Origin of the sequence: Dactylosporangium sucinum (assembly GCF_014647515.1) — a bacterium.
In the GTDB taxonomy this organism is placed as follows: Bacteria; Actinomycetota; Actinomycetes; order Mycobacteriales; family Micromonosporaceae; genus Dactylosporangium; species Dactylosporangium sucinum.
The window spans coordinates 57,672-103,286 of sequence record NZ_BMPI01000040.1; the positions used below are offsets into that span (position 1 = coordinate 57,672).

A 45,615-nucleotide genomic window follows, 5' to 3' on the forward strand; every position below is an offset into this window, starting at 1 on the left:
GCCCCGGTGCTCCCGCTGCGCCCGGGCGCCCGCCTGGCCGTGGTCGGCCCCGGCGCTGCGGACCCCAGCATGCAGCTGGGGTGCTACTCGTTCCCCCGCCACGTCCTCGTCCACCACCCCGACGTGCCGACGGGCGTCGACCTGCCGTCGATTGTGGACAGCCTGCGCGGGGCGCACGACGTCAGCTACGCGCTGGGCTGTTCGGTCCTGGGCGGCGACGACGCGGACATCGCCGCCGCGGTGGAGGCCGCCGCCTCGGCGGACGTGTGCGTGGCGGTCCTGGGCGACCTGGCCGGCCTGTTCGGCACCGGTACCTCCGGCGAGGGCTGCGACGCCGCCGACCTGCGCCTGCCCGGCCGCCAGGAGGAGCTGCTGGAGGCGCTGCTCGCCACCGGCACCCCGGTCGTGCTGGTCCTCCTGGTCGGTCGCCCGTACGAGCTGTCCCGCCAGATCGACCGCCTGGCCGCGGCCGTCTGCGGCTTCTTCCCGGGCGAAGAGGGCGCGGCGGCGGTCGCCGGCGTGCTCACCGGCCGGGTCAACCCGTCCGGGCGGCTGCCGGTCAGCTTCCCGGCGGCGGGCGCCAGCCAGCCGTCCACGTACCTCGCCGCACCGCTCGCCCGCCGCAGCGACGTGAGCACGGTCGACCCGACACCGCTCTTCCCGTTCGGGCACGGCCTGTCGTACGCGAGCGCCGAGTGGGGCGAGGTCGTCCTCGACGCGCCCGGCGGCTGGCCGACGGACGGCGCCGTCGAGCTGGCCGTCCCGCTGTCGAACCCGACCGACCGGGAGACGAGCACGGTGGTCCAGGTGTACCTCCACGACCCGGTCGCCGAGGTTGCCCGCCCGGTCGTGCAGCTGCTGGCCGCGCCGCGGGTCGACCTGGCGCCGGGCGAGCGCCGGACGGTCGTGGTCGGCCTGCACGCCGACCTGCTGTCCTACCCGGGCCGCTCCGGCCACCGGCTGGTCGAGCCGGGCGAGGTCGAGCTGCGGGTGGGCGCGTCGAGCGCCGACGTCCACGCGACGCTGCGGCTGGAGGTGGTCGGGTCACGCCGCAAGGTAGGCGCCGACCGCCACCTGACCCCGGAGATCACCCTGATCCCATAACCGCCCCTCCCTCCGCGTCGATCTTGCAGTTGTGGTGCCTGACAAACCCGGACATTGTGGGAGTGTCGCGGCACCACAACTGCAAGATCGACGCGGAGGGCGGAGGGCGGAGGCCCGGGGGAGCGGGGGAGCCGGGGGAGCGGGGGAGTGGGGGTGGGGGTGCCCCGCCGGGCGGGCGGGGCACCACTCGGGTCAGGACGCGGTGCAGGTGGGGGTCAGCGTGCCGGCCGTGCCGGTCGACTGGAAGCCGAACTCGGTGTACTGGCCCGCGGCGATCGTCCCGTTGTAGGACACGTTCGTGAACGTGACCGCGCCGCTGCTCGCGCTGCGGTTGGCGTTCCAGGCGTTGGTGATCGTGGCGCCCGAGGGCAGGGTCAGCCGCACCGACCACGAGCTCGTGGCGGACGAGCCGGCCACGACCCGGATCGTGGCGACGAACCCGCCCTGCCACTGGTTGATCGAGACCGTGGAGGTGCAGCCGCCGGGGCCCGGGTTCGAGGGCGACGACGACGGTGAGGGGGGAGTCGACGGCGACGCGGAGGACGGGGGCGGCGAGGTCGGGCCCGTCCCGGTCAGGCCGAAGAACTCGATCGCCATCGCGGCCTGGCCGGCCAGCGGCAGCGAGTGCCCGACGCCCGAGATGCTGATCGCCTCGACCGGCGCCTGCGCGCTCGCGTTGCCGTAGCGGGTGCGGGTCCAGTTCGGCTGCGGCGAGTCCGTGAACACCGGAGTCTGGCTGATGCCGAGCACGTTCGTCCACTGCTCGATCTCTTCGGTGAAGTTCGGGTAGGCGAGCGTCGTGTCCGTCGTGCCGTGCCACACCTGCATCCGCGGGCGGGCCCCGGTGTACCCCGGGTACGCCGCCCGGACCAGGTCGCCCCACTGCTGGCCGGTCATGTTGCGCTGGCCGCTGGAGCACTGGCTGTTCCACGACGAGCCGTCGGTGGTCGCGAAGCAGCCGAACGGCACGCCCATGAACGCGGCGCCGGCCTTGAACACGTCGGGGTAGTCGCCGAGCAGGACGTTCGTCATCATGCCGCCCGACGACGCGCCGGTGACGTACACGCGATTCGGGTCGGCGTTGTTGTGCTGCAGGACATAGTTGACCATCGACATGATGCCGACCGGGTCGCTGCCCCCGCCGCGGCGCAGCGCCTGCGGTGAGGAGACGTCGAAGCAGCTGCCGCTGCGGGTCGCGGACGGGTAGACCACGATAAATCCGTAGCGGTCGGCGAGCGAGGCGAACTCGGTGCCCGAGTAGAACGCCGGGCCCGAGCCGGTGCAGTAGTGCACGGCCACCACGACCGCCGGCCGGGCGGCGACCGTGTTCGGCACGTACAGGTGCATCCGCAGGTTGGAGGGGTTGGTGCCGAAGTTGGTGACCTCGGTCAGGGTCGCGGCCTGCGCCGGCGACGCAAGCAGGGCGATGCCGGTGACGGCCAGCGCGATGGCGGCCAGCCCGGCGAGGAGGCGATTGCGGTTCATGCCCACACCTTGACCCGCGCACAATGGACATTTATGTTTTTCGAAAAAGTCTTGCGTGCGAGGCGGCCTTTTCGAACTTGAATCGTGAAACTTTCAGCCGTCGCCGCAAAGTGTCTTGTTTTCGCAAACCATGGGCCGGGTGGCCAATTCGGGGTGGCCTGAACGGTGATGACAGCCGTCCATGGAAGCCAGCATGATCGATGTGTGCCGGCCCCGTCACCCACCGAACAGCCCCTCGTCCCGCTCACCCGACTGGTCTCCGTTCCCGTGCGGTTCCAGGGCTGGCGGGCCACGACCGGTCCGCTGACCGTCGGCCAGCTCAACATCGCCCGGTGGCTGGCCGACGCGCCGCAGGCCCCGGCCGCCCTGCTCGACCAGGTCTTCGACGTCCCGCCCGGCACCCGGGTCGCCGACGTCGCCGAGTGCTTCGGCGTCCTGCTGTGCCGCCACGAGGGCCTGCGCAGCCGGTACGTGCCCGGCGAGCCGGGGGAGCAGCGCGTGCTCACCGCCGGCGAGCTGCCGATGGCCGTCTACGAGGCGGGCGACGGCGAGGCCCCGGAGCGCGTCGCCGCCCGGATCGTCGAGCTGACCCGCGCCGAGCGGCTCGACGTGACGGTGGATCCGCCGGTACGCCTGGCGGTCGCGATCCGCCACGGCGTCGTGCTCACCGCGGTCGCCGTCTACTCGCACCTGGCCGTCGACTTCCAGGCCCTGGTCGTCCTCGACCACGAGTTCGCCGAGATGATCCGCGATCCGGCGGCCCGCGTGCTCGGCGAGGCCCGCCAGCAGCCGCTCGACCGGGCCACCGTGGAACGCCAGCCGGCCCGGCGGCGCCGCCTCGACCAGGCCCTGCGGTACTGGAGCCGCCACCTCGCCACCGCCCCGGTCCATTTCTACGCGAAGCCGCGGGTGCACCACGCCACCGGCTCGGGCGCCTGCGGCATGACGTCGGAGACGGCCGCCCGCGCCCTCGACCGGATTGCGGCCCGCACCCAGGTCAGCCGGCCCACCATCGTGCTCGCCGCGCTCAGCGTCCTGCTGTCGCACCGCACCGGCTACCACACCTGCCAGTTCGTGATGCTCTCGGCCAACCGGTTCGAGTCGAGCCTGCAGCGGTACGTCGGGACGCTCGCCCAGTCGACCTACGTCTCCGTCGAGGTGGGCGACGCCGGCTTCGACGAACTGGTGCGCCGCTGCTTCGGCGCCGTGCTGCAGGCCGGGCTGCACGGGGCGTACGACGTGTACCGCCAGCACGACCACGCCGTCTGGGTCGCCTCCGAGCGGGGCGTCGCGCCCTCGTTCGAGCCGTTGTTCAACAGCATCGTCGTGGACACCCGCGGCTTCGACCCGGTGCCTTCCGCCGGTACCCCCGCCGAAACCCACCTGGAATGGACCGACCTCCCGCCGACCGACATCCTGCTGCGCTTCGACCTCGGCCGGGTCGACGGCGCGCTGGTCGCCCGCGTGTGGACCGGCGACACCGGCCGGGTCACCCCGGACGAGGCCCGCGACCTGCTGCTGGCCCTGGAGAAGCTGCTCGTCGCCGCGGCGGAGGCCGACCTCGGCCACGACACCGCCGTCGCCGTCACCGGGCTGGCCCCGATCGAGCGCCCGCCCGGCTGGCTGCTCGTCGACAACTGCTGGGTCGACCTGGCCGACATCCAGTGCCTGCTCGACGAGGCGCTCGCCCCCGCCGTGACCCGGGTCTTCGCCGACGTGGACGGCGATCCGCTCGTCGCCTACGTCTCCTTCGCCCCCGACGGCCCGGCCACCCCCGCCGAGGCCCACCGCCGCAGCCTGGCCCGCCTGCCCGGCCGGCACGCGGCGATGGCGCCCCGGCGGTACGTGATCTGCCAGGGCGCACCGGACAACCCGGCGAGCCCGGAGGCGTGGCGCCGCCTGCCGGTCCTGGCGTCCGGCACCGGCCGCAAGTAGGTCGCAAGTAGGTCGCAAGCAGGTCGCAGGTGGGGGTTGCGGAGGGCTACTAGGGTGCCGAACACCCGCCCTCAACGGAAACGGTTGGCAGCGCGTGCCCTCGACAGATGAGCTCATCAAGGACGTCCGCACGAACGGCGGCACCCACCTCGACCTGTCCGGTCGCCGCCTCACGAAACTACGTCCGGCCGTCCGAGATCTCACCACGGTCACCACACTCGACCTGCGCGACAACCGGCTGACCGCGCTGCCGGCCTGGATCGGCGAGCTGACCGCGCTGACCGAGATACGCCTCGACAACAACCAGCTCACCGCGCTGCCCGACGAGCTCGGCGAGCTGGTCGCGCTCCAGCATCTCACGGCCAGCCGCAACCAACTGGGGACGCTGCCCGACCGGATGCGCGACCTCGCCGCACTGACCACGCTGTGCCTCGACCGCAACGAGTTCACGACGCTGCCCGACTGGTGCGCCGACCTGCGTTCCCTGCAGACCCTTCGCGTCGCCGACAACAAGCTGACCCGGCTGCCCGACACCATCGGCGAGCTGGCCGCACTCGTCGAACTCCGCGCCGGCAACAACGCGATCGACGCGCTGCCGGAGGCGATCTGTGATCTCGGCGCTCTCCGCTCGCTGCAGCTGGGCGGCAACGAGATCGTGGCGTTGCCCGACCCGATCGGAAAGCTGTCCTGCCTGACCGAGCTGGATCTGAACTCGAACCAGCTCACCGCCTTGCCCGCGTCGTTCGCCGACCTCGTCAACCTGGCCGCGCTGTCGTTGGGATTCAACCCGTTCACCGAGTTCCCGGCGCAGCTGCGCGGCTGCACCGCGCTCGAATATCTCTACTTCACCGGCGTGGTGAGCGAGGTGCCCGGCTGGATCGGCGAGCTGACCCGGCTGACCCGGCTCGCCATCCGCAACGGTCGGCTGACCGAGCTGCCCGAGTCGATCGGCGATCTCACGGCACTGACCTGGCTGGTCATCACCGGCCACGAGCTTGCGACGGTCCCCGACTCGATCGGCCGGCTCCGCCAGCTGGACAGCTTGGACCTGTCGTACAACAAGCTGCGCTCGTTGCCCGACTCGATCGGCAACCTGCACGCGTTGCGCGCGCTCTACCTCGACGAGAACCTGCTCACCGAACTGCCCGAGTCGGTTCAGGCGCTCGACCGGCTGCAATACCTACGCGCCAGGTTCAACTCGTTCACCGGGAAGCCCCGCGTTCCGGCGACCACCAAGGTCGAGGCCAGGCCCAACCGCTTCTGACGCCCGCGTTCGACGAACGCCGTCCCCAGTCATGAAATGGGCCTTAAGCATTGCTTTGGCCGGTGGGTGGCCCGGCCGGCGTTGGTTACGATCCGGCGGTGCTGCACGCTGTCGAACCCACACCCTGGTGGCGCCTGCGCCGCACCTGGCTGATCGCCGGCGCGGGCGCCGTGGTGGCCGGGACCGCGACCGTGGCCCTCGTCGCGCAGTCCTCGGGCGCCGCGTGCGCGGCCGCGGCCGCGACGACAGGCCAGGCCACGTACTACGCGGCCGACGGCGGCGGCAACTGTTCGTTCGACCAGGTGGCGAACCCGCTGGTGGTCGCGCTCGGGAACGCGGAGTACAAGGCCGGGGCCGCCTGTGGCGGCTATCTCGACGTGAAGGGCCCGAAGGGCACCGTCCGCGTGAAGGTCACCGACCGCTGCCCGGAGTGCGCGGCCGGCCACCTCGACCTGAGCCGCCAGGCGTTCGCGAAGATCGGCGACGTGAACGCCGGCGTGATCAAGGTGACCTACAGCCCGGTCACGAACGCGCCCGTGCCCGGCCCGATGACGGTCCGCGTCAAGGAGGGTTCGTCACGGTACTGGCTGGCGCTGCGCCTCGACAACGTGGGCAACCCGACGTCGGCGGTGGAGCTCCAGCAGGGCGGTTCGTGGAAAGCGCTGACCCACACCGACTACAACTACTGGATCGCCCAGAACGGCGCCGGCCCCGGCCCGTTCACGGTCCGGGTCACCGACACGGCGGGCCGCCGGACCACACTGACGGGCGTGACGCTGACCCCGGGCACGGTCCAGCGCCCGGGCGCCACGGGCGGCGGCACGGTGGCCCCGAAGACGACGGCGCCCTCCCCGAAGGTGTCGTCGTCGTCCCCGCCGTCGTCCCCGCCGCCGTCGTCCTCGCCGTCGGCCGAGGCGCTCGCCGCCGACGCACCGTCGCCCGAGCCGTCCGCGACGAGCGCCGCCCCGGCCGCGCGTGCCGAGTCGCGCTGCTGACCCGTCACCCGTAGTCGGCGAAGACCCGGCGCGCTGATCCGTCGACCGTGACGCGGCCGCCGTGCGGCAGGATCCACTGCGGCCGGGTATGGCCGAACGGCACCCCGACGCACACAACGGCATCCGGGTTGTACCGCGCGACCATCTCGACGACGACGTCCCGCTGCGCGGCGCGCAGCCGCGCCCGGTCCTCGGCGGCCGGCCGCCGGGTGTGGTCGGAGACCGGCGGGCGCGCCACCAGCACCGCGTCGACGGCACCGAGCAGCCCGCGTTCGCCGAGCGCGCGGACGATCCACCCGACCTCGCGGGCCGGGAGCAGCTTCTCGGACGTCTCGATGATGAGCACGCCGCCCAGCAGCGCCTCGGCCGGGAACGGGAACCGCCCCGCGGTGAGGATCCACTGGATCACCTCGAGGCACCCGCCCCAGGCGGCGCCGGTCACGGTGCGCGCCGGCCCGTGCCAGCTCCACGGCTCGGTGGCCGCCCGCTCGCCGAAGCACTCCAGCGCCCGCGGGTCGGCCCAGTCGACCCCGACGTCCTCCGACTCGCCCGGGTCGGTGATCTCGAGCCGTCCGCCGGTCACCAGCGCGGCCCGCAGGGACCGGGCGTGCACGTCGTCCACTCCGGGCCCGGGGCCGAGGTGCACCTGGGACGAGCCGCCGTAGAAGCTCGCGATGCCGTTGGCCCAGAGCCAGTGGTGCAGGTTGGTGTTGTCGCTGGTGCCGAGGAACGGCTTGGGGTCGGTCCGGGCGAGCCCGGCGTCGAGGTGCGGGATCACCGTGATCTGGTCGTCGCCCCCGACGACGGCGAGGATGCCCCGGATCGCCGGGTCCGCGAAGGCGGCATTGATGTCGCCGGCCCGCGCCGTTGCGGAGGCCCCGACCCGGCGGGTGGTCGGGAACTCGACCGGCACGAGCCCGGTCACCTCGGCGAGCCGCCGCATGGCCTGCTCATGCACGGCGGGAAACGCCCCGGCCGCCGCGAACGACGGCGAGAGCACAGCGACCCGGTCCCCGGGCCGCGCCTTCGGCGGCCGCACCAACTCCCGCACCATGCCAGCGATCCAACCACGCCGGGCCGCATCGCGCGGGGTCAGGTGGCGCCGTGGGTGCTGCCGGTGCCGTGCCAGCGGGCAGCCGGTGCCGTGCAGCGGGCAGCCGGGGTCGTCAATGTCGTGCTCGGTCATGGCGTTCTCGCCCCTGCCGATCGTGCAGGTGCAGCGGCCGTGTCGGGGACACCAGCGGGCCGTCACGTCGGTGCAGGCCGGCGGCTGCGGGCCCCGCGGGCGGCCGTCGCCGAGGAACACCAGGGCGCCGAGCAGGAAGCCGGCCACCAGGGCCAGCAGGTGGGTCGTCGCCAGGCCGGCGAAGGTGTCGAACATGCGCGGCCGTCCCCTCGATCTCGCGCCTGCCCCCGATCGTCGCGCGGCCGGGCAATTTCCGCTGCCCCGGCACGAGGACGGGCCGCCCTGGAAACGTCGGGAACGGGGGTGCGCTGTTCCGGGAACGTCGGGAACGGGGGTGCGCTGTTCCGGGAACGTCGGGAACGGGGGTGGGCCGCCCTGGAACGTCGGGAACGGGGGTGGGCCGCCCTGGAACGTCGGGAACGGAGGTGGGCCGTTCCGGGAACCTCGGGAACGAGAGCAGGCGGCTCCCGGAAACTCGGGAACGAGAGCGGGCCGCTCCCGGAAACCTGGGAACGAGAGCCGGATGTCCGGGGAACCCCGGAACGAGAGCGGGCCGTCCCGGGAAACCCCGGAACAAGAGCCGGCCGCCCCGGGGAACCCCGGAGCGGCCGGCCGTGAGCGAGCGAGCTACGGGGTAACGAACACGAACTGGGAGCCCGGTTCCTTCACCACGTCGCCCTGGGCGGAGTTGGTGACCTGGACATTGGTCAGGGTCGCCTGGCCGCGGGCGCCGCTCATGGCGAGGATCCCGGACCCGTTGTTGGACTTGTCGATCTTCACGTTGGTGATCTGGGCGGTCATCACGCCGCCGCCGGTCTTGAACTGGATGCCGTCGTACGTCGAGTCGGAGATGTCGGTGTCGCGGATGATCACGCCCGGGATGTCCTTGCCCTGGGCGAACAGGGTGATCGCGCCGAACTCCTGCTGCTCACCCCAGAAGACGCCGCCGCACCGGTACAGGCCGTTGTTGGCGATCGTCGTCGTGCCCGAGAACGCCAGCGGGTTGTGGTCCGTGGCCAGCATGATGCCCGGGTAGTTCATCGTGTCGGAGATCAGGTTGTTCTCGATCCCGTTGCCGTAGCCACCGTAGATGGCGATGCCGTTGGCCCGCCACGGCAGCTGGACCGTGTTGTTCGTGAAGTGGTTGTCGTGGCCGATGTCGACCGCCTGGTCCTTCACGAACGGGTTGGCCCACACCGCGAGCGAGTCGTCGCCGGTGGTGCGGAACGAGGAGTTGAACACCTTCGAGTTGCGGGTGCCGTTGGAGAAGTTGATGCCGTCGGCGAAGGTGTCGCGGATGCGCATGCCGGAGAATTCCAGGCCGTCGCCCGGGTTCCAGTACGCCGGCGTGTCCGAGTAGTCGCGGCCGACCCAGGCGCCGACGTTGACGTGCTCGATCCACAGGTTGCTGATCTTCGTGTTCTTGCCGAACCGGCCGTTGAGGCCGTGGCCGCGGTTGGCCCGGTTCTTGGTGGCGCCGAAGATCGCCAGGTCCGAGATCTGGGCGTTGTCCTCGATCTCGAAGCCGACGTTGCCCTCGTGCGGGTGGTTGATGTTGCCGGTGACGTTCTGCGGCTCGGTGTCGGTGTAGAGCTCCGTGTGCCACATGCCGGCGCCGCGGATCACGACGTTGCGGATGCCCAGCTGGTTCCACTGGCCGCGGGTCGGGTCCGGGGTGAGGATCTTCTGCTCCTGCCGCCACTTGCCGGCCGGGATCCACACGCAGGAGATGACGCCGTTCTGGTCGTCCATCACCGCGCGCTGGATCGCGGCGGTGTCGTCGATCCCGTCGTTGGGCACCGCGCCGTAGGCCGTGATCGAGGTGCACCCGGCCGGCTGCGACAGCGCCGGCGCGACCTGCTCCAGGTCGATCAGGTCGAGGTAGTAGAACGACGCGGTGTCACCGGCGTCGCGCTGCAGCTTGAACCGCGTGCCCGCCGGGTACGAGGTGGGCAGCAGCGCGTGCGACTCGTCGAAGAGCCGCCGGGCGTTGGACGACGGCGAGTTGGACAGCGACTCGGTGTCGTCGGTCGTGCCGTACAGCCAGCTGAACTTCGACGACAGCGTGAGCTTCTGCACGAAGACGTCGTTGGCGTACAGGCTGATCGTGTAGTCCTGGCCGCCACCGCTCGCCGAGTCGGGCACCGAGTTGCGCACGACGATCGAGTTGGCCTGGTTCGTCGAGGTGATCTGTACGTACTGCCCCTGCGCGGAGAGGCGCACCGACGCCCGGCCCGAGGACTCGGTACCGAAGTTGGTGTGCCCGAACGTGCGCAGCGGGTCGGCGGTGACGAGCTGGCCCGTGTAGGTGCCCGCCTCCGCCTCGTAGGACGTGTACGGCACCGCGGCGCCGCGCCCGACGACGATCGCCTGCGACATCGAGTTGTTCGTCTCGCTCGTCTCCGCCACGACGTTGGTCGCGTCGGCGGTGGCGACGATCGTGGCCCCGCCCGCGACGGCGGTCCAGGTGCCGTTGATCGCCACGTTGACCGTCGCACCGGCGGCGATCGAGGGGGTGTTGGTGTTCAGGGTGGTACCGCCGACCGTCACCCGGGTCACGGTCGTGACCCCGGAGGCGGTGGTGCCGCGGTTGTTCACGGCGACGGTGAACGACACCGCCGCGCCGGCGGCCGGGCTGGCCGGGTTCGACGTGATGCCGACGACCTGCAGGTCGGGGCCGGGCGCCTGGGCGACGACCAGCTGGCTGGAGGCGGTGAAGGTGTTGTTGTCGTCGTTCTGCTCGACGACCGTGTTGGCCGGGTCGACCGTGGCCGACGCCGTGTAGCTGCCCATCGGGCGCTGCCCGGCGTTGACCGTCACGGTGGTGGAGGCGCCGGCGGCGAGCGCGCCGACGTTGGCCGTGCCGGCGAGCTGGCCGCCGAGGTTCACGTTGACCGTGGTGGCGGGGGATCCGGCGGTACCGGCGTTCTGCACCGTGGCGGAGAGGGTGATCGCGCTGGTCTCGTCCGGCGACGCCGGCGACCAGGTCAGGTTGGTGACCCGCAGGTCCGGGTTCGGCGCCATCGTGCCGAACACCTGCAGCTCGGCCACCTGACCACCCGGGGCGCCGGTGTTGCTGAAGAACTGCAGCTGCACGTCGGCGGTCCGGGCGGTGACCGGAATCGTGATCGTGTTCTGGTTGCCCGGGCTGAAGTTGTAGTCGGCCCGCGCCACGAGCGACGTGTACCCGGTCGCCGACTGCTCGCGGCCGAGCACCTGGACGGCCTGGGTGCGCGCGCCCCACGCCGAGTCCGGGTTGAGCTTGACGACGACGGAGGTGATGTCGGCGTTGGCGCCGAGCTTCAGGGTCAGCGTCGACGGGAACCCGTTCGACTCCCAGTAGGTGCCGACCTGGCCGTCGTTGGCGTTGCCCGCGGTGAACGTGAACACCGACGACGACGCCTCGATCGGCTTGCCGGGCGCCAGGTTGGTGCCCTGCGGCGGGTTGGTGCCGTTGCGGATGACGGTGTTGCTCGGCGACGACTCGTTGCCGGCGGCGTCGCGGGCCCGCACGACGTACGAGACGGTCGCGGTGTCCGGCTGGCTGTCGGTGTAGGTGAGCACCCCGCCGGCGACGGTGGTGCGGGCCGCGCCGTTGGCGTAGACCGTGTAGCCGGTGACGCCGACGTTGTCGGTCGACGCCGTCCAGGTGAGCCGGATCTGGCCGGACGCGGGCTGGGTGTACGCCAGGTTGCCCGGCGCGGTCGGCGCCTCGGTGTCGGGGCCGGTGCCGCCGGGGCGGTTCACCGTGTTGCTGTTCGGCGACTCGTTGCCGACGGCGTCGCGCGCCCGCACGAAGTACGACAGCGTCGCCGTGGTCGGCTGGCTCTCCGTGTAGACGAGGGTGTTCCCGGCGACGGTGGTGACGAAGGCGCCGTTGCGGTAGATGGCGTAGGCGGTCACGCCCACGTCGTCGGTCGACGCGGTCCAGGCGAGCCGGATCTGGCCGCTGCTCGGCTCGGTCAGGGTGAGGTTGCCGGGGGCGGTCGGCGGGTTCCCGTCGACGATGCCCGCACCGTAGACCTCGAACTCGGCGATCTGGGCCGCCGGGTGACCGGTGTTCGCCGTGACGTTGAGGCGGAGGTACCGCTGCATCGTCCCCGCGAAGTTGATGGTCACCGTGTTCCCGCTGGCCGGGTTGAACGTGTAGCCGGCCGAGGCCACGACGTCGGTGAAGGAGCTGCCGTTGGTGCTGCCCTGCACGGCGAGGGTCTGCGTGCGGGTCGCCCAGGCGGCCGACGGCGGCAGCTTCAGCACGACGCGGTTGACGCTCTGCGTGACGCCGAGGTCGACCTGCAGCCACTGCGGGAACGCGTTGTTCGCGCTCTCCCAGTAGCTGGACTGGTTGCCGTCGTTCGCGTTCGAGGCCGGGAAGCCGCTCACGCTGCTGCTCGCGGTCAGCGTCCTGCCCGCGGCCAGGTTCGGCGTGGCGCTGCCGGCGCCGTAGATCTCCAGCTCGCTGAGCTGCGCGGCGGGCCAGCCGGTGTTGGCGGAGACGGTCGCCCGCACGTAGCGGACGCTCGTGGCGGTGAAGTTCACGGTCACCGCGTTGCCGGACGACGGGTTGAAGGCGCGTGCGGCCGACGGGGACAGGTCGCTGAACGAGCTGCCGTTCGTGCTGCCCTGCACGGCGAGGGTCTGGGTGCGGGAGCCCCAGCCGCCGGGCAGCTTCAGGACGACCTGGTCGACGCTCACGGCGCTGCCGAGGTCGACCTGCACCCACTGCGGGAACGCGTTGTTCGGGCTCTCCCAGTACGTTTCCGGGTTGCCGTCGTTGACGTTGCCCGCGGCGTAGACGCCGTTCGTGCCGCTGGCCGTGGCCGGGCGGCCGAGCGCGAGGTTGGGGCCGCCGGCGGCGAAGGCCGGGGGCGCGGCGAGGCCGGCCACGACCAGGCCGGCCCCGAGGAAGCCGCTGAGCAGCCGCCAGACGAGTGGTCTGCGTTTCATTGAGGTCCTCAGTTCGTGGGGACAGGGCAGCGTTCATCGCCCCTGGACCCTCGGGTGCTCGTGTGGCGCGCCGCACCCCGCCGGGCCGGACGGCACGGCAGAGCGCGCTGGCGGCGAGGCGCGCCGGCGGGGCTGGACCCCGGGGTCAGGGTTGTCCGGTTGGCGGATGATGCGTCGGTACGGGCATTCGGGCAGACCGTTGGCGGTGAGTCTGCCGTCAACTTGCACTCCGTTACGCAGGATTTCGGCGATCCCCTGCCAACTTCTTGCAAGCTTGGTGTTCAAGGTTGCAGATGTATCGTGGTTCGTCAACGGGTGCGCCGCTCGTACCGATGAAACACCCAGGTCAGCGCGGTGAGCACGATTGCCGCGACGGGGAGCCAGGCGATCCGGTGCAGGACCCACGCCCCGTCCGGCTCGTCGAGCAGGCCCGGCGGGCGGCCGGCGGCGAGCCCGGCGAACGTGACGAGCAGCAGCGCCGTCTGGTGCCACAGGAAGACGGTCAGCGCCGTGCGGTTCAGCGTGGCGACGGCCCGCCGGGCGGTGTTCTCCAGCCGGTGGCGCAGCATGAGGTACCCGCCGATCTGCAGCATCGCGAGGGACATCGCGGCGAGCGACGGCGGGTCCAGGTTGGAGAAACGGTCCCCGGGCACGCCGACCGCGCTGGACGGGTAGCCGCCCACGGTGAGCAGCAGCGCGCCGCCCGCCAGGCCGGCGGCGGCCAGCAGCGGACCGTCCCGCCGGCTCAGGCGGCCGTCGGCGAGCGCGATCCCGAGCAGGTACGGCACCGACCACGCCACCGGAACCATCGCGAGGCGCCACCATCCGGGCAGGCCACCGTCCCGGGCGGCATCGGTGATCGCCACGAGGAGGAGCGGCGCCAGTACCGCCGGCGCGCCGGCCCTGCCCACGAGGCGCTTGAGGGCCGGGGCCGCGGCGGTGAGGACCAGGTAGGCGGCGAGGAACCACAGCGGGTGGGTGACCAGGGAGACGACGACGTGCCGCGTGCTGTCCGGGGCGCCGACGGCCCGCAGCGCGGCGATGGCGGGCAGCCACACGGCGGCGAGGATCAGCACCGGCACCACGAGCCGCCTCCGGTGTTTGCCGGGACTCGGCGACCGGCGGGTGGCGGCGAAACCGCTCGCGAAGAAGAACAGTCCGAGGGTCTGGAAGAGCCAGCTCGCCGGGGCCAGGTACGAAGCGTGCTGCAGCGGGCTCTCGCCGTGCAGGGCCGACGTGTCGTGCGGGTCGCTGACCACGGCCGAGACCAGCCAGTGGCCCAGCACGACGCCGGCGACGGCCACGGCTCGCACCGCGTCGATCGTCGTGTCCCGGGTCTGCGTCGCGGTGGTCATCGTTGGTCCCCGTGCGCCGCGACGCGGGCGACGGCCTGCTGGGCGTCGGTGCCCGGGGTGAGGTACCGGTCGTGGTCGAGGACCGTCTCGGCCGGGATCACGCGGGCGCCGAACGCCGGGCCGGCCGGCTGGCGGCCGTGGCCGAGGCCGCCGATCCGCACCCCGGGGACGAACCGCATCGGGTCGTGCGGCGACAGCGCCGCCCACACCCTGGCCGTGGTGCCCAGGCCGCGCACGGTCGCGGCGCCCGTGCCGGGGCAGCCGAACACGACGAGGTCGGTCACCGCGGGCGGCAGGTTCCGCGCGGCGAGGCCGATGACGGTGCCGCCGTAGCTGTGGCCGAGCAGCGCCACCGTCGCTTGTGGACAGGCGGTGGTGAGGGCTCGCACGAACCGTTCCAGGGCGGCGGCGCCGGCGCGGGCCAGGTCCTCGCGGAAGGCGGAGACGTCGATGCCGGCGGGCGTGTCGTACCCGAGCCAGACGACGACCGCCGTCGCGCCTCCGGTTGCGTCGTGGAGGTCCCGGCCCTGGCGGGACGGGGAGCGGTACGGGCGGCTCGCCACGCCGCGCCAGTAGTTGTCGGCCCGGTTCCCGGCGCCCGGGACCAGCACGGCGATCCGGCGGGCGGTGCCGAGGTCGCCGAACACCTCGGCGACGCGCCCCCGGTGCGGCCCGCCGGGCGGTTCGAACAGCAGGAACTGCCCGTCCCGTCCCTCGTACGGCGGGCCGGCCGCGTCCATCGCCGCGCGGGTCGCCGCGTACCGCGCCGCGAACGTCTCGTGCAGGTCGATCGGTTCCGGTGCGGGGACCGCGTCGGTCGGCGCCAGCAGTGTTCCGGCGGCGGGTGCGAGCGCGACAGCGAGGGCGGTGAGGATGGTGCGGCGTCTCATGGCGATGAGCGTCGCGATTCCGGACATCCGGCACATCGGGCCGCGGACGGTAGCCGTCCGGGCGCGCCGCTGCGGGGCGTACGCCCACGGTCTTACGCCCGTGGTCCGACGCGGCGGGCCGGGCGGCTGGTTAGCATCGGCGGCATGGAACGGGGCTCGCGGCGGGGCGTTTGGCGGACGGTGGCGGCGTGGACCGGCTTTGTGCTGTCGCCGCTGTTGTTCGTCGCCTGGAGCATGACGGGCAACCCGGCGGACTCGCCGTTCGGGCTGCGGTTCATCATGCCGATCGCGGCCCTGGCGGCGCTGGCCGGCATGCTGCGGCGCCGCCCGTTCGTCGCGCTGGGCATGCTGCTGCTCATCACCGCCAGCTTCGAGCTGACGTTCCACCCCAACGGGCCCGAGCAGCTCGCCCTGCACAGCGACGTCCGCACGATCCAGACGCTGGCCCTCGACGTGGCGGTCGGCTACATCGCCGCGACCCGCCGCCGCTGGGTGTCGATCACCACGGCCGTGCTGGTGCTGTGCGCCCAGTGGGCGGTGGCTGTCGGCGTTCAGCTGAGCCCCGACGACCTCAACGACCGCGGCGCCCAGGAGGCCCTGGCGATGCTGGCGACCTGGTTCATCGGCAACTCGATCCGCCAGCGCCGCGTGTTCGCCGAGGCCCGCCTGGCCGAGACGGCCCGCGAGGCGGCCCAGGCCGAGCGCCTGCGCATCGCCCGCGAGCTGCACGACCTGATCGCCCACAGCATCGGCGTCATCGCCATGCAGGCGGGCATGGGCCGCCGCGTGATCGACACCCAGCCGGCCGAGGCCCGCCGGGCCCTGGCCGTGATCGAGGAAACGGGCCGCGAGACACTGGCCGCGCTACGCCGCACCCTGGGCAACCTCCGCCGCACCGACCCGGCGGCGGAAGAGCTGCCGCTCGCGCCGTCGAACGGGCTGGCCGACCTGGAGCGGCTGGCCGAGCGTTCGCGCGGTGGCGGCTTACGCGTCGAGCTGCACGCCCCGGCAGCTCCGGTGACCCTGCCCGCGGACCTCGATCTGGCCGCCTACCGGGTCGTGCAGGAGTCCCTGACCAACGTGACCCGCCACGCCCGGGCCACCCGCTGCGACGTCACGGTCGCCGTGGAGGGCGCCATACTGACGGTCGAGGTGACCGACAACGGCCGCGGCGGCCCGATCGCGGAGGGCGGCCACGGCATCGCCGGCATGCGCGAGCGCGTCACGCTGCTGGGCGGCGAGTTCGCGGCGGGCCCGCGCCCCGGCGGCGGCTTCCGCGTGGCGGCCACCATCCCGCTCCCGGTTGCCCCGGTCGCCCCGGCCGGTGCCGCGCTCGGGGGCGCGCGGTGACCACCCGGGTCGTGCTGGTCGACGACCAGCCGCTCATCCGCAGCGCGCTGCGGGTGCTCATCGCCGACGCCGACGACCTCGTCGTGGCCGGGGAGGCCGGGTCGGGCGACGAGGCGCTCGCGATCGTGGCGCGGGAGGCGCCCGACGTCGTCGTGATGGACATCCGGATGCCGGGGATGGACGGGATCGAGGCCACCCGCCGGATCGTCGCGAGCGGGGCGGCAGCGCGGGTGCTGGTGCTGACGACGTTCGACGACGACGAGTACGTCTTCGGTGCCCTCCGCGCCGGCGCCAGCGGCTTCGTCGTCAAGGACATGGCCCTCGACGACATCCTCGCGGCCGTCCGCGTGGTCGCGGCCGGCGACGCGATCGTCGCGCCCCGCGTCACCCGGCTGCTCGTCGCACACTTCGTGACCACCGGGGCCGGCGGTGCCACGACCGGCGGGGGCGGCCGGTCCGGCGGCGGCGCAGCCGGCTCGCCCGGCCCCGGGTCCGGCGGGGCCGCTCCCGCGCCGCGGCGGGTGCTCGACCAGATCACGGAGCGGGAGCGGGAGGTGCTGACGCTCATCGGGCAGGGGCGGTCCAACCATGAGATCGCCGGCGCCCTGCACATCACGGTGGCCACCGTGAAGGCGCACGTCGCGCGGCTGCTCACCAAGCTCGACGCCCGGGATCGGGTGCAGCTGGTGATCATTGCGTACGAGCGCGGGCTCGTGTGATGCGCCGGCCGAACAGCCTGGCGACGCCGTAGCCCGGGAGGCGGAGAACACGGCTGGATCTCACGACATCGACGATCCTGCATGCAGACCCGACCTCGGCGGCGCGGGCGACGGTACCGTCGACGATGAGGCGCTCGCGGCCGCCTGCCGTCCAGGGGCGCTCGGCGACGTCGAGCAGCTCGCCCTGTTCCGGACCCGGTCCCGGACGGTCACCAGGTGGCGGGCGCGTGCCGCCACCGAGGCGGGCACGCACCGGGAAACCCCGCCGGTGACAGCCCGGCGGGCCGCCACAACCTCGACGACAGGATCGGAGCACAGCATGACCGGCAAGCTCGTCGTGTTCGAGGGCGGGGAGGGTGCCGGGAAGGGCACGCAGATCCGCCACCTCGAACGCCACCTGGACTTCGGGGTGCTCGTCACCCGCCAGCCGGGCGGCACCGACCTCGGCGCCGAGCTCCGCCGGGTGCTGCTCGAGTCGGCGCCGGGCACGGTCGACGACCGGACCGAGGCGCTCCTGTACGCCGCGGACCGGGCCCAGCACGTCGCCGAGGTCGTCGAGCCCGCCCTGCTCCTGGGCAGGACGGTCATCTGCGACCGGTGGGTCGACTCGTCCATCGCCTACCAGGCCGCCGGCCGCCGCATGGACCGCGTGTGGATCGAGGCCCTGTCCACCTGGGCGACCGCCGGGATCGTCCCCGACCTCACCATCCTGTTGGACATCGACCCGCTCGACGGCCTCGACCGCGCTGCCCACCGCGGCTCCGCCGACCGGCTGGAGCGGGAGGCCCTCGACTTCCACCGCCGGGTCCGGCAGGCCTACCTCGACCTCGCCGACGCCAACATCGGCCGATACCTCGTCCTCGACGCCACGAAGCCGGAGGACGAGCTCGCCGCAACGATCGCCCGCCGCGTCGACACCCTCCTGGGCACCGCGCCGGCATGACCCCGACCCGCAACGGCCCGGATGGTGATCAGGGCCGCGACCGTAGCGGCGGGGATCTCGAAGAGCGGCGGGTATGAACCGGGGCGGGCGGGTAGCTTGACGCGGATCGGGCGGGGTCCTAGCGTCGCCTGCGACAACCGCATATTGCGCCGTTCGAGCCGTGGCGGGAGAGATCCCGGCACCTGCGGGGCGCCGAAGGAGCAACATCCCCTCCCCGGGAAACTCTCAGGCAACCGTACCGTCGCGGTCAGGCGACTCTGGAAAGTCAGGGCATCGACGCCCTGCGCCCAAGGTGCAAGCCGCCACCACCACGGCGGTGAAGCTCTCAGGCACCATGACAGAGCGGGGAGGCCTGGCGAAGGAGCCTCCCTATGGCGTTGAGTGTTTTCGATCTGTACAGCGTGGGCATCGGTCCCTCCTCCTCGCACACGGTCGGGCCGATGCGGGCCGCCGCCATGTTCGCGCGGCAGCTCGACCGGCCCGTCGCGCGGATCAAGGCCGAGCTCTTCGGCTCGCTCGGGGCCACCGGGCACGGGCACGGGTCGGCCAAGGCCGTCGTGCTCGGGCTGGAGGGGGAGGACCCGGCGACGGTCGACGTCGACGCCGCCGACGAGCGGGTCGCCGGCAAGCGCGAGCTGCGGCTCCCGAACGGCCAGACCGTCCCGTTCGACCAGGACGCCGACCTGGTGCTGCACCGGCGGCGGTCGCTGCCCGAGCACCCCAACGGGATGATCTTCCGCGCCTGGGGGCCCGCGGGGGAGCTGGTCGCCGAGCGCACGTACTTCTCGGTCGGGGGAGGGTTCGTCACCGGGCCGGACGGGATCGTGCCCGACTCCACCGAGCTGCCGCACCCGTTCGCCACCGGCGCGGAGCTGCTGCGGACGTGCCGGGCGACCGGGCTGCCGGTCAGCGGGGTGATGCGGGTCAACGAGCGGGCCTGGCGGACCGACGCGGAGGTCAGCGCCGGGCTGGGCGAGCTGTGGGACGTCATGCAGGCCTGCGTCGAGCGCGGCTGCCACCGCGAGGGGGTCCTGCCCGGGGGCCTGCGGGTCCCGCGCCGGGCGCCCGCGCTGTACCGGGACCTCAAGGCCGACGCCGAGAACCCCGACCCGCTGCGGATCATGGACTGGGTGAACCTGTTCGCCCTGGCGGTCAACGAGGAGAACGCGGCCGGCGGCCGGATCGTGACGGCGCCGACCAACGGCGCGGCCGGCATCATCCCGGCGGTCCTGCACTACTACACGCGGTTCGTGCCCGGGGCGTCGGCCGACGGCGTCGAGCGGTTCCTGCTCACGGCGGCCGCGATCGGCATCCTCATCAAGGGCGGCGCGTCGATCTCCGGCGCCGAGGTCGGCTGCCAGGGCGAGGTCGGCTCGGCGTGCGCGATGGCCGCGGCCGGCCTGTGCGAGGTCCTCGGCGGCACGCCCGAGCAGGTGGAGAACGCGGCCGAGATCGGCCTCGAACACAACCTGGGCCTCACCTGCGACCCGGTCGGCGGCCTGGTGCAGATCCCGTGCATCGAGCGCAACGCCATCGCGAGCGTGAAGGCGATCAACGCCGCCCGGCTGGCCCGCAACGGTACCGGCGAGCACAAGGTCACGCTGGACAAGGCGATCAAGACCATGCGCGAGACCGGGCGGGACATGTCGACGAAGTACAAGGAGACGGCGCGCGGCGGGCTCGCCGTGACCGTCATCGAGTGCTGACGGCGAACGCCTCCATCGCGGTGAGCATCCGCAGGACGTCGGCCTCGGCGATGTGCCAGGTGTCCAGCTCCACGGTGACCCCGGCGTCGTCGAGGTTGACCATGACCTTCTCGTTGAAGAAGCGCATCGGCTCCCGGGTGAGCCCGTGGGGCGCGTCCGCCACAGGAGCGCCGGTGCGCCGGTCGTTGTAGAAGACGCCCAGCTCGACCGGCAGGCGGGCGAGGAGCTCGAGCCGGGCGGCGGGGTCGTAGTAGGCGTGCTTGGAGGCGCTCATCGACGCCGTCCGGGCCCGGGCCACCAGCTCGTCCGGTCCGCAGGAACGAGCGTCCAGCACGATCAGGCCGTTCTGGGTCAGCGGCGACACCAGGCCGGCCAGCCCGGGCCGGAACCGGTTGCCGATGATCGCCTCGGCGACGAGCGGCCCGCCGGCGACGGCGTCCCAGGCGTGCGCGAACGACGCCAGCAGCACCCACGCCGGGTCGGCGGCCAGCCGGGCGGCCGTCGCGAAGGCGCCGCGGTACAGCGCCGGGGACCGCCAGACCAGGCGCAGGTAGCGGGGCTCGCCGCGGTCCACCGGCGGCGGGAGGCGGCGCGCCGGGACCGCCTGCAGGTGGGTCTCCCAGTGCCGCATCGCCGCCGCGGTGCTGCGCCGGGCGGGCGGCTCCTGCTGGCGCTCCCACACCTCGACCGGTGACAGCACCGGCCCCTCGGCGCGCTCCGCCAGGTCCCGCAGCATCACCTGGACCCCGCCGAGGTCGGCGGCCAGGTGCGACATGATCGCGACGACGTGCGTCGGTGCGCCGTCGCGGCAGGCCACGCCCATCCGCAGCCACCACTCCTGCGCGTGGTCGAACGGCTCGTCCCGCCAGCGGGCCGCCAGGTCGAACGCCGCCCGGTCGTCGGCGGCGTCGAGGACGTGCAGCACCGCCTCCCCGGCGCCGAAGGTCTCCTGCTTCGAGTCGCCCCGCAGCAGCGTGCGCAGCGACGGATGCCGGCCGGTATGGTATCGCAGCTCGGCCGCGAAGTCGTCCACGGTGCGGCCGTCGGTCACCGGCACGACCCCGCCGATCGGCAGCGACGAGCCGATCTCCCGCATGGCCGCCCAGACCTGCTGCTGACCCCAGGTCAGCCCGCCGACGCCGGCACCCGGGCCGGTGAACGGAACCGCGATGCGCTCCACGGGAAGATCATACGGCTTTCTTCACGACTTATATTGACGCGTGTATAAAGAACGGTGTCCCCGGGTCCCACCGCCCAGCCCCGCACCCGAGGAGGCGCCGTGAGGCGAACCCTGACGATGGCGCTAGCCGCCACCACCGCACTGATCGCAGCCCAGGCACCGGCGTCGGCCGGCGGACCCCGACCCGCCCCCGCCGTCAGCGCCACCTACTCCGCCGCCGGACAGCACTGGCAGCCGCTGACCGGCATCACCAGGGACGCAGCGGCCGACGTCACCGTCGTCGTCGACCCGAGCCGGGCCCGCCAGCGGTACAGCGGGATCGGCTTCTCGATCGACGAGACGAGCGTGTCGAACCTCTGGAAGCTCACCCCCGCCCAGCGCGAGGACGCGATCCGGCTGCTCGTCGACCCCCGCACCGGCGCCGGCCTCGACCGGTTCCGGCTGACGATCGGCAGCCCCGACCTCATCGAGCACCTGCCGTTCTGGTCCTACGACGACCTGCCCGCCGGCGTCGCCGAGGACTGGGACCTGCGGTACTTCTCGATCCAGCGCGACATCGACCTGCACATCGTCGACACCGTCAAGCTGATCCAGAAGTACAACCCGAAGGCCACGTTCTTCGCCTCGGCCTGGAGCGCCCCGGCCTGGATGAAGACCAACAACAAGTTCCTCGGCGAGGTCGCCCTCAGGCCGGGCAGCACGACCGACCACTACCAGGTCGGCAAGCTGCGCGACGAGTGCATCGACGTCTTCGCCCGCTACTACGCGAAGTACGTCGAGGCCTACGCCCGCCACGGCATCAGGGTCGACGCGCTCACGCTGCTCAACGAGCCGGGCATGGACGTCGTCTACCCCGCCATGGACATCTCCGTCGCCCAGCAGCAGAAGCTCGCGGTCGCGATCAAGCGCCGGCTGCCGCAGGTCGACCTGTACATCCACGACTTCAACTTCTGGGACTGGCGCGACCCGAACAGCACCGAGACCAAGAACTACTACCGGGTGCTCGACGACCCGGCGGCGCGGCGGGCGGCCGACGCGATCGCGTTCCACCCGTACTGGGGCGACCCCACGGTCATGCGCGACGCCTACGAGCAGACCGGCAAGCCGGTGCACCTGACCGAGACCAGCGACCTCGACCCGGCGACGATCCTGAGCTACCTCCGGCTCGACGCGAGCTCGTACGTCATGTGGGCGCAGGCCACCGACCAGGACGGCGGCACCCTGCACTGGACGCCGGCGCGGGACAACAACGTCGACTGGGACCAGGTGGCGGCGACCACGAAGTGGCCCGACCGGCTGGTCAAGGTCGACACGACCAGTCGCACGTACTCCGTGCGGGACGAGCTCTACGCCATGGGGCAGTTCGCGCGGTACCTCGACCCGTCCTACACGCGCCTGCAGTCCAGCGCCACCGCCGGCGGCGTGAGCAACGTGGCGTTCCGGGACCGCGACGGGCACTTCGTCGCCGTCCTCGGCAACGCCCGCGACACCGCGGCCCGGGTCCGGGTCACGGTCGCCGGCGAGTCGTTCGTCGCCACGGTGCCGGCCCGCGCCTACGCCACGCTCCGCTGGACCCCGGACCTGCCCCGCGCCCACGGCAACCACGCGCCGGCGTTCGCGCCGGTGGCCGACGTGGTCGCCGACCAGTACGGCACGACCCAGGTGCGGCTCACCGCCACCGACCGGGACCGCGACCGGCTCGCGTACTACGCCACCGACCTGCCCGGCGGCGTGAGCCTCGACGGGACGACCGGTGTGGTGACGCTGCGGCCGACGGTCGCCGGCACCCAGGACCTGACGTTCACGGTGACGGACGGCGTGGCCAGCGACCGGGTCACGGTCCACGTGACCGTCCGGCCGCACGGGGCGCCGGTCGGCGCGGTCGTCGAGGCGGAGGCGTACACAGCCCAGCACGGCTGGACCGACGGCGGGGCCAACTTCATCGAGAACAACGCCAGCGCCAGCGGCGGCAAGAACGTCGGCTGGACGGCGCCGGGGAACTGGCTGCAGTACCGCGTGGACATCGCCCAGGCGGGCACCTACGACCTGGAACTGCGGGTGGCCACCGGCACCGGCGGGGTCGTGCCCGACGCCGTGTCGTTGCGCGACGCCGCCGGCACGGTGCTCGCCACGGCCTCGGTGCCGGACACCGGCGGGTGGGGCAGCTACGGCTCCGTGCACGTCCCGGTGACGCTCGCCGCCGGGGATCAGATCGTCACGGTGTACTGCGAGAGCGGCGGCTTCAACCTGGACTACTTCCGCCTGGCGTAGGGCCGGGTGTCACTTCGGGCGGCGGGCGATCGCCACGACCGACTGCCCGAACGGCGGGCGCACGACGCGCTCCATGAGCCGGGTCACCGGGGCCACCGTGGTGTCGTAGAACTTCACCATCGGCCCCGGGCCCGGCAGCTGCCGCAGCAGGCAGGTGGACACGTAGTAGCCGATGAGTCCCAGCGAGTTGGCGTAGTGCAGCCGCTCGATCCGCAGATCGGCGGCGAGCAGCGCGGCGCGCATCGTCTTGCGCGTGTAGCGGCGCACGTGCCCGGTGGCGACGTCGGCCGGGCCCATCGCGAACGGGAACGCCGGCACCACGATCACCACGTAGCCGCCCGGCCGGACCATCGCCCGCATGGTGCGCAGCGCGCCGATGTCGTCCTCGATGTGCTCCAGCACGTTGTAGGAGACCGCGGCGCTGTGGTCGGCGGTGTCGTCGCTGGGCAGCATGAGCTCGCGGACCGTGACGTCCCGGTTGGCGGCGAACCGCTCCTTGAGCGCCAGGATGCGGCCCGGGTCGGCCTCCGTCAGCGTCATGCGCGGTGCGTGCACCAGCCACTCCGCCGCGTAGTCGCCGAGCCCGGCGCTGACCTCGATCGGGTGGTCGCCGAGGAAGGGCGTGGCGAACGCGACGAACCACTTGCGGTGGTTCTTCGCCATCGCGAGGCCTTCGAGGACCTCCGACTGCACGAGCTGGTCGCCCAGGATCCCGGCGCTCGGAGGATGCTCCGCGTTGGGCACGGCTGGTCCTCTCGGTGGTCGCTGACGGTGGTCCGGGATCATGGTATCCGCAGTCGGCGTAGTTTATATCCATCGATGGTTGTGCCACCAGGGCGACCCCTTTCGGCCTGCGGCCCTCTATCGTGTCAGCGTGAAAATCGGTGAAAAGGCCAGTCGGCTGTTTCGGGCGCACGCGTTCGATCTCTCCGCCGTCGCGAGCTACCTGCTGTTCGCCGTCGTGGTCCTCCAGCATCTCTGGGGCAACCCCCGCACCAGGATGCTCACCGACAACACCCAGGACCAGATCTTCTTCGAGTGGGTGCTCACGCACGCCGCCCGGGTGGTGACCCACGGCGAGTCGCCGATCTTCACCGACGAGATGAACTCCCCGCTCGGGGTCAACCTCATGGCCAACACCTCGATCCTGGGCCTGGCGCTGCCGCTGAGCCCGGTCACGCTCCTGTTCGGCGCCGGCGTCACGTTCGCGCTGGTCTGCACCCTGGCCCTGGCCGGCACGGCCACCGGGTGGTATCTCTTCCTCTCCCGCGTCGTCGTGCGCTCGAAGGGCGCCGCGTACCTCGGCGGCCTGTTCTGCGGCTTCGCGCCGGCGATGATCTCGCAGATCACCGGCCACCCCAACATCGCCGGGCAGTACCTCATCCCGTTCGTCATCTGGGCCGTCTTCCGCCTCCGCGACGGCTCGCCGGTCCGCCGCGGCCTGGTGCTCGCCGCGCTCGTGGTCTACCAGTGCTTCATCAACGAGGAGATCCTCTTCCTCACCGCCTGCGCCCTGGCCGTGTTCCTGCTGGTGTACCTGCGCCCGCGCGAGTTCCTCCCGGCCGCCCGCGCCGCCCTGCCCGCGCTCGGGATCACGGCCGTCGTCGCCGGCGTGCTCCTGGCCTACCCGCTGTTCCACCAGTTCTTCGGCCCCCAGGCGTACCGCGGCCTGCCCGACTTCGTGCTGAAGATCAACACCGACCTGGCCTCGTTCACCGAGTTCAGCCGCCGCTCGATCGTCGGCGACCCGGCCCGGATCGAGAACATGGGCGGGGCCACGGAGGAGAACACGTTCTTCGGCTGGCCGCTGGTCGGCCTGCTGGCGGCGGCCCTGGTCGTCCTGGCCCGCCACCGGGCGGCCCGCGCCCTGTACGCCACCGGGATCGTCTTCGCCGTCCTCTCCCTGGGCATCGTGGTGAAGCGCCACGGCGCGGAGACGTCCTGGCACGGCCCGTGGGAGTGGGTGCACAAGCTGCCGCTGTTCGACTCGGTCGTCCCGACGCGGCTGGCCCTGGTCGTGACCCCGGTGGTCGGCGTGATCGTCGCGCTGATCGCCGACCGCCTGGTGGTCCAGCCGGCCGCCGCCGCGGCGGGGGCGCTCGACACCGAGGCGCCCAATGCGGTGGAGCGCGGTGCGGGGCAGGCCGCCGAGGAACCGGCGGCAGACCGGCGGCCGTCGCCGACGGCGCCGATCCTCTGGGCCGTGGCCCTCGCCGTCGCGCTGGTGCCGCTCGTGCCCACCCCGCAGCCGGCCGACGAGCGGTCCACCGTCCCCGCGTTCTTCACCAGCGGCGCGTGGCGGGGCCACATCCCCGAGGGCGGCACCGTCGTCGTGGTCCCCGGGGGCTGGTGGGAGAGCCTCGACGCGATGCGGTACGCGACCGCGGCCAACCTCGACTTCAGCATCGCCGGCGGGTACTTCCTCGCGCCCGACCCGAACGACCCCGAGCGCCAGGCGATGTTCGGGCCCGCGCAGCCGGCGACCATGGGGCTGCTGGCCGGGGTCGCCAACGACGGCGCCGTGCCGCAGGTGACCCCGGAGCAGCAGGAGCAGGCCCGGGCCGACGCGCGGTACTGGAAGGCGACCACCATCGTGCTCGCCGAGCAGCACGGCAACAGCGACGCCATCCGGCAGACCGTCGACCAGCTCTACGGCGCCGGGCAGCACGTCACGGACGTGTGGGTGTGGGACGTGCGCTGACGGAAGCCCCACGGCGGGACAACGGTCACGCGGAATAGGCGACCAGTCGCGGGGAGAGGCGGTAGGCGCGCGGGCGGTCCGGGTCGGGCAGCGCGCGCAGCCGGGCGACGACCGGGACGACCACGTCGCGCCAGACGGTGTCGTCGACGTTCCAGAGGTACGACCAGAGCCGCTCCTCGATGCTCTCGGCGAACTCGTTCGGTGACTCGGCGAACGCCGTCGACGCCACCCAGGACACCCCGGCCGGGCGCAGGTCGGCGGCGGCCGCGGCGCCGTCGAGGGTCGGGGCCGAGTCGGGGCGGTCGTCGCGCAGCGGGCCGAGCGGGGCCACCGCCGCGGTCAGGTCGTCGTCGTCCGGCACCCGGCGCGGGATGCCGTGCACCGCGATCACCCGCCCGCCGGGCCGGACCACCCGGGCCGCCTCGGCGACGGCGGCGTAGACGTCGCCGATGGCGTGCAGCGCGGTCACGAAGACGACGTTGTCGACCGCGCCGGCGGCGAACGGCAGGGCCGTCGCGTCCGCCTGGACGACGGACGGCCCGAGCCGCTCCCGCGCGTGCCGCAGCATGCCGGCCGACAGGTCGGCGCCGAAGACCGTGACGCCGAGCGCCCGCAGCGCGGTGGCGACGACGCCGGTGCCGACGCCGACCTCCAGGACCGTGCCCGGCACGAGCCACGGCAGGATGTCGGCGGCGAGCACCACCCCCCGCTCCGTGCCGCCCCGGCGGTCGTCGTAGCGGTCGGCGATCCGGTCGAAGGACCGTGACGGGCGCCCGTTCATGGCCGAACGGTATCGCCCCACGGGCCGGGTGCGCGACCCGGTCATCACCGGGTCAAGAGCCGACAGGCCCCGACCGGATCAATCAGCTCGGGAACATTCCCGTCACGTTGACGAAGGTGCCGGTCATCCCGGCGGCGTGCGGCGAGGCCAGGAACGCGATCGTCTCGGCGATCTCCGGCAGGCGCGGCGAGCGGCGCAGCATCCGCAGCTGGGCCAGGTTGGCCAGGATGCCCTCGACCGCGGCCTCGTCGATCGCCGGGTTCACCGCGGCCAGCTTCTCCACGGTGAGCGTCTCCGGGATGCCGGCCACCCACACGCCGATCACCCGCACGCCCTGCGGCCCGACCTCCATCGCCAGGTTGCGCACGAACGTGTCGATCGCCGCGTCCGCCGGCCCGGTGCTGCCCATCATCGGGCTGCCGTGCGACGACCCGCTGTTCAGCGCGACGATCACCCCGCCGCCCTGGGCCGCCATCCGCTTGGCGGCGGCCCGGGCGGTGATGAAGTTCGTGGTGGCGCCGTTCGTCACCGCGCGGGTGAAGTCGGCGACGCTCATGTCGACCAGCGGCGTGCCCTGCGCGTCGCCGCGCGGCACGAGGTTGAGCGACACGTCGATGCGGCCCACGGCGTCGGCGTGCGCCTCGACGGCGGCCTCGTCGTACGCGTCGACGACCGCCGCCTCGGCCTTGCCGCCCTCGGCCCGGATCCGCTCGGCGGCCGCCTCCAGGGTCTCGCGCGTCCGCCCGGTCAGGTGGACGAGGTCGCCCTGCCGGGCGAACACCCCGGCCACGGCCGACCCGATGTTGCCCGCTGCCCCGTAGATCACGACGTTGCGCATTTCGGTTGTCTCCTCCGGCGTTCGGTTGGTGTACGCCAGGTGAAACGCCGCCCCGCGCGGGAACTCATCGGTCGCCCGGAAGAAAGTTCAGGAGATAGACGCCGGCGCCGCCCACGGCGCAGATGGTCGTGCCGTCGGGGTGCCACGCGATGCCCTCGACCGGCCCGGCCAGCCGCAGCGCGCACACGCACCGGCCGGTCGCCACCTGCCAGATGCGGATCGTGCTGTCGTTGCCGGTGGTGGCCAGCAGCGTGCCGTCCGGCGCGAACGCGGCCTGGAACACGAGCCCCGTGTGACCGCTCAGCACCCGGTACCGGGTGCCAGTCTCGGCGTGCCAGAGCCGGACGACCTGCTCGTCACAGGTGGCCAGCAGCGTGCCGTCGGGCGAGAACGGGCAGGCGCCGGACCCGCGGTGATGCGGCAGCTCCCAGCGCACCGTGCCGTCGGCGACCCGCCACACCCGCACCGTGAGGTCGTCGCCCGACGTGGCCAGCAGCGTGCCGTCCGGCGACCAGGCACAGCCCCAGATCGACGCCGTGTGGCCGGTCAGGCGGGCCAGCTCGGTGCCGGTGTCGGTGCGCCACAGCCGGACGGCCCGGTCCCAGCCGGCGGTGGCCAGGGTCCCGCCGTCGGGGGAGAAGGCCAGGCAGGTCACCCGGTCGGTGTGGCCGGCCAGGGCGGCGTGCGGCGCGCCGTCGGCGGCCTGCCAGACCCGCACCGCCCGGTCCCAGCCGGCCGCGGCGACGAGTCGGCCGTCGGGGGAGAAGGCGCAGCTGTCCATCCAGCTGCCGTCGCCGGTGAGCACGCCGAGCGGCGCACGGTCGGCGACCCGCCACAGCCGGACGGTGGCGTCGCCCTTGGCCACCGCGAGCGTGCCGCCGTCGGGGGAGAAGGCGCACCCGACGGCCCAGTCGGTGCTGCCGGTGAGCACGACGCGTTCGGTACCGCCGGAAAGCTCCCACAACCGGGCCGTGCCGTCGACGCTCGTCGTGGCCAGCAGCGCGCCGTCGCCGGAGAACGCGCACCCGAGGACCAGCCGCGCCGTGTGCCCCTGCAGCCGGGCGCGCTCGGTCAGCGTCGCCACGTCGTACAGCCGGGCCGCGCGGTCCAGCCCGGCGGTGGCCAGCAGCGACCCGTCCGGGGAGAACGCGCAGCCGCAGGCGTGCCCGTCGACGACCCCGTAGCGGCTGCCGTCGGCGACCCGCCAGACCCGGGTGGTGAGGTCGTCGCTCGTGGAGGCGAGCAGCGTGCCGTCGGGGGAGAAGGCGACCTCGTGGACGGTGCCGCCGTGGCCGGTGAGCACCGCGTGCGCGGCGCCGGCGGCGACCTTCCACAGCCGCACCGTGCCGTCGGCGGACGCGGTGGCCAGCAGCGTGCCGTCCGGGGAGAAGGCGCAGCCGTTGACCTCGTCGGTGTGGCCGGCCAGCACGGTCACCGCGGTCCCGTCGGCGGCGGCCCACAGCCGTACCGTCCCGTCGGTCCCGGTCGAGGCGAGCAGGCTTCCGTCGGGCGAGAACGCGCACCGGGTGATCGCCCCGGCGTGCCCGGTGAGGTGTGGCCGCTGGGTGCCGTCGGCGACCCGCCACAGCCGTACCGTCCCGTCGTGCCCGGCGGTGGCCAGCAGCGACCCGTCCGGGGAGAAGGCACAGCCGTAGATCGGCGCGGTGTGCCCGATGAACAGCGCCTGCTGCGTGCCGTCCGGCACCCGCCACAGCCGGATCGTGGCGTCGTCGCCGGTCGTCGCCAGCAGCGTGCCGTCGGGCGAGAACGCGCAGTTGGTGACCGGGCCGACGTGCCCGGCCGGCTCGGTCGGCTGGGTCGGGTCGGGCAGGTCGGGCAGCGGCCAGATCGGCTCCAGGCGGGGCGCCGGCAGCGCGTCGCGGTAGCGCCGCACCTGCTCCGCCAGCCCGGGGATGCCGTGCAGCCGGCTGGCCAGGGTCGCGGCGAGCGCCTCCGGCGGGTCGATCGGGCCGAGCAGGTGCGCGGCGTGGGCCAGGACCCGCCGCAGGGTCCGGCCGGTGGGGGTGCCGATGAGCGCGAGGTCGGCGTCGAGGGTGACGACCGAGTCGAACCGGCGGGTCTTCGCCTCGATCCAGCGCGGGTCGCAGACGAGCGCGGGCAGCTCGCCGCCCCGGCCGGCGCCGTGGAGGTGGTACGGCAGGTACCGCCACAGGTAGCGGGCGCCGGCCGGCAGCCGCCACCACTCGCCGGGCGCCGGCAGCAGCCCGGCGGCGGCGTCGACCAGCCGGGCGTGCACCTCCTCCTGCCGGGCGGGCTCGGCGTTGCGCAGGTGGGCGAGCATCACGTCGTGCAGGACCAGCCGACGGCCGGGCGCGTCGAGCCGGTAGTCGCTGACCAGGCCGAGGCCGGCCAGCTCCTCGCACAGCGCCTCGACCCGGTTCGGCGGCCAGAGCAGGGCGAGCACGTCCAGCGGGATGTCGACGTCCTCGGGGAAGACGGCGAGGTCGTGGTACCGCCTCCGGTCCTGCGGCCCGAGCAGGGCGAGGCTGGCGTCGATGGTGGCGGCCACCGCCTGGCTGCGGTCGACCGGCCGGGCCGGGTCGAACGCGGCCGGCCCCTCGGCCCGCAGCCGCTCGGTGATCTCGCGGGCCGCCTGGTGCGGCGACTGCCCGCGGCTGACCCGGCGCCGCAGCGCGCCGTTGACCAGGTTCAGCAGCAGCGGCCAGCGCCCGGCCAGCTCGGCCAGCCGGTCCGCGTCGCCGGCGGCCAGCCCGGGCAGCCCGCCGGCGACGAGCTGGCGGGCCTGCGCGTCGGACATCGCGTCGACCCGCACGCACGGCGCGCCGGCCGGCAGCAGGTCGGGGATCCGGGTGGTGACGAGCCGGGTGCAGGCCCGCCCGCCGAACCGGAAGGGGCGCAGCTGCGTCTCGTCCCACACGTCGTCGAGCACGAGCAGGACGGGGTCGCGCTCGCGCTCGTCGAGGATGCGGCCGAGCTCGGCGCCGGCGGCGTCCGGGTCGACGAGCGCGGGCCGCGACCCGGACAGCGCGAACGCCAGGTCGTTGATCCGCACCGCGAGGTCGGCGCCGTGCACCTCCTGGCCGATGGTGAGCCACAGCAGGCCGCCGGAGAAGCGCTCGCGCACCCGCGGCTGGTGGCTGACCCAGGCGGCGAGCCGCGTCTTGCCGAACCCGCCGGCCCCGCGCAGCGCGGTGGTCAGCCCGACCTCGGCCGGCCCGCCCGCGGCCGCCTTGTCCCGCGCGGCCGGCTCCGGGGCCGGGCCCACGAGGACCTCGATCAGCTCGGCGCCCAGCTCCGGGCGGGGCACCATGCGCTCCAGCGGCGGCGCCATCCACGGCCGCCGCTCCGGCGCGGGCGGCGCCGGGCGGTGGACGGCCTGCCGCTGCTCGGTGAAGACCAGCAGCAGCCCGGCGGCGGTGATCGGCAGGGCCAGGATGTTCGCCCAGCCGGCCGCCGCGTTCACGTCGCCGGTGGACGCGATCCACACCGGCGCCGCGACGCACACCAGCAGGACGGCGAAACCGACGAGCGACCAGCCGAGCCGCCCGGGGCGTGAGATTCGCACCCGTCCATCGTCGCGGAACCGGTGCGCCTCCCAGAAGGCTCCGCGGCGGGACTGACTGCTTCGGCCGTCCTTGCAGATACTGCGAAACGTGCTCCTGGCATCACGCCGCGGATAGGCAATACCATCGATCGGAGCTTCACGGAGGGCCGATGCGTCCGAGCATCAGCCCTCCGCTGTGCGCTGTCAGGCGTCGTCGAGACCAATTCGACGAACCTGTGCGAAGGTTCGTGGCACGACGATGTGCCGTGTGCCTTCAGGGACGAACTCTCTTGCATGACGACCGTTAGTGGGCGGTATCGAAGCTGCCCTTCTTTGTGCCGTCCACAAACGATTCCCACGCCATCGGCGTGAATCGTAACGCCGGGCCGTCCGGATTCTTGCTGTCGCGGACGGCGACGGCTGTGTCGAGCATTGCGACCTCGACGCAGTTACTGCCGCCGTTGCCGTTGCTGCGGCTGCTCTTGCGCCAGGCGGTGTCGCTGAGTTGCGCAGACATGATCGCACCTCCTCTCTACGGAGACTTGCCAGCTACTCGTCGAGCAGACCCTGGATCATGCCGACCGACGAGGACTGGCTGAGTGCCTTCGTGCTCAGTCGCTCGAACTCGTCCCGGTAACGCGTGACCTCTGCAGGCTGCTCCTCGTAGTAGTCCCCGGCAAGTCCTTCCAGGTAGACGACGTCCAAGTGGGCGACGTCATCGAACTCCAGCAGGGCCATCGACCCGCCCATGAGGGCGTGTTCGCCGGCACCAAAGGGCAGAATCTGCACGTTCACGTTCGGCATGGCCGCGGCTGTGATAATCCGCTGCCACTGCTCCCGCATGACCTGCTCGCCGCCCACCGTGCGGCGCACCACCGACTCGTCGATGATCGCCCACAGGGTGAGCTTCGGGTCCGTGACCAGGCGCTCCTGCCGCTGCAGGCGCAGCGCGACCCGGCGGTCGATCGACTGCTGCGGGTCGTTGCGCCGGCCGGTGCCCATGAGGGCCCGCATATAGGCCTCGGTCTGCAGCAGGCCCGGCAGGACGATCGGCTCCCAGACCTTCGCCGTGGAGGCGTCCGCCTCCATGCCGACGAAGTTGCCCGGGCGCATGACGTCCTTGTAGTCGGTCCACCAGCCGCGCTGGCGGGCCAGCCGGGCCAGCGTGAGCAGCGCCTCCCGGTAGGTGGCGTCGGCGACGCCGTAGAGCGAGAGCAGGTCGGCGACGTCCCGGGGGGTGACCGGGACGCGGGCGTTCTCGATGCGGGTGACCTTCGCCGAGTGCCACTCGAAGTGGCGGGAGACGAACTCCTGCGTGAGCCCGGCATCCTCCCGGCATTTCTTCAGCTCCGCGGCCAGTCGCCGGCGACGGAGTGTGGGGCCCTCGTCGACCGCCACCGTCGCCTCCCCCGGTTTCCGCGTGGTGTCAATCTGCACGCCCTTGATCCTATGCAATTTGGATTTGAGTGAGACCCCGAGTCTAGTACTCGTTGCGCTACACGTAGTGCTTGATACATGATGCTGAAGACATCGAGGACCGTACCCCCGGTCCGAATTTTCGTGATCTCCTTTCGCCGACGTGCTCAAAGGAGTGTGGTCGCGATGCTTGCCAACAGCTATTACTTGATCGCGCACGACGACCGGACGGGCCGCTCACGCCTGCATCCACGGGCGACCGGCCTCGGCCTGGCGGCCGGGCTGCTGGGTGAGCTGATGCTGTACGGCCGGCTTCGCGCCATGACGGGAGACCTCTACGTCGTCAGCCACGAGCCACCGGGAGACTCGCTCTCCCACAGCCTGCTCGACCTGCTCGTCGCCCAGCCGCAGCACCGGGAGATCCGCACCTGGCTCGCGTACCTGTCCCAGGACGCGACCGGCCAGGTCGGTGAGCGGCTGCTGCGGGCCGGGATCGTCGAGCCGGTGACCCGGCGCAAGCTGCTGGGCGCCGAGACGCTCTACATGCCCATGACCCCCGACCAGCGCAACGCGGCGGCGTGGGAGTCGATCCGGCTGGCCGAGGCGATGAGCCGCCGCCGGTCGATGAACCTCACCGACCGGGTCCTCACCGCGCTCGTGGTGGCGACCGGCCTCACCCGCTACGTGTTCTTCAGCCCCCAGCAGCAGCGTGACTGCATGCAGAACATGCCGAACATCATGGCGTCGCTGCCCGACGATCTCGTCCAGCTCGTCCAGTACACCGAGGCGGCCGTGGGCTCCGCGCTCGCGGCCGGCCGCCGGTGACGGCGACGGCGGGGCGGCACCACATCCGGCGCGGCGACTCCAGCATGAGGAGACCGAACATGGCTCGTACCCCGACGACCGGGCCCGACATCGTGGCCCGGGGGCTCGCCCGCAACCGGCTGGGCGTGCCATCGGTGGTGTTCTTCGGCGTCGCCGGCGCGGCGCCGCTCACGGTGATCCTCGGCGCCGTCTCGACGATCTACTCGGTCGTCGGCAACACCGCGGTGCCGCTGGTGTACTTCGTGGCGGCGCTGATCCTGTCCGTGTTCACGGTCGGGTTCGTCGCCATGAGCCGGCACATCGTCAACTCCGGGGCGTTCTACTCGTACATCAGCCACGGGCTCGGCCGGGTCACCGGCGTGTCCGCGGCGTTCGTCGCGCTGCCGGCCTACGCGGCGATGCAGATCGGCCTGCTCGGCCTGTTCGGCGTGGTCGCCTCCGGCATCCTCGCCGAGTTCGGCGTGAACGCGAGCTGGTTCGTCTGCGCGCTTGTCGGCTGGTTCCTGGTCGCCGTGCTCGGCATGCTCTGGGTCGACCTGTCCGGCAAGGTCCTCGCGGTGCTGCTCACCGCGGAGATCGTGATCGTGCTCATCTACGACGCCGTGATGATCGCCAACCCGGGTGAGGGCCGGGTGACCTTCGAGAGCCTGGCACCACAGCAGCTGCTGAGCCCGGAAGTCGTGGCGATGCTGGTGCTGGCCATCGCGGGCTTCGTCGGCTTCGAGGCGACCGTCGTGCTGTCCGAGGAGGCCAAGGACCCGAAGCGCACGATCGCCCGGGCGACGCACTGGGCGGTCCTGCTGCCCGGCCTGCTGTGCGGCGTCTCGGCGTGGGCGATGTCGGTCGGGGCCGGGCCGGGCCGGGTCGTGCAGGCAGCCCGCGACCAGGACACCGACCTGGTCTTCAACCTCGTCGGCGCGCACGTGCCCGAGGTGCTCGTCAGCATCGGCTACGTGCTGTTCCTCACCAGCGTGTTCGCCGCCATGCTCGCGTTCCATGCGGCCGTGGCCCGCTACCAGTTCGCCCTCGGGCGCGAGGGGGTGCTGCCGCGCCCGTGGGGCTACGCGCACCCGCGCACGGGTGCGCCGCTGCTCGGCTCGATCACCCAGAGTCTGCTCGCGGTCGCGGTGCTCACGCTGTACTTCGTCACCGGCACCAAGCCCCTGATCTACCTGTTCGCGTGGGGCACCGTGGTCGGCGGGCTCGGCGTCCTCATCCTGATGTGGGGCGCGTCCGCGGCGGTCATCGCGTTCTTCCTGCGCCACCGGCGGCGGGAGAACGTGTGGCGTGCCCAGATCGCCCCGCTGCTCGCCTTCCTCCTGCTCAGCGTCGTGCTCGCGGCCACCGTGATCGGCCTCGGCGACCTGCTGCAGGTCGGTCCCGACTCACCCTTCCGCTGGATCTTCCCGACCGCGTACGCCATCTTCGCCACGCTCGGGCTCGGTTGGGGCGTCATCATGCGGGGGCTGCGACCGGCGGACTACGCCGGCATCGGGCGGGGCGCCGAGGGCCGGATCGTGGCCGACATCCCGGTCCAGCGCGCCGCCCACTCGACGGCGCTCAGCGCCAACGTGGCCCACCACGCCTGAGGACCGCCGCGCCGGGCGGTTTCCTTCGGGCGACCGCCCCACCCGGCCGCCGCGCTCGCTGGCTACTTCGAAGAGAGGATGCTCATGACGCACGCCATCCAGGACGTCGTGGTCCGCGACATCGATCCGGTGGACACCGACGAGATCACGGCCGTGCTCGCCGCGGCCATGAGCGACGGGCCGGTCGCCCGCTGGCTCATGCCCGACGCGAGCGTGCGCCGCGCGTGCAGCCCCGACTACTTCACCATCTACGCCGACCACGCGGTGCGCTTCGGCGAGGTCTACGCCACCGTCGACCCGATCGACGGGCGGCTCTCCGGCGTGGCCCTGTGGTTCCCGCTCACCCGCATGATCCCGCCGCCGTACGACTACGACCGGCGGCTCAAGGAGGTCGCCGGGGCGGCCTTCGACCGCGTCTGCGAGCTCGACGCGGCGCTCGACGCGCACCACCCGGTGGTGCCGCACCACTACCTCGCGTTCCTCGCGGTGCGGCCCGACCGGCAGAACCTCGGCATCGGCAGCTCGATGCTCGCGCGCCATCACGCGCGCCTCGATCGCGCGGGCCTGCCGGCCTACCTGGAGTCGAACGACCCGCGCAACCGCGAGCTGTACCTGCGCCACGGCTACGTGAGCCGGCCGCCGATCATGCTGCCGGACGGCCCGCCCGTGTGGCCGATGTGGCGCGAGCCCTATCGCTAGCCCGCCGAGGGGAAGTCGTAGAGCCAGTACTGCTGCTCGTCGATGCGCTCGGCGCGCACGTCGCCGGAGAGCCGGTGCAGCATGAGCCGCACCACGCGGGACATGCGCCGGACCTCGTCGGTCCGGTTGCAGAAGTCCAGCGCGATGAGGCCGTTCTGCCCTGCCGCCGTGAAGTACATCGCCGAGACCAGGTCGCCGAACGCCGTCGCCGCCCGGCTGTCCTGCTGGGTGGCGACGAAGCCGCAGTACCAGATCCGCTGGTCGGCGTAGTGGGCCGGCCAGCGGCGCTCGAAGTACTGCGGGGAGATCAAGGGGACCGCGTCGAGCTGGTTGGTGTAGATGGACAGGCCCCGGAGCGCGTCGTCGAGGTCGAGGCAGAGGTACTTCTGGATCCGCGGGTCGCCCATGACCTCGTCGAACTCATTGCGGTACATGAGGTGGCGCTGGACCGCGAGCGCGTTGAGCTCTTTGAATGCTTCCGAGTACAGCGTCCACGCCTCTTCGCGGAGATCGCCTTGCACTAGATCGACAATCTTGACGTTCATGTCCTGGGGCTCCGATCGCCGTCGGCAGGGCAGACTGGGTCTGTCGTGTACTCGATCAACTTCTTTCGATCGATGGTGTATTGACGGTAATACAAAAGTCACCCTGCGCAATATAGGGTGTCGTCAACATCATTGGAGGAGGGGTCGTGGACCGCCATCTCCGCACGCCGGAGCTGCTCATTGATCTCGATGTCGTGTCCCGCAGCTATGAGGCGCTGACCTCGCAATTGCCCGGCCTGACCGTCCACTACGCGATGAAGTGCAACCCCCACCAGGAGATCATCGGCCGCCTGCACTCCCTGGGCTGCCGCTTCGAGATCGCCAGCGCCGCCGAGCTCGACGAGCTCCGCCGGATCGGCGCCGACCCGGCGCAGGTCCTCTACAGCAATCCGGTCAAACCGGTCGCGCACATCGCCGCGGCGCACGCGGCCGGCGTGTGGCGGTTCGCGTTCGACGGCGAGGAGGAGCTGGACAAGATCGCCGCGGTGGCGCCGGGCGCGGCCGTGCTGGTCCGGCTGTCCGCGCACCAGATCCGCAGCGGCGTGCCGAGCGAGGGCAAGTTCGGCGTCGACGCCGACACGGCGGCGGCGCTGCTGCTCGCCGCGCGGGACCGGGGCCTGCGGCCCTACGGCGTGGCGTTCCACGTCGGCTCGCAGATGCTGCTCGCCCACGCCTGGCGGGCGCCGCTGCGGGCGGTCGCGCGCGTCATGGACAAATTGGCCGCGGAAAGCGTTTTCTTGCAGATGGTGAATCTCGGCGGCGGCTTCCCGGCCCGCTACTGCGCCGTGAACCTTCCACCGCTGTCGGACTACGCGACCGCGATCGGCATCGGGCTCGCCGGGCTGCCCTACCCGGTGGAGACCGTCATCGAGCCGGGGCGGGCCGTCGTCGCCGAGGCCGGCACCCTACGGGCCACGGTGATCGGCACCGCCGTGCGGCACGGCCGGCGCTGGGCGCACCTCGACGTCGGCGCCTTCAACGGCCTGATGGAGAGCCTGGAGACCGGCAACGAGCTGCGCTTCCCGGTCACCGACTCGCGGTGCGACGCCCGCCGCGACCGCTTCCACCTCACCGGGCCCACCTGTGACAGCCAGGACACCATCATGTTCGACGTCGAACTGTCGGCCGGGCTGCGCGCGGGCGACGAGGTGTACCTCGGCTGCGCGGGTGCCTACACCACCGTCTATGCCTCCCGATTCAACGGGTTCGATCCGCCCGCCGTCCGTTGTGTTTCTGGTGTGACTCTTGAAACCAGTGGTGACGCTGCGTACTCTCGCTGATGCGTACAGTCGCGGGGTCCCGACCGACATCCCCGGAGGAACCGTGTCTCCCTTTCGCCGCGTCCTCAGCCTGTTATCGGCCCTGATCGTGCTGGTCCCGGCGGCGGTGGCGACGTCCACCGCCGCCGCGTTCGCCGAAGACCCCGCCACCGCCTCCAGCGGCTACGCGGCGGTCATCCGCCGCACCGCCCACGGGGTGCCGCACGTCCTCGCCGCCAACCTCGGCAGCGCCGCGTTCGGCCAGGCCTGGGCGTATGCCGAGGACCGGTTCTGCGACCTCGCCGACCAGGTGGTCAAGGTGCGCAGCGAGCGGTCCCGATGGTTCGGCCCCGGGCCGGACGGCGCCAACCTGGCCAGCGACTTCGCCTACCAGTCGCTCGGCGTCGTGGCCCGCGCCCAGGAGCAGCTGACCCGGCTGACCGCCGAGGAGCGCGACGTGCTCAACGGCTACGTGCGCGGCTTCAACGCGTTCCTCGCCGCCACCGGCGCCGCCCGCGTGCCGGGCTGGTGCGCCGGCCAGCCGTGGATCGGCCCGATCACCGCCGTCGACGTCCTGGCCTACCAGCGCGACATCGCGCTGCTCGCCAGCGGCAACGGCCTCGTCGGCCCGATCGCCCTCGCGGAGCCGCCCGGCAGCGCCGCCGCGGCCCTCGACATCGCGCCCTCGGTCACCGTCGACGGCCTGCGCACCATCACCGGCGAGCAGCCGCTGTCGAGCAACGGCTGGGCGATCGGCGCCGACCGCTCGCAGACCGGCAAGGGCATGCTCGTCGGCAACCCGCACTTCCCGTGGGAGGGCGAACTCAAGTTCTGGGAGTCGCAGGTCACCGTGCCCGGCGTGGTCAACGTCTACGGCGCCAGCCTCGGCGGCATCCCCGGCGTGCAGATCGGCTTCACCGACAAGGTCGCCTGGACCCACACCGTCGCCGACGGCGCCCGGTTCACCTTCTACTCCGTCGACCTCGTGCCCGGCGCGCCGACCCGCTACTACGTCGACGGCGTGCCCGAGGCGATGACCGGCAAGACCGTCACCATCAAGGTCAAGCAGCCCAACGGCAGCCTGCAGAACGTCACCCGCACCATGTGGTCGACCCGCTACGGCCCGGTCCTCGACCTCTCGCCGATCGACCCGTCGCTCGGCTGGAGCGCCACGACCGCGTTCACCTACCGCGACGCCAACATCGACAACGACCGGCTGCTGCGCGTCTGGCTCAACATGGCCAAGGCGACGGACGTCAACGGCCTCAAGGCGTCGATCGGCCGCGACCAGGGCATCCCGTGGGTGAACACGATCGCCACCGACTCCAGCGGCAACGCGTGGTACACCGACTCCTCCCCGACGCCAAACCTGTCGGCGTCGGCGCTGGCCGAGTGGGGTTCGAACCCGCTGCACCTGCTCAACGGCAGCGACAGCCGCAACGCCTGGGTGGCGGTGCCGGGCGCCCGCTCGCCGGGCCTCATCCCCTTCGCCCAGCAGCCCCAGCTGCTGCGCCGCGACTACGTCTTCAACTCCAACGACAGCCACTGGGTGCCCAACGACCGGCAGTTCCTCACCGGGTTCTCCCCGTTGCAGGGCGCGGAGGGCGCGCCGCTGACCGCCCGCAGCCGGCAGAACCTGAAGCTGATCGGCAGCGTCGCCCGCTTCGACCTGGCCACCCTCGGTTCGACGATCCTGACCGGCGACTCGCTCACCGCGTCCGAGCTCACCGGCTACACGGTCGCCGCCTGCCGGGCCCAGGGCAGCCGGCCGGTCGTCGTCGACGGCGTCTCCGTCGACGTCAGCGCCGGCTGCTCGGCGCTGGCGAACTGGGACCGGAAGTTCGACCCGGCCAGCCGCGGCGCGGTCCTGTGGCGGGAGACGATCGGGGCCGTCCTCGCGCAGTACCCGGACGCGCTCACGACCGCCGGCCCGCTCTTCGGCGTCGCGTTCAACCCCGCCGACCCGGGCCGCACCCCGCGGGGCACGCCCGCGTCGCCGACCCCGCTGCTGGAGGGCCTGGCCCGCGGGCTGCTGCGGATGCGGGCGGTCGGGTTCGCGCCCAACGTGCCGCTCTCCACGGTGCAGTACACCGTGAAGGCCGGCCAGAAGATCCCGGTCCCCGGCTCGACCGAGAACGTCGGCATCGCCAGCATGGCCCAGTACTCGCCGGCGCCGGGGACGTCCCTGGAGCCGTTCATGAACCCGGGCACGTTCGCCGAGGGCAGCGAGCTCACCGACAAGGGCTACGTGGTGAACTACGGCACCAGCTTCCTGCTCACGCTGGCCTACACCGCATCCGGTCCGTCGGCCAAGTGCATCCTCACGTACAGCGAGTCGACGAACCCGGCGTCGCCGTTCTTCGCCGACCAGACCCGGATGTACACGAACAAGCAGCTGCGGGACTGCCGCTACTCCGAGTCCTCGATCGGGGCCGACCCGGCCCTGACCGTGAAGGCGGTGTGGGGCTGATCCTCAGCGCCTGATCGCGGTCACCGCGATCGTCGCGTACGGCAGCGTGAATGCGCCGCCCATCGCGTCGATCGCGGTGCCGACGGCCGCGAGGATCCCGGCCAGGGCCTCCGGCGGCAGGTGGGTCAGCGCGCCCGACGTCGGGAGCTGGTCGAGCCACTCGTCCCGGGTGTAGGTGCGGGCCCACGCGAAGCGCCACTCCTCGGGCTCGCCGAAGGCGCCCGCGGCCCGGATCCCGCCGGCGGTCCGGTCCAGGATCGGCCGGTACGGGTCGGGGCCCTGGGCGACCGCGCCCCGCGGGTCGAACGGCGGGTCCGGCACCGCGGCGCGGAACGCGTCGGCGAAGGCGTCGGCGAGGGCCGGCGGCGTCTGGAACGTGTGCCAGAACGCGGCGAACCGGCCGCCCGTCCGCAGCACCTCGGCCGCCTTGACCGCCCCGGCGACCGGGTCGACCCAGTGCCACGCGGTGCCGGCCGTGACCGCGTCGAACGTGCGGCCGGCCGGCGCCCAGTCCTCGAACGTCGCCACCTCCACGGCCAGGCCGGCCCGCCGGGCGAAGGCGGCCATCCGCTCGTCGGGCTCGACCCCGAGCACCGTGCGGCCGGCCGTCCCAGCCCGGCGGAGCTGCCGGGCGGCGGTGCCGGTGCCGCAGCCGACGTCGAGCACGCTGTCGCCGGCGATCCTGCTGATGAGCTCGTCCGGGTACGCCGGGCGGGTGCGGTCGTACCGCTCGGGATCGACCCCGAACGACTCCGCCATGCGCCGGGCCTGGTGCGGTTGAGTGGGCATGTGCCCACTCTAAATGGGCGAGTGCCCACTCTGTCAACGTTAGGCTGTCGTCCGTGCCCACCGGAGTAGCCCTGCGCGACGCCCGGCAGCAGCTGTTCGCCGCCGCCGAGCGGCTCCTGCTGCGGGCCGGCCCGGCCGCGCTGACCAGCCGCTCGGTGACCACGGAGGCAGGCGTCGCCAAGGGCGTGCTGCACCGGCACTTCAGCGACTTCGACGACTTCCTCGCCGAGTTCGTCCTCGACGCCGTGTCCCGGATGGACCCCCGGGTGGCCGGCCTGCCCTCCGCCGCCGGCACGGGCACCGTCGCCGCCAACCTCACCGCCGCCCTCACCGCGCTGTTCGAGTCGGTCGCGGTGGCGCTGGTGCCGCTGGTCATCGCCCGCGACGAGCTGCGCGCCCGGCTGCGCGAGCCCTGGCCGGCCGGCGTCCCGGTGCTGACCGACGCCGCCCGCCTGATCGGTGGGTACCTCGACGCCGAGCAGCAGCTGGGCCGCCTCGCCGCGACGGCCGACACCCAGACCCTGGCGGCGATGCTCATCGGGACCTGCCACCTGCAGTACACGGGGAATGACCACACCCCACCGCCGGCCGACGACGTCAGCCGCGTCGTGTCCAGCGTCCTGTCCGGCGCCGTCCCGCGATAGCCGTCAGCCGTTCAGCGCCGTGTTGCGGGCCACGACGTAGAGGATGTCGCCCCGCCCGTCCTCGGCGAAGTGGTTCCAGGGGTGGCCGTCGCCGAGGTACGGGTGGATCTCCTCGATCACCATCCGCAAGCGCTCGCGGTCGTCGGCGAAGAAGTACGCGAGCGCCTCGTGGTGGCGCGGCGCCACCGCCCGCGGGCCGCGGCCCTGCCGCCACCGCTCGGTGCCGGCGACGATCTCGTCGTGGACCTCGTCCCGGCGGAAGTACCGCCGCAGCGCGACGAGCGTCCGCCGGTCCCACCCGCCGGGCTCGCGGATCGTGCGCCGGGCGAACGCCACGTGCGCCTCGACCGGCAGCACACCGGCCGCCGCCCCGGACGGCGCGGTCTGCGCCCCGAGCCGCGCGACCGCGAACCGCTCACGGTCCGACCCGGCGAACGCCATCGCCGCCCGGTGCGCGGGATGGTTGTGCGGGTCCCGCTGTTTCACCTCACGCAGCGCCGCCGCGAACGCCCTGCGATCGCTCTGGACACCCCGGCCGACCAGCAGCCACAGCACCTCGACCCACGGGCTGGGATCGCGCGGCGCGAGCGCGGCCGCCTGCCGGAGCACCTCCTCGGCGTCCGGCTCGCCGCGCCGGGCCTTGGCGGCGCCGTCGACCAGCACGGCTGCCGGCTCCTCGGGCGCCTCGTCGAGCCAGGCCCGCAGCCACCCGCCGGCGGCTGAGGCGGGCTGCGCCGCGTCGGGCTCGCGGCCGTCGCCGATGGCAGCGGGCTGCGCCGCGTCGGGCTCGCGGCCGCCGGCGGCGGCAGGTCGTCCCGCATGCGGCTCGCGGCCGTCGTCCGCGAGCCGGGCGAGCTCCCGGACCCGCGCCGCGCGCAGCGCCGTGTCGCCCCCGGTCGCGTCGAGCACGTCCCGGGCCGCGCCCCAGTCGCCCTGCGCGAGCCGGCCGCGGGCAACGCGCATCGCGAGGTCGTCGTACGCCGGATCGCGGTCCAGCTCCGGCCACTCCATCGCCGTGCGGCGCCGTCGGCGGAACATGCGGCGATCATAGGTGCACGGCAAGCGTTCGCCCCGGCCTCCCTGTGCGGGAAGCCGGGGCGAACCGGGCTTTCGATGGCGGGGTGGGTGGTCAGCGCCGTGGCGACATTGACAGGCACTACGCTCAAAGCAGTGTTGTTGTTACCCCGATCTGGTATCGGAGGGGCTGTGCGCCGGGCCTGACGCAGTCCCGCCATCTGCCCACAGTCAACCGCGGGGGACACCGCCGGTCAACCGATTTTCTTTGTGGTGACGCCGGTCAGCACGCGGTACGGGCGGCGGTGAGGATGGTGTCGGTCACCGGGCCGGGGTGGGAGAGCAGGGTCAGGTGGGAGCCGCCCGGGACCGTCGTCACGTGGGAGCCGGCCCGCTTGGCCATCATCTGCTGGGACTGCGGGGTGATGATCTTGTCGGCGTCGCCGATGACATACCAGGAGGGCTTCGTGCGCCAGGCCGCCCTCGCCGACTTCGTCGTGAACGCGGCCTGGGCGGCCGGGCGCTGGCCCGCCCACAGCGTCGCGGACTCCTCCAGCGGGAGGTCCTGGGCGAAGGAGTGCTGGAAGAGGGTCCGGTGGAGGTACAGGTCGGTGCCGACGGTGTCGTAGAGGTCGGCCGGGTCGCCGCTCAGCGCGGAGCCCTCGCCGCTCAGCTGGCCCGTGGTCTCGCCCACGGCGGGGGCGGCCGCGTCGACGTAGACGAGGGCCTTCACGTTCGCGTTGCCGTCGGTGGCGTTGGTGATGACCGAGCCGCCGTACGAGTGGCCCACCGCGACGACCGGGCCGCGCAGGGAGGCGATGAACGCGCCCGCCGCGGCCGCGTCCGAGGTCAGGCCGCGCAGCGGGTTGGCGAAGGCGCGGACCTGGTAGCCCTCGTGCCGCAGCCGCTCCAGCACCGGGGTCCACGACGACGTGCCCGCCCAGGCGCCGTGGACCAGCACGACCGTCGGCTTGGTGGCACACTGCGGCGGGGGCAGCCGCACGGCCAGGGCGGCCGCCGACGGCGGGCTCGCGCCGCCGACGACCAGCAGGAGTGCGGCGACCACGGCGACGATGACGCCTCCGCGCAGGAGGCGCGTCGTGCGATCCATGGCGCCGCCGATACCCGGTCCGCCGGGCGTTACGCGCACCGTCAAAGGAAGCGCCAGGATCGCGTCAGCGTCCTGCGCGCCCGCAGCAGCCGCGGCTCGTCGTCCACGATCAGCACCCGGGTCATGCGACCTCCGTTTCGCTCGGGACCGGTCGTGGCACCGCCACCGGGAGGGTGAGGGTCATGGTGAGGCCGCCGCCCGGGGTGTCGTCGGGCATGAGGGTGCCGCCCATCGCCTCGGCCAGGCCGCGGGACAGCGCCAGGCCCAGCCCGACGCCGGTCGCGTTGTCGCGGTCGCCGAGCCGCTGGAACGGCTGGAAGACGCGGTCGCGGTCGGCGCCGGGGATGCCGGGGCCGTGGTCGACGACCCGGATCTCGACCCGCCCGGCATGCTCGCTGGCGGTGACGACCACCGCGATGCCCGGCGGGCTGTGGCGGACGGCGTTGGACAGGACGTTGGCCAGGATCCGCTCCAGCAGCGCCGGGTCGGCGGTGACCTCGGGCAGCTCGTCCGGCACCGCGACCCGCACCGCGTCGGACAGCTCGGTGGTGGCCGCGGCCACCGCGTCGGCGACGTCGACCGGCTGCACGGCCAGGGCAAGTGCGCCGGCCTGGAGGCGGGACATGTCGAGCAGGTTCTCGACCAGGCGGGTGAGCTTGTCGAGGGACTCCTCGGCTGTGGCGAGCAGCTCGTCGGTGTCCTCGGGCGAGAACTCGACGTCGTGGCTGCGCAGGCTGCCGACGGCGGCCTTGGCCGAGGCGAGCGGGGTGCGCAGGTCGTGGCTGACCGCGGAGAGCAGCGCGGTGCGCAGCCTGTCGACCTGCTCGAGGGCCTCGGCGGTGGCGGCCTGCTCGCCGAGGCGCTGCTGGCGCAGGGCGATCGCGGCGTGCGCCGCGAAGGCCTCGATGAGGCGGCGGTCGGCGGCCGGCATCGGATGGCCGCGCAGCACGAGCGAGAGGTCGTCGTCGATGGTCACCTCGGTCTGCCCCTCGCTGGGCGAGGTGCACGGGCGGCCGCCGACGGTGGAGACGATCCGCCAGCCGGAGCCGTGTCGTTCGAGGAGGTTGACGCTCACCAGGCCGAACGACTCGCGGACCCGCTCCAGCAGGGCCTCCAGGGGGTCGTCGCCGTGCAGGACGCTGCCGGCCAGCGCGGCGAGGGTCTGCGCCTCGGCCGACGCCCGGGCCGCCTCCCGGGCCCGGCGGGCGGCGCCGTCGACGACCGTGGCGACCGCCATGGCGACGAAGACGAACGCCACCAGGGCGAAGACGTTCTCGCGCTCGGCGACCGTGAAGCGGTACAGCGGCGGCGTGAACCAGAAGTTCAGCAGGAGGAACCCGCCGACGGCGCACAGCAGCGCCGGCCAGAGCCCGCCCAGCAGGGCGACGGCCACCGCCAGTACCAGATAGGCCAGAATGTCGCTCGGCAGCGCCAGGTCGTCACGCAGGGTGTCCAGGCCGAGGGTCAGCAGGGGCAGGCCGGCCAGCGCGAGCGCGAAGCCCAGCAGCCGCCGCCGGGTGGTGAGCCCGCCGCCGCGCACGCCGAGCCGCAGGCGGCCCCTGCGGGCCTGCTCGTGGGTGACGAGGTGCACGTCGATCGGCCCGGAGTCGGCGGTCGTGGTGGCGCCGACGCCGGGCGCGAGGATCTGGGCCAGGCGCCCGCGGCGGCTGGCGCCGAGCACGAGCTGGGTGGCATGGACGCCGCGGGCGAAGTCGAGCAGCGCGGCCGACACGTCGGCCCCGACGACCTGGTGGTAGGTGCCGTCGAGGCTCTCGACCAGCAGCCGCTGCCGGCTCAGGTCGGCCGGGTCGCCGCCGGACAGGCCGTCGCCGCGCACGACGTGGACGGCGAGCAGGTCGGCGCCCTTGCTGCGGGCGGCGATGCGGGCCGCGCGGCGGATGAGGGTGTCGCCCTCGGGGCCGCCGGTGAGCGCGACGACGACCCGCTCGCGGACCTCCCAGTCGGCGCCGCGGTAGGCGTCGAGCTGCTCGTCGACCTTCCCGGCCAGCCACAGCAGGGCCAGCTCGCGCAGCGCGGTGAGGTTGCCGACCCGGAAGTAGTTGCCGAGCGCCGCGTCG

At 72.9% G+C, this 45,615-nt stretch carries 33 protein-coding genes and 2 riboswitches (1 of these 35 cut by a window edge); of the genes, 16 read left to right on the forward strand and 17 right to left on the reverse strand.

Features of this window, described 5'->3' with window-relative positions; all coding sequences use genetic code 11:
• Positions 1–1,104 carry the 3' portion of a beta-glucosidase family protein gene (locus IEZ31_RS34280; RefSeq protein WP_229836092.1) on the forward strand. It extends 1,236 nt beyond the left edge of the window, so the window shows 1,104 of its 2,340 coding nt (coding positions 1,237–2,340); the start codon falls outside the window, past its left edge; its stop codon occupies positions 1,102–1,104.
• 192 nt (positions 1,105–1,296) lie between these two features.
• Here the strand turns inward: IEZ31_RS34280 and IEZ31_RS34285 are convergent, their stop codons facing one another.
• On the reverse strand, positions 1,297–2,589 hold the full coding sequence (locus IEZ31_RS34285) for an extracellular catalytic domain type 1 short-chain-length polyhydroxyalkanoate depolymerase (RefSeq protein WP_190254209.1): 1,293 nt from the start codon (positions 2,587–2,589) through the stop codon (positions 1,297–1,299).
• A 204-nt stretch (positions 2,590–2,793) separates the two neighbouring features.
• Between IEZ31_RS34285 and IEZ31_RS34290 the strand changes: the two genes are divergently transcribed.
• From IEZ31_RS34290 to IEZ31_RS34300, 3 genes are all read left to right on the forward strand, one after another.
• Complete coding sequence (locus IEZ31_RS34290) at positions 2,794–4,524, forward strand: condensation domain-containing protein (protein ID WP_190254210.1); 1,731 nt, start codon at positions 2,794–2,796, stop codon at positions 4,522–4,524.
• A 94-nt stretch (positions 4,525–4,618) separates the two neighbouring features.
• Positions 4,619–5,788 carry a leucine-rich repeat domain-containing protein gene (locus IEZ31_RS34295; RefSeq protein ID WP_190254211.1) on the forward strand — a complete coding sequence of 390 codons (1,170 nt, stop codon included), beginning with the start codon at positions 4,619–4,621 and terminating at the stop codon, positions 5,786–5,788.
• Between the two features lie 98 nt (positions 5,789–5,886).
• Entirely contained in the window at positions 5,887–6,783 is an 897-nt protein-coding gene (locus IEZ31_RS34300) for an expansin EXLX1 family cellulose-binding protein (RefSeq protein ID WP_229836093.1), read from the forward strand.
• Positions 6,784–6,787: 4 nt separating this feature from the next.
• Here IEZ31_RS34300 and IEZ31_RS34305 read toward each other — a convergent pair whose 3' ends face one another.
• From IEZ31_RS34305 to IEZ31_RS34320, 4 genes are all read right to left on the reverse strand, one after another.
• Positions 6,788–7,837, reverse strand: a complete 1,050-nt coding sequence (locus IEZ31_RS34305; protein WP_190254241.1) for an LD-carboxypeptidase — start codon at positions 7,835–7,837, stop codon at positions 6,788–6,790.
• A 759-nt stretch (positions 7,838–8,596) separates the two neighbouring features.
• Positions 8,597–12,916: a galactose-binding domain-containing protein gene (locus IEZ31_RS34310; protein ID WP_190254212.1), complete on the reverse strand. Its 4,320-nt coding sequence runs from the start codon at positions 12,914–12,916 to the stop codon at positions 8,597–8,599.
• Between the two features lie 308 nt (positions 12,917–13,224).
• On the reverse strand, positions 13,225–14,271 hold the full coding sequence (locus IEZ31_RS34315) for an acyltransferase family protein (protein WP_190254213.1): 1,047 nt from the start codon (positions 14,269–14,271) through the stop codon (positions 13,225–13,227).
• A complete protein-coding gene (locus IEZ31_RS34320) occupies positions 14,268–15,161 on the reverse strand; it encodes an alpha/beta hydrolase (protein WP_190254214.1) in 894 nt (297 codons plus the stop codon). Before IEZ31_RS34320 ends, IEZ31_RS34315 begins: the two co-directional genes overlap by 4 nt.
• Positions 15,162–15,305: 144 nt before the next feature.
• Between IEZ31_RS34320 and IEZ31_RS34325 the strand changes: the two genes are divergently transcribed.
• The 4 genes from IEZ31_RS34325 to IEZ31_RS34340 all read left to right on the forward strand — a co-directional run bounded on the left by IEZ31_RS34325 (position 15,306) and on the right by IEZ31_RS34340 (position 19,879).
• Positions 15,306–16,511 (forward strand): sensor histidine kinase, encoded by a 1,206-nt coding sequence (locus IEZ31_RS34325; RefSeq protein WP_190254215.1) that lies wholly within the window; start codon positions 15,306–15,308, stop codon positions 16,509–16,511.
• Entirely contained in the window at positions 16,508–17,230 is a 723-nt protein-coding gene (locus tag IEZ31_RS34330) for a response regulator (protein WP_190254216.1), read from the forward strand. The genes IEZ31_RS34325 and IEZ31_RS34330 overlap by 4 nt, the downstream gene beginning before the upstream one ends.
• Before the next feature lie 319 nt (positions 17,231–17,549).
• Positions 17,550–18,173 (forward strand): dTMP kinase, encoded by a 624-nt coding sequence (gene tmk / locus IEZ31_RS34335; protein WP_190254217.1) that lies wholly within the window; start codon positions 17,550–17,552, stop codon positions 18,171–18,173.
• Positions 18,174–18,327: 154 nt separating this feature from the next.
• A riboswitch (glycine riboswitch) is annotated at positions 18,328–18,424 on the forward strand.
• A riboswitch (glycine riboswitch) is annotated at positions 18,425–18,524 on the forward strand.
• A gap of 20 nt (positions 18,525–18,544) precedes the next feature.
• Entirely contained in the window at positions 18,545–19,879 is a 1,335-nt protein-coding gene (locus IEZ31_RS34340) for an L-serine ammonia-lyase (protein WP_190254218.1), read from the forward strand.
• Here the strand turns inward: IEZ31_RS34340 and IEZ31_RS34345 are convergent.
• Entirely contained in the window at positions 19,866–21,059 is a 1,194-nt protein-coding gene (locus IEZ31_RS34345) for a condensation domain-containing protein (RefSeq protein ID WP_190254219.1), read from the reverse strand. The genes IEZ31_RS34340 and IEZ31_RS34345 overlap by 14 nt on opposite strands.
• A gap of 99 nt (positions 21,060–21,158) precedes the next feature.
• Here IEZ31_RS34345 and IEZ31_RS34350 point away from each other — a divergent pair, with 99 nt between their 5' ends.
• A complete protein-coding gene (locus IEZ31_RS34350; RefSeq protein ID WP_229836094.1) occupies positions 21,159–23,330 on the forward strand; it encodes a carbohydrate-binding protein in 2,172 nt (723 codons plus the stop codon).
• Positions 23,331–23,339: 9 nt separating this feature from the next.
• On the opposite strand, the gene IEZ31_RS34355 is transcribed toward IEZ31_RS34350, so the two are convergent.
• Positions 23,340–23,993 (reverse strand): methyltransferase domain-containing protein, encoded by a 654-nt coding sequence (locus IEZ31_RS34355; RefSeq protein ID WP_190254243.1) that lies wholly within the window; start codon positions 23,991–23,993, stop codon positions 23,340–23,342.
• 211 nt (positions 23,994–24,204) lie between these two features.
• Here IEZ31_RS34355 and IEZ31_RS34360 point away from each other — a divergent pair, with 211 nt between their 5' ends.
• Positions 24,205–26,031 (forward strand): DUF6311 domain-containing protein, encoded by a 1,827-nt coding sequence (locus IEZ31_RS34360; RefSeq protein WP_190254220.1) that lies wholly within the window; start codon positions 24,205–24,207, stop codon positions 26,029–26,031.
• Between the two features lie 25 nt (positions 26,032–26,056).
• On the opposite strand, the gene IEZ31_RS34365 is transcribed toward IEZ31_RS34360, so the two are convergent.
• The 5 genes from IEZ31_RS34365 to IEZ31_RS34385 all read right to left on the reverse strand — a co-directional run bounded on the left by IEZ31_RS34365 (position 26,057) and on the right by IEZ31_RS34385 (position 32,613).
• Positions 26,057–26,812 carry a class I SAM-dependent methyltransferase gene (locus tag IEZ31_RS34365; protein ID WP_190254221.1) on the reverse strand — a complete coding sequence of 252 codons (756 nt, stop codon included), beginning with the start codon at positions 26,810–26,812 and terminating at the stop codon, positions 26,057–26,059.
• Between the two features lie 82 nt (positions 26,813–26,894).
• Entirely contained in the window at positions 26,895–27,650 is a 756-nt protein-coding gene (locus IEZ31_RS34370) for an SDR family NAD(P)-dependent oxidoreductase (RefSeq protein ID WP_190254222.1), read from the reverse strand.
• A gap of 64 nt (positions 27,651–27,714) precedes the next feature.
• The gene (locus tag IEZ31_RS34375) at positions 27,715–31,197 is read right to left on the reverse strand and encodes an NB-ARC domain-containing protein (RefSeq protein ID WP_190254223.1); all 3,483 of its coding nucleotides are present in this window, start codon (positions 31,195–31,197) and stop codon (positions 27,715–27,717) included.
• A 283-nt stretch (positions 31,198–31,480) separates the two neighbouring features.
• Complete coding sequence (locus tag IEZ31_RS34380) at positions 31,481–31,693, reverse strand: DUF397 domain-containing protein (protein WP_190254224.1); 213 nt, start codon at positions 31,691–31,693, stop codon at positions 31,481–31,483.
• Between the two features lie 32 nt (positions 31,694–31,725).
• Positions 31,726–32,613: a helix-turn-helix domain-containing protein gene (locus IEZ31_RS34385; RefSeq protein WP_229836095.1), complete on the reverse strand. Its 888-nt coding sequence runs from the start codon at positions 32,611–32,613 to the stop codon at positions 31,726–31,728.
• Between the two features lie 165 nt (positions 32,614–32,778).
• On the opposite strand from IEZ31_RS34385, the gene IEZ31_RS34390 reads away from it, so the two are divergent.
• The 3 genes from IEZ31_RS34390 (at position 32,779) to IEZ31_RS34400 (ending at position 35,705) form a co-directional block, all read left to right on the forward strand.
• Positions 32,779–33,417, forward strand: a complete 639-nt coding sequence (locus IEZ31_RS34390; RefSeq protein WP_190254225.1) for a GOLPH3/VPS74 family protein — start codon at positions 32,779–32,781, stop codon at positions 33,415–33,417.
• Between the two features lie 59 nt (positions 33,418–33,476).
• Positions 33,477–35,006, forward strand: coding sequence for an APC family permease (locus IEZ31_RS34395; RefSeq protein ID WP_190254226.1), 1,530 nt, complete (start codon positions 33,477–33,479; stop codon positions 35,004–35,006).
• An 84-nt stretch (positions 35,007–35,090) separates the two neighbouring features.
• Entirely contained in the window at positions 35,091–35,705 is a 615-nt protein-coding gene (locus IEZ31_RS34400) for a GNAT family N-acetyltransferase (RefSeq protein ID WP_190254227.1), read from the forward strand.
• Here the strand turns inward: IEZ31_RS34400 and IEZ31_RS34405 are convergent.
• Entirely contained in the window at positions 35,702–36,250 is a 549-nt protein-coding gene (locus IEZ31_RS34405) for a hypothetical protein (protein WP_190254228.1), read from the reverse strand. The genes IEZ31_RS34400 and IEZ31_RS34405 overlap by 4 nt on opposite strands.
• 146 nt (positions 36,251–36,396) lie before the next feature.
• On the opposite strand from IEZ31_RS34405, the gene IEZ31_RS34410 reads away from it, so the two are divergent.
• Positions 36,397–37,530, forward strand: a complete 1,134-nt coding sequence (locus IEZ31_RS34410; RefSeq protein WP_190254229.1) for a type III PLP-dependent enzyme domain-containing protein — start codon at positions 36,397–36,399, stop codon at positions 37,528–37,530.
• Positions 37,531–37,573: 43 nt separating this feature from the next.
• A complete protein-coding gene (locus tag IEZ31_RS34415) occupies positions 37,574–39,979 on the forward strand; it encodes a penicillin acylase family protein (protein WP_190254230.1) in 2,406 nt (801 codons plus the stop codon).
• 3 nt (positions 39,980–39,982) lie between these two features.
• On the opposite strand, the gene IEZ31_RS34420 is transcribed toward IEZ31_RS34415, so the two are convergent.
• Positions 39,983–40,768, reverse strand: a complete 786-nt coding sequence (locus tag IEZ31_RS34420) for a class I SAM-dependent methyltransferase (RefSeq protein ID WP_190254231.1) — start codon at positions 40,766–40,768, stop codon at positions 39,983–39,985.
• Positions 40,769–40,821: 53 nt separating this feature from the next.
• On the opposite strand from IEZ31_RS34420, the gene IEZ31_RS34425 reads away from it, so the two are divergent.
• Positions 40,822–41,412, forward strand: coding sequence for a TetR/AcrR family transcriptional regulator (locus IEZ31_RS34425; RefSeq protein WP_190254232.1), 591 nt, complete (start codon positions 40,822–40,824; stop codon positions 41,410–41,412).
• A gap of 3 nt (positions 41,413–41,415) precedes the next feature.
• On the opposite strand, the gene IEZ31_RS34430 is transcribed toward IEZ31_RS34425, so the two are convergent.
• The 3 genes from IEZ31_RS34430 to IEZ31_RS34440 all read right to left on the reverse strand — a co-directional run.
• A complete protein-coding gene (locus IEZ31_RS34430) occupies positions 41,416–42,450 on the reverse strand; it encodes a hypothetical protein (RefSeq protein ID WP_190254233.1) in 1,035 nt (344 codons plus the stop codon).
• A gap of 259 nt (positions 42,451–42,709) precedes the next feature.
• A complete protein-coding gene (locus IEZ31_RS34435; protein ID WP_190254234.1) occupies positions 42,710–43,537 on the reverse strand; it encodes an alpha/beta hydrolase in 828 nt (275 codons plus the stop codon).
• A 121-nt stretch (positions 43,538–43,658) separates the two neighbouring features.
• Positions 43,659–45,615 (reverse strand): ATP-binding protein (locus IEZ31_RS34440; RefSeq protein WP_229836096.1); only part of this gene is annotated, 1,957 nt, incomplete at its 5' end.

What these genes read in the sequence shown, in the direction of transcription:
- IEZ31_RS34430 (WP_190254233.1), bottom strand. Translation starts at nt 42,450, where the DNA reads ATGTTCCGCCGACGGCGCCGCACGGCGATGGAGTGGCCGGAGCTGGAC.
- IEZ31_RS34405 (WP_190254228.1), bottom strand. Translation starts at nt 36,250, where the DNA reads ATGAACGTCAAGATTGTCGATCTAGTGCAAGGCGATCTCCGCGAAGAG.
- IEZ31_RS34285 (WP_190254209.1), bottom strand. Translation starts at nt 2,589, where the DNA reads ATGAACCGCAATCGCCTCCTCGCCGGGCTGGCCGCCATCGCGCTGGCC.
- IEZ31_RS34320 (WP_190254214.1), bottom strand. Translation starts at nt 15,161, where the DNA reads ATGAGACGCCGCACCATCCTCACCGCCCTCGCTGTCGCGCTCGCACCC.
- IEZ31_RS34380 (WP_190254224.1), bottom strand. Translation starts at nt 31,693, where the DNA reads ATGTCTGCGCAACTCAGCGACACCGCCTGGCGCAAGAGCAGCCGCAGC.
- IEZ31_RS34435 (WP_190254234.1), bottom strand. Translation starts at nt 43,537, where the DNA reads ATGGATCGCACGACGCGCCTCCTGCGCGGAGGCGTCATCGTCGCCGTG.
- IEZ31_RS34395 (WP_190254226.1), top strand. Translation starts at nt 33,477, where the DNA reads ATGGCTCGTACCCCGACGACCGGGCCCGACATCGTGGCCCGGGGGCTC.
- IEZ31_RS34355 (WP_190254243.1), bottom strand. Translation starts at nt 23,993, where the DNA reads ATGGCGAAGAACCACCGCAAGTGGTTCGTCGCGTTCGCCACGCCCTTC.
- IEZ31_RS34310 (WP_190254212.1), bottom strand. Translation starts at nt 12,916, where the DNA reads ATGAAACGCAGACCACTCGTCTGGCGGCTGCTCAGCGGCTTCCTCGGG.
- tmk (WP_190254217.1), top strand. Translation starts at nt 17,550, where the DNA reads ATGACCGGCAAGCTCGTCGTGTTCGAGGGCGGGGAGGGTGCCGGGAAG.
- IEZ31_RS34420 (WP_190254231.1), bottom strand. Translation starts at nt 40,768, where the DNA reads ATGCCCACTCAACCGCACCAGGCCCGGCGCATGGCGGAGTCGTTCGGG.
- IEZ31_RS34340 (WP_190254218.1), top strand. Translation starts at nt 18,545, where the DNA reads ATGGCGTTGAGTGTTTTCGATCTGTACAGCGTGGGCATCGGTCCCTCC.
- IEZ31_RS34305 (WP_190254241.1), bottom strand. Translation starts at nt 7,837, where the DNA reads ATGGTGCGGGAGTTGGTGCGGCCGCCGAAGGCGCGGCCCGGGGACCGG.
- IEZ31_RS34400 (WP_190254227.1), top strand. Translation starts at nt 35,091, where the DNA reads ATGACGCACGCCATCCAGGACGTCGTGGTCCGCGACATCGATCCGGTG.
- IEZ31_RS34315 (WP_190254213.1), bottom strand. Translation starts at nt 14,271, where the DNA reads ATGACCACCGCGACGCAGACCCGGGACACGACGATCGACGCGGTGCGA.
- IEZ31_RS34390 (WP_190254225.1), top strand. Translation starts at nt 32,779, where the DNA reads ATGCTTGCCAACAGCTATTACTTGATCGCGCACGACGACCGGACGGGC.
- IEZ31_RS34365 (WP_190254221.1), bottom strand. Translation starts at nt 26,812, where the DNA reads ATGAACGGGCGCCCGTCACGGTCCTTCGACCGGATCGCCGACCGCTAC.
- IEZ31_RS34370 (WP_190254222.1), bottom strand. Translation starts at nt 27,650, where the DNA reads ATGCGCAACGTCGTGATCTACGGGGCAGCGGGCAACATCGGGTCGGCC.
- IEZ31_RS34325 (WP_190254215.1), top strand. Translation starts at nt 15,306, where the DNA reads ATGGAACGGGGCTCGCGGCGGGGCGTTTGGCGGACGGTGGCGGCGTGG.